Raw genomic sequence first — 56478 nt, forward strand, 5'->3', positions numbered from 1 at the left:
TGCCGCTCGGCTTCGGCAAAAAGGACCTGGAAAAGGAGGATATCAGTCGTGAGAATGTATGACGTTATTTCCAAAAAGCGCGACGGCGGAGAACTGTCCCAGACGGAAATCCAGTTCTTCATCGACGGCTACGTGAAAGGGGAAATTCCGGATTACCAGGCTTCCGCGCTGATGATGGCGATCTATTTCAAGGGCATGACGGCGCGGGAGACCGCCGACCTGACCCTGTGCATGGCGCGCTCCGGAGAGATGGTGGACCTGTCCTCCATCGACGGGGTCAAGGTCGACAAGCACAGCACCGGAGGCGTCGGCGACAAGACAACGCTCATCATCGCGCCGATCGTCGCGTCCCTCGGCGTGCGCGTCGCCAAAATGAGCGGGCGCGGCCTCGGCCACACCGGCGGCACGGTGGACAAGATGGAATCCATCCCCGGCATGAAAACCTCCCTGGACCGCGAAACCTTCTTCGACATCGTGCGGAAGGTCGGCGTCAGCGTTATCGGGCAGTCCGGCAATCTGGTCCCGGCGGACAAAAAGCTGTACGCTTTACGCGACGTGACCGCCACCATTGAGAGCATTCCGCTGATCGCTTCGAGCATCATGAGCAAAAAGATCGCCGCCGGCTCCGACTGTATCCTGCTGGACGTCAAAACCGGCAGCGGCGCGTTCATGAAAACCGTGGACGATTCCATCCGTCTGGCCGAGGCGATGGTGTCCATCGGCGAGCACGTCGGCCGACGGACCGTCGCGCTGATCACGGACATGGACCGCCCGCTCGGCAGCGCGATCGGCAACAGCCTCGAAATCCGCGAGGTCTGTGAAACGCTGAAGGGCCGCGGCCCGCAGGACCTGACGGCCATCTGCGTGGAGCTGGCGGCAAACATGCTGTTTTTGGCGGGCCGCGGGGAGCTTCCTATCTGCCGGGAGCTGGCGAAGAAACAGATCTCAAACGGCGCGGCGTTCCAAAAGCTCCGCGAGATGGTCGCCGCGCAGGGCGGGGACGTCTCCGTCCTCGACGACAACTCCAAATTCGCGCAGGCCGCCGTCCGGCATGAAATCACGTCCGGCGAAGACGGTTTCATCCGGGCGATGAACACGGAGGAATGCGGCATCGCCTCGGTCGAGCTTGGCGCGGGGCGTGAAAAAAAGGAAGACCCGATCGACTTCAGCGCCGGAATCGTCCTGCGTAAAAAGGTCGGCGACCGGGTCGGCGCCGGAGAGCCGATCGCGGAATTCCATACCTCCTCCGAGCAAAAATGCCGGGAGGCGGAACGCCTGTTCCGGGACGCGGTGAAGATCGGCGCGGAGCCGCCGGAATCGATTCCGCTGGTGCACGCCCGCGTGACGAAGGACGGCGTGGAAAAATATTAAAAGAAGGGACCGCGAAGGCGGAGAGAGAGGATGGTGGTGACATCCGGCCCCGCCCGGGCGGCCCCGCAAGGCACAAAAAAACGCCGTATACGGATTTTTCATCCATATACAACGCCACAAACACACCCGGACAATCCCCATTTCCCCTCTGTACAAAACGACAAAGCGGAGTTATAATAGAGGACGCAGTGTGCTGATGATTCAGTTGCGTATGGAGGTCTTTTCTCCGTACGCAGGGGGCGGGTGCTCGTTACACCTTCCCCTGCGCTGCACTTTTTGTGCCTTACAACCAAATTATACCTCTTTGTGACGCAAAGTCAAGATAAATTCCCGATTTCTCTCTTGCTTTCACAGTAAATTTTCCGGCCGGCGCGGCGGGCAGAATTGTCATTTGATTTTGCGGCCGCGCGGCTTTTTTATTTTGTGTTCTTTTTTTGAAGTGTTTCTGCGCGCCGGATCGTTTGATAGACAGAGACGAAAGGGATGGTGATGCGTATTAACGAGCAGCAGTTTGAACGCGCCGTAACGCAGTATCAGGCCCTCGTCTTCAGCATCTGCCTGACCATGACAAAAAACTATTTTGACGCGGAGGATCTGGCGCAGGACACCTTTGTGTCCGCCTACCGCGGCTGGAACGGCTTCGACGGGAAAAACCCGAAGGGCTGGCTGACCGCCATCGCCGTCAACAAATGCCGGGACCACCTGAAAAGCCCGGCGAGGAAGAACCTGCCGCTGGCCGCCGAGGACGCCGCCCTGCTCCTCGACCCGGACGGCACGCCGGAGGAACAGGCGGAGGACCGGATGTCCCTGAGCCATGTGCGCCGATTGTGCCGCCGTCTGCGGGAGCCCTACCGGAGCGTGGCGGAAAGCTATTTCTGCGGGGAGAAAAAGCTCTCCGAACTGGCGCGGGAAACCGGGCAGAACATAAGGACTCTGGAAACGCGGCTCTACCGCGCGAAAAAATTACTGAAAGCCCTGTGGGAGGAGGAAGAAGGATGAACGGACTGTTTACGCCGGACGGACACATTTCAGAATCGACCCTGCGCGAGTTTGTCGAAGGATCGCTGGACGCGGCCGCGATGCTCGCGGTCGCGGAACACGCGGCGGACTGCGGGCCCTGCGCCGAACGCCTTGCGCGGGCGGTGGAAAAGAGCGGACCGGCGGTCCCGCCCGCCGGATTTACCGAGGAGGTCCGGCGGCGGCTTCCCCGCGGGCAGTCGCGCACGGAGCTTTTCCTTTATTCCGCCCGGGTCGCTCTCGCGGCCTGCGCCGCGCTGTTCCTCATCTTTTCCGGCACGCTCCGGACGCTCGCCGGCCAGAAGGACTCTAGCCTGCGCATCGGCGCTCCCGGCTTTTCCGCCGTGGAGCAGATCAGCACCCGCCTGAACGGCTTTTCACAACAACTACTTCACTGGGAGGTTTTTCATCATGCCGAAGAAAAGAAGTAAGGTCTGGACCGTCCTTTTTTCCCTGCTGCCCGGCGCGGGGCACATGTTCATGGGATTCATGAAGCGGGGCCTTTCCCTGATGTCCCTGTTTTTTTTCATCATCTTCCTGTCGTCGTGGCTCGGCATCGGACCGCTGCTCTATATTATCCCGGTGCTGTGGTTCTATTCCTTTTTCGAGTGCATCAACCTGACCTGCGCCGACGACCAGGAATTCGCCAGGATGGAGGACCGGTACCTGTTCCATCTGGACAGCCTGACCGGACTGAGCGAGCATTTTTCCACACGGACCGGCTTTTACGCCGGAATCCTCCTGCTCTTTTTCGGGCTTTACCTGATCGCCGCCAAGCTGCTTTCCCAGTTCCGGTTCGGGCTTCTTCCGCAGGCCGTCAGGTATTTCGAAGGCATCCTCTCCGTCTTCCCCCAGGTGCTTGTGGGAGTCGTCATCATCCTGATCGGCATCCGGCTGATCAAAGGGAAACGGGAGGAGTTGGAGCGGCATGATTAAGAACAGAAGAGTCGGCACGCTGTCCGCGGGCGTTTCCATGGTCGTCTTCGGCATCCTGTTCCTTCTGCGGCTGTTCGTCCCGGCCGTGACGCTCCGCCTGATCGTCTCGCTCTGGCCTTTGGTCCTTGTGTTCCTCGGGATCGAGACCCTGCTGGCCTACGCCATGAACCGGGAGGAAAAAATGCGGTACGACGCGGGTTCCGTCGTCCTCATCGTCGCGCTTGCTTTTTTCACCGTCTGCATGGCCGCGGCCCAGATTGCCGCGGAGCACTCCGGCTTTCTGAATTTTCCATAAGCCGGCGGGACCAAAGACCAAGGCTTGAGAAAAAAGCCTCGCTTTCGGGAAATTTTTCAGGAATAATTTCCCTTGAAAATGCCGCGGCGGTATTGTATGATAAATGACATGGTAAATAAATACTTGCGTCCGCCGCGCAGAGCACAGAACCCCGATGCCGTCAGACCGGGAAGTTTCGCAAATTCTTCACAGCCGAACGACACGCGGGTTCTTTGCGAAAGGGCGCTTTCATTCGTTTGAAAGCGCCCTTCTTTCAGGTTCCCCTGTATCTGCATGGTTTCCGGTCAAAAATCAAAGCTTTATGGGGGATAACCCGATGGAATACCGCATCGTTCTAAGAGTCAAAGTCCGGGAAAACAGCTGGATCAGGATTGGAGAGGAACATCGGATCCTGTGGGAAATCCGCGGTTTGATTGAAGCTTCCAGCGGATGCACCATGCTGAACCAGGTGGGAATCGGGTCGGCCGCTTCCCTGGTCCCGCTGTTCGAAAAGGGGATTTGGGAACTGACGCAATCGGCGAATTCCTACTTATCCTACGAAGCGCTCTGCGGTATGGGAACCATTCGGGACACGCTGGAATTTTACCGGAATCTGCTCAAAGACTGCAAGGGACATCCCTATGCCGAACTTTACGGTGAAGTTGTCGCCTGAGCCGCTTCCGGACCGTTTGAATTCCCGTCCCGCCGCCGACCGGGATCGACGGATCTTTCCACAGATGCAAAGGGCCGCGGGAACGCTGGATCTTCCAGCGTTCCCGCGGCTCCTTGTTTCACCGGTTTCCAAAGCCAGGGACCCCGAGGCCGGTTCCTCAGGCCTTGCCCGCGGAACCGGACAGTTCGATGATCTTTTTAATATCTTCGGTCAGGGCGTCGTTTGCGGCCTGAGAGATTTTCCACGAATGGCCCTGATGATCCATATGGTCCATCGCATTGCGAAAATGCTCAAGATATTTGTAACGGATTTCCGTGCCGAAATTGATCTTCCCCACTCCAAGCCGGATGGCGGCCTTGACGATATCCGTGCTCATCCCGGTGCAGCCGTGCAGCACAAGGGGAAGGTCCGTGAATTTGCGGACCTTTTCCAAAACGTCCAGCTTAATGTCGGGTTTACCCCGGTAGTAGCCGTGTGCGTTTCCGATTCCGATGGCCAGGGTATCCGGACTGCAAAGGCTCAGGAACTCTCTCACTTCTTCCGGATTCGCGATATTCTTATTCTCCAGAACGACGCCGTTGTCCAGCCTTTGCAGTTCGCCGATTTCGGCCTCCACAGGGATCCCTCTGGGATGGGCATAATCGATCACCTGTCTGGTCAGCGAAGCATTTTCCTGAATCGGTTTCTGCGAGCCGTCGATCATCACGCTTGTAAATTTCAGATCGACCGCCATTTTGCAGATCTCAAAACTGTTGCCGTGATCCAGATGGACGGAAACCGGAACGGAGACTTTATCCGCGCACCATTTGCAGACATTGACGAACCAGTCGTGGCCGGAGTAAGCGCCGGTTGAAACATAGTGCGCCAGGATCATCGGGGACTTCATCTCTTCGGCGGCACGGCAGCACGCCCAGATAATGTCGTAGTTTCCCCCCTGCGTATTAATGGCCGGAATCGCGTACCCGCTGCGGGACGCCTTTTTTATTTCCTCCAAATTTGTTGTAAGCATATGTTAAATTCCTTTCTGCGCTTCATTCAAAAGATCCCTTGGACCGAGAAACTTCTTATTGTCCGTTCTCTGCGGGCACGATGTTTTTCGGGGCAATATCTGCAAATCAGCCCTTGACCGCGCCCGCGACAAGGCCGCTGACCATATATTTCTGGAAGAAGAAGAACAAAATGATCATGGGAAGCATGGAAACGATGGAGATCGAATTGATCAGGGACCAGTCGAAAGACAGCTCGCCCAGGTAACGCAGCGCCACGCCGGCCGAAAGAGTCCGCAGGCTGTCCGTCTGGATCAGGGTAATGGCATGCAGATAATCGTCCCAGGTCATCAGGAACGCATAAAGGCCGGAAGCCAGCATCCCCGGCTTCACCAGCGGAGTGACGATCCTCGTCAGGATCTGGAACCTCCCCGCCCCGTCGATTCTCGCGGCTTCCTCAATGGCAATGGGGACGCTGTCGAAAAAGCTGCTCATCAGAATCACGGTGAACGGAATCTGAGCGGCAATCAGCGCAAGGGTCAGTCCAAAGAGCGTGTTGATCAGGTGGATTTTCCCCAGAAGATCGTACAGGGAGATCATCCGGCTGATCACGGGGAACATCTGGGAGGTCAGCAGAGCGGCGACCAGCCATTTGTTCCATTTAAAATGGAACCGGGAAAGGGCATACCCGGCGAGAATTGCAAAAACCGTCGTCACAAGCGCCGTAATGAAAGAAACGACAAAGTTGTTCTTGTAATAGACAAAAAACGCATTGTCCTTTGTAAAAAGATTGACATAGCTCGCAAGGCTCGCCTTTTCAGGCAGAAAAGTAGGCGGAAATCGATAGGACTCCATGTTTGTTTTCAGCGATGTGAGAAACACCCACAAGATCGGGAAGAGCAGAAATAATAAAATAATTACCAGAACCACATCGCGGAGCACTTTGCCTGTTACGGATAATTTCATCGTGCCGTCACCCCTTAATCCACATCGCTGGAACCCATAAATTTATTGTAGAAGAAAACAACGATCATCATCAGGAACATCCAAACCGTTGTGACCGCGGCACCGGAACCGAAATTGTTGGAGACAAACGCTTCCCGGTAACTGAGGATGGCAAGGGTCGTGGTTGCGTCCTGCGGGCCGCCGCCCGTCATGGTCCATACCAGCGGGAACTGCTTGAAATTTTCGATGATCGCCATCGTGAGCGTGATTTTGACGACGCTCTTCATGGAGGGAAAGACAACGGAGAAAAAACGCCGGGCGCCGCTGGCCCCGTCAACCGTCGCCGCTTCCAGCATGTCGCTCGGAACGTTCTGCAGTCCGGCAAGCAGCAGCAGGGTCGTCAGCGGGATCTGCTTCCAAAGGGCGGCGACCACCACGCCCCAAAGCGCCGTGGAGGGGTTGTTCAGAATGGCGAAATCGTTGATGCCCATCAGAGAAACAAAGTATTTGAGAAGCCCGTACTGAGGCTGATAAATCCACATCCAAACCAGGGCGGAAATCACGGTAGGCACCACCCAGGGAATCATCATAACGCTTCGCAGGAACCGGCTGCCGCGGATACTGGAGTTCAGGATCAGCGCAAGGCTCATTCCCAGAACAAACTGGAAAATGACAACAACGGCGACAAACGAAAATGTAGTGATAATGGAAGGGACCAGTTTATTGTTCTGAAAAAGGCGGATGTAGTTTTGAAAATTGTTCCAGGTTCCGGGTTTTCCGGAAATGATGTTGCTGACCTTGAACGTCAGCAGACTTTTATAAACGGAATCGACAACCGGAAAAAGGATGAAAACGATTGTCATCAACATGGCGGGCGCCGACAAAGTCAGCGAGAAAGCGATATCCGCCGTATTCGCCGGCAGCCTCCGGCCCGCGGATTTGTTTTTCATCATCACACACTCCGTTTCCACACTGTCAGCAGAAAAAACCGCCGCATCCACGCTCTGTATTTGGCGGATACGGCGGGATCTGCTTCTTAGGGTATATCAGGTTTCGTTATGCCCGCGGTTTCCTTATTGCTGAAGGATCTTCTGCGCGGCGGATTTGAAGCCGGGATAAGCCGAGTCAAAAGTCTTTTTCCCGACCGTAAGGCCCTGGGCAAAGGTGCAGAGCTCCAGATTCAAATCGTTCAGCGCCGGAACAAACGTGGTAGGCTGCACGCAGTCAAGGCTGCCGAGGGCACCCTTGAGAACGGGGCTGTCTTTGATCGCCTGCATATCCTTCATGGAAGTGTACGCGGGATAGGCGAGGTTCACTTTGGACATGAAGTCGCCCAGCGTATCGGCATTGATCAGCTCTTTGATCAGGATCGCGGACGCTTTCTTGCGCGCGTCCCCGTTATCCATCAGGAACAGGCAATGCGAACTGACGACGCTCTCACCCTTGCCGGAGCCTCCCGAAAGCGGGGCCGCGGTGGCCGTGAAGTCGGCCGCGTTGGAATTGATCGACTGAATCCCGCTGTAGCCCCACGACTGATCGTAGTACATGGCCAGCTGTCCGAGGGCAAACAGGTTGCGCAGGTCCTTCAGCTTGGCATTCTGAGGATTGTATTTTTTCTCATCCAGCGTTTTCAGCATGCTGAACGCGTCTTTAAAAGCCGCATTGTCGGTGGCCAGCGTTCCGTCGTCATTCAGGACGCGTCCGCCGAAATTGTACACCATCGAGGTCAGGGAAGCGCCGGAAATCGCCACGGATGCGGTCGTCTGGCCGAAAGCATAAACCGTATTGCCGTCCTTCGTTTTCAGCTTCGAGAGCTTTTCCGCCATTTTCAGCATCTCGTCATAGGTCTTCGGGGGAGTGTCCGGGTCCAGGCCGGCCTGCTTGAACAGGTCCTTGTTGTAGAACAGGACGAACGGAGTCATGTACAGCGGCAGCGCGTACAGATCGCCGTCGATCATATGCGCCTTTGCAACGCCCGGCAGGACATCGGCGACCATCTGATCCCCGACAATGTTCTTCACCGGCACCGCAAGTCCGGACTCTTCCACGGTCGGCGTCCAGGACGTCTCGCCAAGAAAAATATCCACCTTGTCCCCGCCGCCCGCCATATTGATGACGGTATTCAGGATCTGGTCATAGGGCGCAGTGACATATTCCAGTGTAATATTGGGGTGTTTCGTTTCAAAATCGGACTTGAATTTTTCCCAGAAATCCTTTGTGCCGTTTTCAAGCACCATATGATTCGCAAATTTGATCGTTACCTTTTCCGTGGGCTCTTCCATTGACGACGAACCGCCGCCCGCTGCAGACGAAGCCGGGGCCGAAGAAGAAGGAGCGCCACCGCATGCGGCCGTGCCGAGCAGGATCGCTGCAGACAGCAAAGATGCGATGAGTTTTTTCATTCGTATTCCTCCCATAAAAATAATTCAGGACCATTCGCGATATACACCCCGCAGTCTATCTAGTACGGCCAAGCCGGATCATAAACACGTGTGTACATCCTGTGTTTTTTATTATATGCGAACGATAGGTCATTGTCAATAATATTTTTATAAATATTTAAAAAAATATGTTGCGATTGAGCTTTGGTTTTCCCGCTGTTATTCCGCCCTGTCTTCACCCTGAGCAAAAATATTTGACGAAGGACATTTTATAATTTATAATCGAGTAAAAGTACATACGTGATTACAAAAGAAAGCCGAGGTGCCTTTTTTGGTCACAATAGAAAACGAATTCTACCGGGTCGAAGTGAACCCTTTGGGGTCTGAACTGTGGTCCGTCGTCGAAAAATCTTCGGGGCACGAATTCCTATGGCAGGGAAAAGAGGAAAAAGAGAGCGTCTGGCCGCGCCGCGCCCCGATCCTGTTCCCTGTGTGCGGAAGGCTCAGGGGCGGCGCCGCAAGGATCGACGGCAAAAGGTATTCCATCCCGATGCACGGCTTTGCGCGCGATTACGAACATCAGGTTTCAGATCTGAAAAAGGACCGTGTTACATTCTGTTTCTCAGACAGCCCGGAAACGAAAATCATGTATCCGTTTTCCTTCACTTTGTACACCAGCTACATTCTGGAGGGAAAAATTCTTCGGTGCCGATATGAAGTAGAGAATCACGGCGGTGCCGGCATGCCTTTTTCCATCGGCTACCACACCGGATACCGTTTGCCTCTTTCGGATCACTCGAATGCCCGCGACTGCACGCTGGTTTTTGAAAAAGAAGAGACAATTACCCGACTTCCGCAGGAGGATGGCTTCCTTACGGGAAAAACGGAGCCTTTTCTTCAGAACGAGCGCAATGTCGGTCTGTTTGCTTCCTGTTTTCCCGGCACGTGCATTCTGGAGAATTTCCGTTCGCGGTCCCTCGAGCTTCAGGACCGCAGGGCCGGAAAATCAATTCAGGTCGGAATTGCAGGTTTCCCCTATCTCGCGATCTGGATCAGCCATGAGGCAAGGCCCTTCGTCTGCATCGAGCCCTGGTACGGAATCCCGGATGAAAAGGAAGCGGAAGGGGATTTCCGCCGCAAGAAGGGGATCGTCGCACTCGACGGCGGTAAAACTTTTTCCTGTGAACAGACGATCGAGATAAAAGGATAGAAGGGGCCTCTTTGGTATGGAGAAAAAATTAGTCACCAGAAAAGACGTCGCGGAATATGCCGGCGTAACGGAAACGATCGTTTCCTATGTCATGAACAACAACCGTTACGTCGCGAAGGAGAAGCGGGAGCGCGTACTGGACGCGATGCGAAAGCTGCATTACGTGCCCAACACGATGGCCCGCGGGCTGAAAGGAAAGCGCAGCAACCACATCCTTTTTATCGCGGACAGCATCGCAAATGAGCATTTCGGCAGAATTGTAGAGGAAATGGATCAGTTTGCCTATGACAAAGGCTACCTGATTTCGCTGATGAGGGACCGCAACGACATGGATTTCGTCACTCATATCATCAGCCGGCAGATCGACGGAGTGGTCATCAGCTCCGTCAGTTTCGGCGAGGAATACATCGCGCGGTTTATGGATTACGGCGTCCATGTGGTCCTGCTGGGGAACCGGGATTACTCCGATGTGGACCCGCGCGCCGGAATCGTTCATATCGGAATGAAGAACGGCATGGAGAATGTCGTCAAGCTGATGGTGAAAAAGGGCCGCACGAAAATCGCCTATATCGACCGCACCAGCACCCGGAATCATTTCAGCACCATGCGCGACCTGCGTTACCGCGGTTTTCGCCTTCAAATGGAAAAAAGCGGTCTCCCCTTCGATGAAGCGGAGCAGTTTTTCACCGGTTTTGCGACAAGGGAAGCCCTGGCGGACGGAATCGAACAAAAACTGAAAAGCGGATTGAAACTTGACGCCATGGTCTGCAGAAACGACTATATGGCGGCGGTTGCGATGGAAGCGGTCAAACGCTGCGGCCTCAGGATTCCGGACGATATCGCCATTATGGGGTTTGACAATTCCGAATTCAGCCAGTTTCTTCAGCCCAAACTTTCAACCGTGCAAATCAACCGGAAAGAAATCGCCCGCTGCATCATTACAATGCTGGACGACATGATCGCGGGCAAGGATACCGCCGGCAAAATGGTGGAAACCACCTTGATCGAACGGGAGACCACATGATGATTGAAAATTTCTTTCAAGCCGCAGCTCTCAATTCACAAAAAAATACGGTTCTTTGTGCAAATGCTATTGACATTGACGGTAAAACGGGGGTAAAATGAGTCGAAAGAATCGCTCATGCAGTTTGGTATGGGCGAGTTTTTTCAGCGAATGTACATTCGTATGTATATCAGGAAAGGACAGCATGCACATGAAGACCACACTGAACGTTGGATTTATCACAACCGTTTCCGGCAGATGGCCCCGCGAAACACCGCAAAAGAGGATGGAACGCTACGGAGCGTTTTTAAACGAAAAGCTTTCACAGGTCAACCTGATTACTTTCGACACGCTGATTGACTCCACGGAGCGGATCGACACCGCGATCGACACGCTCAGAGCAAAGGGCGCGGACCTGGTGATTATGCTGTACGGAGCCTTCACCGGGGACGACGTGTGCACGGGAATCGCGGACAGCCTGAACGTGCCGCTGATCCTCTGGGCACCCCGGGAACCGGAGCTTGGCGGAGGGCGCCTGCTGTCCAACGCGTTGGTCGCGCTGACCATGAACAGCGCCTCCATGCATCGGCTGGGACATACCTGCTATCCGGTTTACGGCAATCTGGAGGAACCGGAGGCAGTCTCCAGGGTGCTCTCCGTTGTCAACGCCTATGCCGTGGTCAAAAAGATGCGCCACACGGTTCTGGGATTGTTCGGTTACCGCCCTACCGCTTTTTACAATTCCGCTTTTGATGAAGGGCTGATCCGCCGGACTTTCGGCATCCGGATGGAAGAAACCGATTTGAAAACCGTCTTCGATGAAATGGAAAAAACGGACCCGAAAGAGCTGGAGAAAGACCAGCAGCTGGTTCGCGATACTTTCTCCATGGTCGATACTCTCCCGCAGGAATATAAGGAGAATCACTCCAGGCTTTACCTGGCGCTGAAAAATCTGGTTCGGCGGGAAGGTTACGATTACTGCGCGATCAAATGCTGGCCGGAAATGGGGAATCTGAAAACGACCCCCTGCGCGGTCCTCGGGCGTCTTGCCGACGCAAATATCAACATTGCCTGCGAAGGCGACGTCGACGCCGCCCTTTCCATGATCGCGCAGAACGGCATTACGGGACACACGAATTTTATCACCGACATGATCGATCTGCACGAGAAGGAAAACACTTTGACTTTCTGGCATTGCGGCAACGCCGCGCCGTCGCTTCACCACCCCGATTACCCGACCAAAATGGGCGACCATCCTTTGGCGGGCCAAGGAACCGCATTCTATACGACCTTGAAAGAAGGCCCTGTCACCATCTCAAGATTCTGCAACATCGACGGTGCCTACAAGCTGTTCCTGATTCGCGGAACCGCCTCAAAGACGGACCTTTACACGCCGGGCTGCATGATCAACGTTGTCCCCGACGCACCGGTCAGCCGGATCATGGAAGCGATCCTGAAAAACGGAGTTCCGCACCATTACAGCATTGTGTGGGACGACGTCGCGGATATTATGACACAGGTTGCGGAAATTCTTGGAATCGAAGTTATAAAATATTAAATACCGTAAGGAAGACAGGGGCGGCCCCCCTGTCTTCCTTACGGTTAACCCGGTTTCCTTTTCAGTTCATGCTCGCATGGAAGAACCTGATTGTTATATCGTTCAATCTTGCCGTTCAGACGTTCCAGCGTTTCCTGCATTTCCGTGATTCTTTGAATCAACCGGTCCCGTTGATCCACCAGCAATGCCTTTCGGGCCGCCATTGTTTTGTCTCCCTGTTGAAACAGCCTGACGTATTCAATCAGAACCTCAATCGGCAGTCCCGCATTGCGCATGCATTTTATAAACTCGATCCACCTGCAATCCTCTTCCAGGTAATCGCGGATTCCGCCCGCCGTGCGGTTCACGCTGGGAATGAGTCCGACCCGTTCGTAGTAACGAAGAGTATCGGGAGTTAAACTGCATCTTTTGCTAACTTCAGCGATTGTCATCGGACGCCTCCAATCAGTCAATCCATTGAAAAAACGCTAGCGGACAAAATTGGTAGCTATGTGCTCCTCCTGTTTAGGAAATGGGATCCCGGCTTTGATCCCCGCTTCCTTGCATTTCAAAAACCAGGCCATATTTCTGCCCAGAATACGCATGACTTGAAGCCCTTCCAAATCCTTCTTTACGTCGTCCGGTGAAATCCCATGCACCATATTCCAATAGCGCGACGAAATGACCGGCATTTCAGATATGGTAAGATACTTATTGAGCTGTTCAAACGCGGCGGTCGTTCCCGCGCGCCTGGCGGAAACGACGCAGGCGGCCGGTTTCAGATAGAAAACATTCTGGCCGGAACTTGCATTGGAATAGAAGACCCGATCCAAAAACGACGTGATTGCCCCGCTGGCCGCCGCGTAATGTACAGGGGATCCGAACACGAAGCCGTCAGCGTCTTTCGCAAGCGCCACAAATTCGTTGACACAATCGTCAAATACGCACGTTCCGTATTTCTGACAGTGCCCGCACGCGATACAGCCCGATACGGGCTTCGTGCCGATCTGAAAAATTTCGGTTGTTATGTGTTCTTCGTTCAGGGTTTTCGCGACTTCCGCAAGAGCGGTATAGGTGCAGCCCTTCGCGTGAGGGCTGCCGTTTACCAATAGAACTTTCATCGCATTGCCATCCCTTTCTTTCAGTTTATGTCTCTTTTCTCATCCGAAGCGGATCCCGGCATGAGAGGGGACCGCGTTCCGCCCGGCCCGCGGGCAAAATCCGGCGCGGCGGCGGGAAGCATCCCGAAAGGACCGAATCATTGCCGATGCTCAAAGGTTTCCGCCACAAGCTCAAGCAGGGTGGGAATCGGCAGATGCTGCGGACACTGCTTTTCGCATTGCCCGCATTTGACGCATTCGGACGCTTTCCCATAGGTCTGCGCGTAATTGCCGTAATAAACGCTCTGAACGGAAAAACCTCGGATTTTCGATCTTTTCTCCGCGTTATACAGGTCAAAATATTTTGGGATCGCGATCTTTTGGGGACACCCGGCCACGCAATACCCGCAGGCGGTGCACGGAATGGCGATGGAAGCGCAAATAATATCGACGGCCCGGCCCACAATGCCGAATTCTTCCTCCGTCATCGGCACAAAATTCTGCATGTAGCCGGTGTTGTCAAGAAGCTGCTCCATATTGCTCATCCCGCTGAGAACGACTATAACGCCGTCGTGGCTCGCGGCAAACCGGATCGCCCAGGAAGGGACGGAACGGTCCGGCGCGCAATCCCTGAAAAGCTTTACAGCCTCTTCCGGAATATTGGCCAGCGTGCCGCCCTTGACCGGCTCCATGACGATCAGATCCTTCTTATGCTTTCTCACTACTTCATAGCATTTGCGCGACTGGACGCTCTCGCTGTTCCAGTCCAGGTAGTTGAGCTGGATCTGCACCACGTCGACTTCGGGGTGGGCGGTCAATATCTCGTCGAGCAGACCGGCATTGTCATGGTAGGAAAAACCTATTTTCCGTACTTTCCCCTCCTGTTTCTTTTTCTGGATAAACGCGAAACTGTCAAGTTTCTGCGCGATGGCGTAATGGTTTACATTGAGATTGTGAAGCAGGTAATAATCGAAATACTCCACGCCGCACTTTTCAAGCTGCTCATTGAAAATGCGCTCCATATCCTCTTTCGTTTTCAGGAACATCGTTGGCATCTTCGAGGTCAGCGTGAAACTGCCGCGGGGATGCCTTTTCACAAGCGCTTCCCGGGCGGCAATTTCGCTTTGAAAATTGTGGTACATGTAAGCAGTGTCAAAATAGGTAAAGCCTCTTTCAAGAAACGCGTCCACCATCCGCTTCATCTCATCCAGGTCGACGCTTGCCTGATCGTTCTTGTTTTTCAGCGGCAGACGCATCAGACCGAATCCCAATTTTTTCATTCCAAGCCCTCTTTCCCGTTTTAACTTCCAAGCTCATTTTGAATGATTCCGGCCGCTTGCAAAAGCCGTTTAAGGACAGTGTAGCATCTGGAGTTCACTCCAAGTCAAGAGCTTTTCTGCATTTTATTTCCGGAAGCCCGTAAAAGAGAAGCCTTCCCCACGGAAAGGAACCGACGCACGTTATTCTGCTCAACTTCTATTCTTTCATTACATTACAAATATCATTCAAGCGAGAAAAAGGATCTGCTGACCAGCCTTCGTCTAACAGCGGTCCCTGATACGGCAAAGAAAAAGAATCAGTTTATCCGCAATTGAAAGCGCGAACGATTTTGGCCGTAAGGCACGGGCCGCCGGTCAGCGCTTCCATGCCGGCGCGGTTTTTCACTTTGAAAGACTGCCGCTGATTTCGTCCAGATTGGCCTTCATGCGGTCGAGGTAGGTCATGCCGTCCTCGCTGCTCTCGATCGTGTAGATCTGCTCGACTTCGGCGCCGACCTGGTCGGCCAGCGTCTGTGACACGGCGGGGCTGACCATATCTTCCACAAAGATCGTTTTCACATGGTTGTCTTTGCAGTAATCCACCAGCTCCGCCAGTTTCTTCGCGCTGGGCTCGCCTTCCGCGAAAACGTCTTCCACGCTGTTCTGGCTCAGGCCGAAATCCCGGCACAAATAAGCGAAAGCGGCGTGGCCGGTGACAAAGCTCTTGGTCTGGTCCGACCGAAATTTCTGATTGTACTCCGAGTAAAGGCTTTCAAGCTGCGAGATAAAATCGTTGCAGTTCTGATCGAAATAAGCCTTGTCGGTGGGGTCCGCCTTCGCCAGCGCGTCCCGGATGTTTTTCGCCTCGACTTCCGCGCCTTTCAGGCTGATCCACAGATGCGGATCGTATTGGCCGTGCTCCTTGATCTCATCCGGGTCCGTATTCTGGATCGGAGTTGCGCCTTTTGAAGCTTCGACCGCAATCAGATTTTTGTTGTCTGCGGCTTCGACCGCCTTTTCAGCCCACGATTCCATCCCAAAGCCGTTGTAGACAAAAACCTGCGCCGTGCTCAGCCCGGCGATATCCTGCGCTTTCGGCTCAAAGTCATGCGGCTCCGTGCCGTCCGGGATGATGGTTGAGATTTTCACTCTGTCTTTTCCGACGGCCTCCGTGAATTCCTTCATGGCGTCGAATGTCACGGACACCTGGATTTTCTCACTGCCGCTTGACGTTTCGCTGCCCCCCGAGCTCTCTTTCGGCTGCCCGCCGCCGCATGCGGAAAAAAGCAGGAGCGAAACCATGCAAAGCGCAAACGGAATCATTTTCTTTCTCATTTTTTCATCCTCCGTCTAAATTCTACTTGCAAATGATTTGCATTTGCGTTTATAATATAAGTCAGCACCATTTCATTTGTCAAGATTTTTTTGGAAGGGAAATTGAGATTCGCATGATTCAGGCAAATCATCTGTATTTTTCCTATACGGGCTCTCCCCCCTACGTTCTCGACGGAATCGATCTGACCATCCGGGACGGCGAATATATTTCCGTCATGGGGGAAAACGGATGCGGCAAAAGCACCTTCATCCGATTGATCCTGGGATTTCTCAAGCCGACGAAAGGATCCGTTTCTTCCAGCGCGAAAAGGATCGGCTATGTCCCGCAGAAAAGCGATTTTGTCAATTCCGGCTTTCCGATCACGGTGGGCGAGCTGTTGAATTCCTACCGCAGGCTTTTGAAAATCAAAAAGAAAGGCACGGTGGATCAGGCCCTCGGCCTTGTGGGAATGAGCCCGTACCGAAACGCGCTGATCGGAGCGCTTTCGGGCGGGCAGCAGCAGAAGGTCCTGCTTGCGCGGGCCCTCATGGGGAACCCGGATCTGCTGATCCTGGACGAACCCTCGACGGGGGTAGACCTTCAGGGCCAAAAGGAAATCTACGGCTTTCTGAGCCGCCTGAACCGGAACAGAGGCATCACCATCGTGTCCGTCGAACACAACCTGGACGCGGCCGTGGCCAATTCCACCCGGATCTATCATCTGGCCGGCGGAAAGGGGCACTCCTGCACGCCGGAAAAATACGCGTCCGAATTTTTGAGATCACGGGAAAGGAATTCATAAGATGCTGCAGTACGCCTTCATGAAAAATGCCTTGTTCGTTTCTTTCTTTATTTCCATTCTTTGCCCGAGCATCGGGATTTTCCTGGTGCTGCGGCGCTATTCCATGATCGGAGACACGCTCTCCCACTCCTCTCTGGCCGGCATCGCGCTCGGGCTGCTGCTGGGCCGCAGCCCATTGATCGGCGCATTCCTCTTTACTTCCTTCTGCGGCGCGCTCATTGAATTCCTCCGCAGGTATTTCAAAAAACACACCGACCTGATCCTCACCATCGTGCTTGCGCTCAGCGTCGGAACGGCGATCACCATTATCAGTTCCGGAAAAGCCCACGCCAATGTGGACTCTTTCCTGTTCGGGAGCGTTCTGACCGTGACGAAGTCGGACCTTGTCACTGTTTTCGCGCTCAGCATGATCTCCGTCGTCACGATTTTTCTCCTGTATGATCAGATGATCTATATCGCCTACGACGAGGAGGCGGCGAAAGTCGCCGGCGTCAGAGTCCAGCTGATCAATTACATCTTCTCGATCCTGGTCGCGGCCGCCATCGCCGTTTCCATCCGCATCGTGGGCGTCCTCGTTCTGAGTTCCATGATCGCCCTCCCGGTCGCGACGGCGCTGCAGCTTGGGAAAGGATTCCGGACCACGCTGTTCTGTTCGATCCTGTTCAGCATGACGGACGTCCTTCTGGGGCTGTTCCTGTCCTACTATCTCAATGTGGCGCCGGGCGGATTTTCCGCTCTCCTTTCCGTCGCCGTCCTCATGATCGTGATCTTGGTGAAAAAGCTGTCGGCCGCCGGAAAACAGACTGCGGTCCGGCCGCGCACCCGGACAGGGCGAGGTTGACAATCCGCCTGATTCCGACTAAGATAAGCTCAAAATCATTGCCCCGCGGAGGAACTTTTTTATGGATACGCAGATAGGCATCATCTCCGGCTTTCTCGGCGCCGGAAAGACGACGCTGATCCGGAAGCTGCTGAAAGAGGCGCTGTCGGACGAAAAGATCGTCCTGATCGAGAACGAATTCGGAGAAATCGGCATTGACGGAACCATTTTGAAGCAGTCGGGAATCCGTGTGCGGGAGATCAATTCCGGCTGCATCTGCTGCACGCTGGCCGGGGACTTTCACGCGGCGCTGAAGGACGTGGTCCGGAAGTACCGCCCGGAGCGGATCCTGATCGAGCCGTCCGGCGTCGGCAAGCTGTCCGACATTCTTCCGGTCTGCCGCAAAACCGCGCTGCGGGAACAGGGACGGATCGACCTGTGCGTCACGGTCGTGGACGCCCAGAAATACAGGATGTACGCAAAAAATTTTTCCGAATTTTTTCTCGACCAGATCGACCACGCGGAAACGATCCTTTTCAGCCGCACGCAGAACGCCGATCCGGAAGAGCTGAGCGATATCGCGAGGGAAATAAAAGGCCGCAACGAAAGAGCGGCGGTCATCACAACCCCCTGGGACCAGCTCAGCGGCGCGGAAATCCTCTCCGTCGCCGAAAAGGGAGCAAAGGCACTGATCAGCCGGGAGGATTTCGAGTCCGCCGAAGAGGAACACCATCACCACCATCACGACGCGGACGAAGCGTTTCAGGTGTGGAGCAGGGAAACGCCGAAGGTCTTCGACCGGGACAGGCTGCGCGAGGCGATGAAAAAGCTGCCTCAATGCGGCGAAGTGCTGCGGGCGAAAGGAATCCTGCCCGTCCGGGACGGCCGCTGGGTTCAGTTCGATTACGTCCCGGAGGAATCCGGATTTCAGGAAGCAAAGCCGGAATTCACCGGACGGCTCTGCGTCATCGGGAAAGGACTGGACCGGCGCGGGCTGGCCGCGCTGTTTCAGGTGGACCCATGACGAGGATCGAAGTGGTCTGCGGATTCCTGGGGAGCGGAAAGACAACGCTGCTCCAGCATGTCCTGGAACAGGACTATATGGGGAGCTACCGCCGCATCCTGATTCTCCAATGCGAGGACGGGGCGGCGGGATTCGACGCTTCCCGGATGAAAAACGGGGACGTGCTTCTGGACCAGTTGGAGAGCCCTTCCAAAATCTGCGCGGAACTGTTCTTCAAAATCCGGTCGGAGCTCCATCCGGACCTGATCCTGATCGAATACAACGGGACCTGGCCGATGGAGCGGCTGCTGAGCGTCCGGATGCCGAAGGGCTACCGCATCGACCGGATCCTGTTCTGCGCGGACGCCTCCACGTTCGGCTCCTATTGGAAAAACGCGGGGAGCCTGATGCTCAGCCAGCTCGGCAACGCGGACGCGGTGTGCGCGAACCGCGGCTCCGGGCCGGAATCGCCGCTGCGGTCGGCGGTCGGCGGCGTCAACCGGTCGGCGGCGATCTGTACCGACGGCCCGTCAACAGAAAAATACCTGTCTCAGGTTCTTGATCCGGAGCAGGTAAAAGAGGCAGGCAAATGGCAGAAAATCGGCGAGCTGGAGGTCGCCGTCCTGGCGGCCGTCATCCTTTTCTTCCTGACGCAGATTCCCAGGTACCCGGATCTGTATACGGCCGTTCAAAGCGTTCAGATGATCTTTATCGGGATCCTGATGCAGGCGGTCCCGTTTTTGCTGATCGGCGCGTTTGTCTCCGCCCTGCTGCAGGTGTATGTCCCGGACGAATCGCTGGTGCGGCTGTTTGCGAAGCATCCGCTGCTGGGATTTCCCCTCGCCGCCGTTCTCGGCGTCTTTTTCCCGATCTGCGACTGCGGCATCGTGCCGATCGCCTCCCGCTTGGCGCAGAAGGGCGTGCCCCTCCCCCAGGCGATGGTTTTCATGCTCGCCGCGCCTGCGGTGAACCCCGTCACCATTCTCTCGACGCTGTACGCTTTCTCGGGGCAGCCTCAATACGCTTTGTACCGGATCGGCCTGGGAGCGCTGATCGCGCTGGCTGCCGGCATTCTGCTGAGCCTCTTCCGCTTCAGGTCCGCGGACGTCCTCTCCTCCCGCGCGGCCGCGGCCTGCTCCTGCGGGGCCGACGGATGCGCTCCGCGCCACACGGGAAGGGCGGGCCGGATGGAATCCGTATTCATCACCGCGGGACAGGAATTCCTGAGCATGGGGCGTTATATTATCGGAGGCTCCCTTCTCTGCGCCGTCCTGCAGCAGACCGTGCCCGCGTCGCTCTTCCTCCATTCCGGCTCCGCCGCCGTTCTTCCGGTTTTCCTGATGCTTCTGGCCGCTTTTTTCCTGTCGGTCTGCTCCACAGCCAACGCGTTCATCGGCAGGAGCTTTCTGAATCTGTTTCCGGCCCCCGCCGTGATGGGCTTTATCGTGATGGGGCCCATGCTGGACTTGTCCAACCTTCTGATGCTGAGCGGCAGCTTTCAAAAGAAATTCGTCGCACGCCTGGCGGGGATTCTGCTGGGGATCGCGGTTCCCGTGTTCCTGCTGTTTTCCCTGCTGTTCAAGGGGGGATCGCTATGAGAAGAAAAATCAATCCGGAAGTGCTGCTGGAAGCGCTGATCTGTCTTTCCCTGTCGGTCCTGCTGCTTTACGCGCTGATTTCGGGCCGGGCGTCGGAGTATGTGCATCCCCGCATCAACGGCTATCTTTGGTTTTCCTCCTGCGCCCTGTTCGTCATTTCCCTGCTTTTGCTGTCCGGTTCCCTCCGGCCGAGGCACAACGCGAGGCCGGCGAGATTCCTGCTCTTCCTGATCCCGATCTTTTCCGTGCTGCTGATCCCCGCCGGGGCCGTACAGAGCAGGGCGGTTTCCTTCGGGAGTACGGCGGCCGCTCAAAGCGCCGCGCCGCCCTCCGGAAAAAGCGCCGCCGCTTCTTCCCAGGCCGTTTCCACCACCGGCCCGTCCTCCTCCGCCCTGCCGCAGGAGGACGCCAGCGGGGTCACAAGCATCAGCGACGAGCAGTTCGCCGCCTGGTATCAGGACATCAACAAGGACATGGAGAAATACGAGGGGAAAACCCTGAGATTCAAGGGGCAGGTCTTCCGGATGGACGGATTTGCAAAAAATGAAATCGTGCCGGTGCGGTACGCGATGGTCTGCTGCACCGCCGACCTTCAGCCCTGCGGAATCCTCTGCCGGAGCGGCGAGGCGTCCCAATACAAGGACAACGACTGGGTATGGGTGACCGGAAAAGTGAAAATCGAAACCTATATGGATCAGACCATGCCGGTCTGCTACGTCACGAAGATCGAGAAAGCGGAAAAAGCCAAGGCGGCTTACATCTATTTCACCTACTGAACGATACAAAAAATACACGTTCCGCTTCGTCCGGAACGTGTATTTTTTATGCCGTGATTTTATTCGCTTTCAGAAGACTCGTAACCGCTTCGCTGATTTTCGTTGCGACATAGGAGTTGTTCATGGTATAAAGGTGGATTCCGTCCACTCCCTGCGCGACAAGATCGACAATCTGGTCGATCGCGTAGGCGATCCCCGCATCCCGCATTGCGTTTGGATTATCCCCGTACCTTTCCATCACTTTGACAAACTTTTTGGGAAGCGTCGCCCCGCAGAGGGTAACCATCCGTTCAATCTGCTTTCTGTTCGTCACCGGCATGATCCCGGCCTGGATCGGCACATCGATTCCGGCAATTCTGGCGCGTTCCAGGAAGGAATAGAAACAGCTGTTGTCGAAAAAAAGCTGGGAAATCAACTGGTCCGCGCCCGCGTCAACTTTTTTCTTCAAATTAAGAATGTCCTTTACAATTCCGCCCGATTCCGGATGTCCCTCCGGGTAACACGCCCCGATGATATTGAAATCGCCGTTTTCCTTCAGGAACGAAATCAGGTCGCTCGCGTGCCTGAAATCGGCCTTGGGGGGAATATCCGGGCTGAGGTCCCCGCGCAGCGCAAGAATATTTTCAATGCCGTTCCGCTTCAGGCTTTCAAGCGTCTCAAGCACTTCCTCCTTCGTAAAGTTGATGCATGGGAGATGGGCGACGCTCTCAAGGCCGTATCTGTTCTTGATAGCGGAGGCAATCTGAACGGTGTGGTTGCTTCCCCCGCCCGCGGCTCCGTAAGTAACGCTGATGAAATCGGGGGAAAGCCCGTTCAGCTCCTGCAGAGTATGATAAACTACATCGATCGAAGAAGTTTTCTTGGGCGGAAAGACTTCAAAAGAAAACACCGTTTTTCTTTTGAACAGTTCGTTTGTGCGCATTGACCCATCTCCTCTCCGCATATTGGAACCATAGGAATCAGTTTCTATCAGGATAGCATAAAAGCGCCGGGACAGCCAATTTAAAAAGCTTATGGCCTGACATAGAGATGACCTATGCTGGCTCTTTCCGCCCATTCCGCGAAAAGAAGCATCCGCGGCAGCCGTCGCGCTTTTGACCAGGGTTTACAACCGCTGTAAATCCGCCGTTTCCTTTCGATCGCCGCGAGCGCTGCCGTCCGAGCAGATCGTGGCCCCGCCCACCACAATGTCCCCGCTGTAAAACACAATCGCCTGGCCGGGCGCAACAGCCCTCTGCGGTTTTTCAAAGTTTACCATGACCTTTCCCCCGTCAAGGGGAGTCACGACCGCCGCCTGCTCCTTCTGCCGGTAGCGGACCCGCGCCGTGACGCGGGCGGGGGCGCTCAATGTCTGATATGCAATCAGGTTGAATCCGTCCGCGACGAGCGACGAAGAGTACAGTTCCTCATTGCCGCCAAGCGTCACGGTATTTTCCCGGACGGATTTCCCGCGGACATACAGCGGCTTTTCAGCGGAAATCCCAAGCCCTTTCCGCTGTCCGATGGTGTAGCGGATCAGTCCCTGATGCTCCCCGAGGATTTTTCCGTCCGCACCGAGAAAGGCCCCCTTCGGATAAGCCTTTCCGGTGTACCTCTCAATGAACGCGCTGTAATCGCCGTCCGGGACAAAGCAGATATCCTGACTGTCGTGCTTGTGAGCGTTGACCAGCCCCTGCTCTTCCGCGATTTTGCGCACATCCGCTTTGTTCAGTTCTCCGAGCGGAAACAGAGTATGCGCAAGCTGCTCCTGCGTCATGGAATAGAGCACATAGCTTTGATCCTTGCCGCCGTCGAGTCCCTTTTTCAGGAGATACCGTCCCGACGCTTTCTGGAACTCAATGCGGGCGTAATGCCCGGTGGCCACGAAGTCGCAGTCCAGTTCCTGCGCCCGGCGGAAAAGCCTTTCAAATTTCAGGTAGCGGTTGCAGTCGATACAGGGATTCGGAGTCGCTCCCGCTTCGTAAGCGGCCACAAACCTCCGGATCACCTGCTCTTCAAAGTCGGCGGTGAAGTTGAACACATGGTAAGGGATTCCGATGCGGTGGGCGACGCTTCTCGCGTCTTCGATATCGTCCAGGCTGCAGCAGGTATTGGTCCGCTTCTGCCCGACGATTTCATTTTCATAGAGCTTCATCGTGGCGCCGACGCACTCGTATCCCTGTTTTTTCAGCAGATAGGCGGCGACGCTCGAATCGACCCCGCCGCTCATGGCGACAAGAACGCGCTTCATGGGTTCTCCTTTCGCAGTCTGGAAACAGCGGATGTCACGGATAAAATAATCCGGCTGATTTCTTCCGGTGTGTTGTATTCGCTCAGGGAAAGCCGCAGCGACCCTCGAGCGAGGCGGTCCGGCACCCCCATGCTGCGGAGAACATGGCTCGGTTCCAGCGCTCCCGCGGAACAGGCCGAGCCGGCCGAAGCGCTGATGCCGTCTGCGTCCAGCAGAAGGAGCAGCGGCTCGGATTCGACGTCCTCAAAGCAAAAGTTCACGATTCCCGGGACCCTTCGCGAACGGCCGCCGATCAGGTAGGCTCCCCTGATCCGCTCCAGCCCGGAGATGAGCTCCTCGCGCATCCGGGCAATATAATCCGCATTTTCTTCCAGTTTTCCGCAGCTCTCCCGAAGGGCCGCCGCCATGCCGGCGACGGCCGGAACATTTTCCGTTCCGGCCCGTCCGCCCCGTTCCTGCCCGCCTCCGCGGATCAGGGAAACCGGCCGGATGCCCCTTCGGAGATAAAGCGCGCCGATCCCTTTTGGACCGTGAAATTTGTGCGCCGACAAAGACAGCAGGTCCACGTTCATTTCTGAAAGGTCAATCGGGATATGCCCCGCCGCCTGCACGGCATCCGAATGAAAAAGGACATTGTTCCGGCGGCACAGGTCTCCGATCTCTTTGACCGGCTGGACCGTCCCCACCTCATTGTTCGCCGCCATGACGCTGACAAGGCAGGTGTCGGGCCGTATCGCTGAGGAGACCTGCTCCGGGCGGATGATCCCTTCGGCAGAAACAGGGAGCAGCGTCACCCCGAACCCGCGGGCTTCCAGATATTCCAGCGTGCGCAGGACCGCCGGATGCTCGAATTCCGTGGAAACAATATGCCGCCGCCCGTGCGCGGCCCCCCAGGAGGCGGCCGACAGAAGCGCCTGATTGTCCGCTTCGCTGCCGCCGGAGGTGAAGGAAAGCTCGCGCGCCGCGCAGTTCAGCAGGCCGGCCATGGTTTCCCGCGCCTCCAGCAGGGCCGCAGCGGCTGCCGCGCCGTCCTCGTGCAGGCTGGAAGGGTTGCCGTACCGATCCGTCAGATATGGCAGCATCGCGTCCAGCGCTGTTCCGCTCAATTTAGTTGTCGCCGCATTGTCGGCGTAAATTCTCATTGCCCCAAAAATTTCTTTCTTCCCTTCACCCGTTCGGGCATGTCTGAAGGTCACGCTTTGCTTTCCACTTGCTTCAGCGTCAGATTCATGCTTCCTGTCCGATAGCCGTCAAGATCCAACGTGACATAAGAAAAGCCGAGGCTGTGAAAATATTCTGAGATCCTCAGCCGATTTTCTTCCTCGATGAGCCGGCCCAGTTCGCCGGGCAACACTTCCACCCTTGCCATCGCCCCATGAATGCGGACTCTGACCTGATGAAAGCCCATGTCAAGCAGCAGCTGTTCCGCCCGGTCGACCATCCCGAGCTTTTCCCTGGTAATGGCTTCGCCGTAGACAAACCGGCTGGAAAGGCAGGCGAACGACTGCTTGTCCCATGTCCGAAGGCCAAGCTGTCTGGACAGATCCCGGATGTCCTTTTTGGTCATCCCGGCGTACCTCAGCGGGCTCTTTATTCCAAGTTCCGCCACCGCCGCAAGACCGGGCCGATAATCTCCGTTGTCGTCCAAATTCGAGCCTTCCGCCACTTCCGATATGCCCTGCTCATCCGCGATCTTTCTGATCTTTGTGAACAGTTCGTGCTTGCACAGATAACAGCGGTTTTTAGGGTTCCGGCCGAACCCCTCAATTTCCAGTTCCTCGCTGTCCACAATAAAATGCCGGATTCCCTCCTCCCGGCAAAAGGCTTCCGCCTCGCGGAGCTCTCTCTCGGGAAAAGAACAGGATCGCGCTGTGACGGCAATCGCGTTTGAGCCCAGAACGTCATGCGCCGTCTTCAGCAAAAACGTGGAATCCACTCCGGATGAGAACGCAACCGCCACGCTCCCGAGCTGAAAGAGGTAATCTGTCAGCCGCCCGTATTTTTCATTCGGTGTCATAAGTCCCATTCCTTTATAAAGGACAGGATCAAAACCATGTTTTGCCTGTCGGATTTCCGCAGCCCGCAAAAAGGTCCGGTACCAGCGCGGGCGGCGCCCCATTCCATATGATTCCTACTGAAATTATAGGTTATATCCTTTGTTTTGTCAATGAGTTGCGGAGTTCGTCCGGAGAAGATCCGGCCCCATGTTTTTTCAAAAAGCGGCTGTTGAAAAAGATGGCAAAAAATATCAGTTTTAAAAAATCGGTTCAGGGCAAAATAAGGATTCGGGAGGGTTAAGCTCCTATGTATATATTTTTCTTTATTTTATTGCTGATATCAGTCTTTCTCATTGCATCATTTACTGAGCCTGCCCGTGTCGTGCTGAATCTGGATACTGATGAAAACAAATTGCTGATCCGGGGATCATGGCTGATTCAAACCGTTTCGGTTCAATTTTTAAAAAAAGGACCGTGCCAAAACTTCTCCGTCTTTTTTTCCGACAACCGCGTTGCGTCATGGGATCTAAAATCAAAGCCAAAAGGGAAACGCAATTTTTTTCATATCCGCGGCCTCTCCGTGGAGCAGGCTTGCTGCAATGCCGCCTATGGATTCAGGACCCCTTTCCTTACCGGCATTTCCAGCGGATTTTCTCTTTTCATCCAATCTATTGTCCCCAATATTTCGATCGATATGGCACCGGATTTTTTTTCCGATCATGCCTATCTGGTTGTGAAAGCAGAGGCAAAACTGAACTTGGGTAAAACATTCGTAAACTTTATTCTGAAAAGGCCCGCTAAAAGGAGTGAAAAATATTATGGATCAATTGGAGATATCTGAAAACGTCGACACTTTATTCCACAGTCTGGAAAATTTTACGCAGAATGAGGGCGTTATCGGGAAACCCGTCACACAGGGAAACAAAACGCTGATGCCCGTCGTCTCCGTAACGATAGGCTACGGGGGCGGAAACGCCTCCATGAAGAGCCAGATGAACGCCGCCGCCTCAAACAATGGGAGTTCCAACACCGGCTCCGGAGCACTTGGGCTTGGGGCCAAGCTGAATACGGAAGCAGTGATCGTTTTCGACAGTCAGAGCCAGGACATTTCCATGCTTCCCATGAATCCTAACGGAGCAAGTCAGATCGTTGACAAGATTCCGCAGATCATCTCTAACATGAATCAGGGTAAACAGGGCAATACTCAAACACAGCAGCCCCAGGGCTAAAATGAATCAGGCTCCGAAAGATCGGAGCCTTCTCTTTTTTTGCCGAAAAGCGCTTTTGTATTATAAAATTTTGCGTTCCGGTAATTCTATTCGAAGAAAATTATGCAGATGTCAGGCAGAGGGATTCACTGAAAATGCACAAAATGGAATTAAGCGGACCACAGCTGCAAAAAATGACCAAATTGATTTTTAATCCCTACTCGGGAAACAGGAAACAATCTGCTGAACAATTGATGGAAGTTGAATCGGGCCTTCAGCAATCCGGCTCCCTTTTTGAAACATATTTCACGGAGCCGGACGGTAATCTCGGCGAAATGATCCATGACGCCTTCATAAGAGGCATTCGTCGTTTCACAGTGTGCGGCGGGGACGGGACCGTCTCCTCCGTGGCGAGAGAGTTGAACGGTTACGGGGCAATCCTGAACATTATTCCAAAGGGCACCCAAAATAACATTGCATACAGCTTGAAAATTCCCTTCGATCTCGATTCTGCGATGCGGTTATCAAATTCGGGACAAGCTGAGACGGTTGACATTGGTTTGCTGACCAGCGGAAAAAAATATTTTTCTTTTCTGGAAGTGTGTTCAATCGGATTGATTTCCAGCGTATTTTCGTCTGCCGACGCGATCCAGCACGGGAATTTTCTCAGAATCAGCGACTTTATCTCAAAATTGGCAAAAACAAAGCCTGCTCAGTTCCACATGCTGGTCGATGATAAATATCAGCTCAACGGCACCGCATACTGCATCGTTGTTTCAAGCATGCCTTATATATTTCGCCATTACGAAGTCGGGCCGGCTCACGCCTACCGCGACGGCCTTTTGGACGTCTCTGTGTTTACAGACATGACAAAACTGGATTTAGCAGGCTGCGCCATAAAAATCAACAGCCTGGAAGATGAACGGATTCAGAGATTCTGCTCAAAAAAAATCGAACTGGATACTTTTCCGGACCTGCCCGTGATGGCCGACGGCGTTGATCTTGACTTAGGGCATATCAAAATCGAAGCACAACGGTCCTCTTTTCAAGTCATAACCGGATATAAATGATGAGAATATTAAAAATGAGAAGAAAAACCAGTCTGTTGCCTGCGAACCCTCTTCAATGGCTTATTCTGATCTTATCGGCACTTTTCGTCACCGTTGCCGTTGTGCCCAGCCACCTTTGGGTATCGCTTTGGAAGGCGGTCCAAGCCAGATTATTCTGGGTTCTTATGCTTGCCTTTTTTTGCATTCTGGCGCTTTCGTTCGTCTGGACATCATGGGAATCGGCGGATATCCGGCTGTTTCAGCTATTCAACGGGAAAGGCGGCAGACCCGGCTGGCTCGATCTGTCAATGCTGGTTGTTACGCAGCTGGGCAACGGCCTTTTTGCTTATCTGGCAGCTTTCATTTTTTATATGCACTCCCAAAAACTTTTTTCATATGAATTGGCGGTTGGAAATATCTTCTTATGGCTGATCGTGGAAATACTGAAACTATTTTTTCACAGGAAGCGGCCGTACAATGCGTTGACGCAGATCCGCATTGTGGGCATAAGGGAAAGAGGCGCATCGTTTCCAAGCGGTCACACAAGCCAGGCCTTTTTCATGGCGTCCCTGGTTTCCAATTACTTCATTTTAGGCCAGGGGATTAAGATATCATTCTACTTGATCGCTTTATGCGTTGGCATAACCCGCATGTACGTGGGAATGCATTTCCCGCGAGACATTCTGGGAGGCGCGGTTCTGGGTACTTCCTGGGGCATGTTGTGCATGATCCTCATCGGCAATTGGCATTTGTAAAGCGAGGGTTTCCCAATCGGCGCGCCGCCCCGCGCGTCCGGACTGACGGACATGAGCCTCGCTTTGGCAAACGGTTTCGCTGTGCGCCTGCCGGATGGGACAAGCCGGATTATGCCCCGCAAAAAGGGCCGAAACCGAGTTCGATAATTTAATGACAACATACAATCGTCAAAAATCGACTATTTAAAAAGCAATAGAAAAACTGCTGTATCAAGATTATTTCCCATCGATAATAACAAATTCTGAAGTTGGTAATTATAGATAATAATCAAATCAATGTTAATTTCTTATAAATACTTGATAATTTTGACGGGATCGTGTATTATGAAACACAGATTATATGACATCATATTATAGGATGCCAATGAAGGAGGAATTTCAGTTGAAAAGCAGAAAGTTTACCGCAAAAATCGTTTCCATGTTGATGTGTGCTCTGGTGATCATGGCATTCCCTATTTCCACCTTCGCAGCGAGCGGAAGCAGCACGGCAAATCCAAGCAGCGCAGCGGGCACGGCCAAAGACAACTCGAAGGTTGTAAAACTTGCGTTTACGGATTCTCCCACATTAAAAGTTGGCGATATGACGATCTATCATCCGTCCTATGCCGCCATGCTGGCTTTTAAGGGGGCCTTTGAGAAATCCACCGGCGGCGAGTATACGGTCGATCTGTATCCGAACGGCGTTTTGGGAGACGCGTCGTCCACCATTGAACAGATGCTGGCCGGAACCCTTACCGGCAGCACTCCCGCGGACGGCACCCTGTCATCATTCGCGCCGGATATCCAGGTGTTTACGATCCCCTATCTGTTTTCCAACCCCACCGCCGCCTATGATGTTCTGGACGGCGATTTTGGCACTCAGCTGTTTGACAAGATTGCAAAAGACACCAGGATCCGCATTATTGCCGCCTACGATAACGGCGGTTATCGGAACTTTACCAACAGCAAGCGCCCGATCAAAACGGCCGCAGACATGAAGGGATTAAAGATTCGCGTCATGGAAAGCCCGGTGTACATAAAGATGATCGAAGCGCTGGGCGCCACCGCGACCCCGATCGCATTCCTGGAGCTGTACAGCGCATTGCAGACGGGCGTTGTGGACGGACAGGAAAACTCCGCCGTCACCACCCTTGGCTCCTCCTTAAACGAAGTTCAGAAATATTGCACCCTGGATGGGCACCTCCTTGGCCTTGCTTTCCTTACAATCAGCGAGGACTGGTACGAGAGTCTGGACGCCGCCACCCAGGCGAAGGTTGACGAAGCCGGCAAAGAGGCGACCCTGGCCTCGCGCGGCACCTGCCGTTACGCCGAGGCGCTGGCGATTGACACTCTGACGAAAAAAGGCGTTGAGGTCTACTCCCCGAACGAGAAGGAACTGGAAACCTTTAAGGTCTGCCAGGCTCCCGTCATCGAATACCTGAAGTCGAATCTGAAAGATCCCAGCCTGGTAGACGAACTCCAGACTGCAATTAAGAATGTGAATACAAACGGAACGGCTGCGAATACTTCCAGCTCCGGGAACTCGGCAGCCGCGTCTGCAGCGAATTCCTCCTCGCCATCGGGCGGAAGCAACACCGGCATCATCATCGCCGTCGTCGCGGTTCTGCTGATTATCGTCCTCTTCGCATTCTCCCGCAAAAAGGGCAAAAAACAGGAATAATAAGAAAAGCCGCTCAAGCCGCCGCCCCGAGAACTGTCCCCGGGGCGACGCGCCAGTGCGGACCGGGAAATCGGCCGGAACCCCGACCCATCGGATACGGCCGGCTCCCAACGCATGAGAACACAGGAAGAATTCTTTCATTTTAACAATTTCTCTATTTAGACAGTACAAGGAGGAAATATGAACAAAGTCCGGAAAATATGGGACGTAGTGGATGAATTTTTGGAATTTATCAATTCCATGGTCCGAATCTTCTGCGTGGCAGCACTGGCGGGCATGACACTTGTCGTGTTGGTGCAGGTATTTACCCGAATGATTCCAGGGATCAAGGCGCCGACCTGGACCGAGGAAATGTCCCGATACATCATGATCTACGTTGCGTTTATCGGCGCCAGCAACGGGATCCGGCAGTGGAACAACATCAGCGTCGATTTCATATTCACCCGCTTGCCCCGGATCCCCCGCCTGATCGTCGACGTCGTGATCCATCTGACAATTTTGGTGTTCTGGTGCCTGGTTGTTTACTGGGGATATATCTACTTCCCCAAGGTCGGCGGAAGGCAATTCAGCGCCTCCATGGGATTTCCGCTTCTTTACGCACAGATGTCGCTGATTATAGGCGGGGTGCTGTCGATTTTGCAGACAATCGGGAAAACGGTCGAACTGCTGATGGGAGGTCTCAAGGATGTTTGAATTTGGCATAGCGACTTTAATTCTGATCGTGACGATCCTGGTTGGGCTTCCCATCGCTTTTTCCATCGGCGTTGCAACGATCGTATATATGCTGATGACCAACCCGGCAAATATTTTGGTCATCCCGATCCGGATGTTCTCCGGCATCAACTCTTTTACACTGATGGCGCTGCCGCTGTTCATGTTCGCCGCGGAGATCATGGTGCGCACGGGCATCTCCTCAAAGCTGTTCGACTTTGTCCGGATGACGGCGATCGGCAAAAAACGGGGCGGGCTCGCCTACGTGAACATTCTCGCCAGCACGATCTTCGGCAGCATCTCAGGCGCGGCCCTGTCCGATATCGCCGGCCTCGGCAGGATTGAAATAGACGCAATGGAGGAAGACGGCTACGACAAAAATTTCTCGTGTGCCATAACCGCCGCGTCTTCCATCGAGAGCCCTCTGATTCCCCCCAGCAACATCGCCATTTTATATGCGGGGACCATGTCCCTCTCTGTGGGCGCCGTCCTGTACGCGGGCTTCATCCCCGGACTGATCCTGGCGGGCACGCAGATGCTGTATGTCCTGCTGAACGCAAAGCGGCTTAATCTGCCAAAACATGCGAAAACATACACCAGGGAAGAAAAGCGCGCGATCCGCATCAGCGGCTGGATCGCCATGGGCATGCCCCTGATTATCCTGATCGGCATCACCGGCGGCTTTTTCACACCCACAGAGGCGGCCGCGATGGCAGTGCTGTACGCTCTGATCGTAGGAATCTTTGTGTTCAAAAATCTCACGGTCAAAATGGTCGTCGACTCCCTCTGGAACGCGGCGGTGACAACGGCAAACCTGTTCCTGATCACCTCGATCTCCGCGGTGTTCGCCTGGGCGATCGGCCTCCAGAACATACCTCAGCAGCTTGCCGCGTTCATGACCGGCATCTCGAGCAACCGCTACATCATTCTTCTGATTATCAATATCATTCTTCTGATTGTCGGCATGTGGATGGAGACCTCGGCGGCGGTGCTGCTGTTTGCCCCGATCCTCGCACCCATTGCGGTCGCGATGGGCGTCAGCCCGATCCATTTCGCCGTCATCATGATCGTAAACCTTACGATCGGCCTGATCACGCCTCCCGTCGGCGTGGTGCTGTACGCGACGTCTTCGGTCGGCAGAATAAAATTCGAGGACCTCGTCAAATCCATCCTGCCATTTCTCGCGCTGTCCTTTATCGCTCTGTTTATCATCACAATGTTCCCGCAGGTAAGCCTGTTCCTGCCTTCGCTCCTGGGGCTTGGCCAGTAAGGCCTGGTCCCCGGTAAGGAGCTTCGCTGCCCGGCTTGCGGGCGGACTATTTTTATAGAATGTTTTGTGAAGAAGGAGAAACTATGTCAAAAAAATTTGAAGGTATCATTCCGCCGATTGTCACGCCTTTCGACGAAAAGGGCGAAATCGACGAAGAAAAGCTTCGGCGTGAAATGGGGCTCTGCATGGACGCGGGCGCAGACGGCCTGAGCGTCGGCGGAAGCACCGGAGAAGGTCCGACTCTGCGTGACGAGGAACTTCAGAAAATGATCAAAATTGCCAAAGGTTATCTTTCGCCGGAACAGTCCCTGGTCTGCGGGGTGATGCGCACCTGCACCCGGGACGCGGTGAAGGCGGGTTTTGCCGCCAAAGAAGCCGGCGCGGACGCCATTATGGTGACCCCGACCGCCTACAACGTTCTCGTTCCCAATGCGGAGGGAATGTTCGACTTTTACAGCACCATTTCCAAAGAGGTGCAGCTTCCCATCATTATCTACAACGTGATTCCGCAGAACACGATCTATCCGGATCTGTTCCACCGTTTGCTGAATGAAACCGAGTACGTGATGGGAATCAAGCAAAGCGTCGGCGGCATTCAGGCGCTGTACGCGGATCTGATGGAAGTCGGCGGGCAGGGCCGCGTTTACGCCGCCACGGACGACATGATCTATTCCTGCTTTGATTTGGGAGCCGCCGGCGCCATTTCCGCGATTCTTTCCGTTTTCCCGAAAGAATCCGTGGAAATGTGGAACTGTGCTAAAAACGGCGACCATGCGAAGGGCCTTGCAATCCAAAAGTCCCTTTATCAAAAGTGGCAGTGCCTGGGTGGGAATCAGTTCCCGATCCGCATCAAATACGCTTTGAAATGTCTCGGCAGGGACTGCGGTTATTGCAGAAGTCCGATTACGTATTTGCCAGAAGACGAAAAAAGGGTCATTGAAAACGCTTTTAGTAAATAACTCATAAATACTGAAAAACAGAAAAGAGAGGAACCGACATGAACAAATTTGTAGAGAAATACGGCCAGATCCTGCTGCCCCTGCTCACCCCGTTCGATGAAAACGAAGCTGTGGCATATGACAAATATGCCGAGCTGATCGAATACCTGATCCGGAACGATTTATGCGATTCTCTGATCGTCACGGGAACGACGGGAGAAGCTTCCCTTCTGACCTTCGACGAGCGGGTAAAGCTGTTCGAAACCGCCGTCAAGGCTTCCGCGGGACGCAAGCCCGTGATCGCCGGAACCGGATGCGCCTCCACAAAGGAAACCGTCGCCCTGACCAACGAGGCCGTAAAACTGGGCATTGAAACCTGCCTGGTCGTCTGCCCGTTCTACAACAAGCCCACCCAGGAGGGCCTGTACCGGCATTACAAGAAGCTGGCAGAATCCACGAAAGCGAACATCATGCTGTACAACATTCCCATCTTCGTCGGGGTGAATCTGGAGGCCGAAACGGTCCATCGTCTCGCGGCCATCCCCAACATCGTCGGGGTCAAGGACGAAGCCGGAATCAATCCGACCCAGGTGACCGACTTCTTCCTGGCGACCAAAGACGTGGACCCCGATTTCGCCATTTACAACGGCGACGACGTCATGCTGCTGCCCACCATCGTACAGGGAGCCATGGGCCTGGTTTCCGGCGGCGCCCATATCTTCGGCCATGAGATCCGCGCGATCTTCAAAGCCTTCGCCGAAGGCGACAACGAAAAAGCAAAAGAGCTGTTCGTGCCGATCTACCGCTTCTGCAAATCCACGGGCCAGAACGGCCGCATCCTCCCCAACTCCATCTTGCGCCCCGCTGTCGAAGCCGTGACCGGCGTCAGGATCGGTCCCGCCCGCGGCCCGCTGGCCCCCGCTACCGACGAAGAAATGGAAGTCACTCTCGGCATCCTCAAAGAAATCGGAAAACTGTAAAAGCATGGATTGAGATGCCTGAAGGGCAGGCCTGTCCGTCCCAAGTTTCCGAAACGGGTAGAACAATATGCAGTACATACCAACAAGGAGAAAAACGCTCTGCGGAAATGCCGGAACCACTGGCGGCTCCGGCTTCCGCCGGCACTCCATTCGGGTATTTCATTACGATTCTTCGAAACAGGTGAGAAAATGGGTTTAAAAAGGCCGAAGATCCTTGTGGTCGGCAGTTTTATGATGGACCTGATCGCCTCCGCGCCCCGGGTCCCGAGCATGGGAGAAACCGTCATTGGAACATCCTTCCGCACCGCACCCGGCGGCAAGGGCGCAAACCAGGCCGTGCAGTGCGCACGGCTCGGCGCCTCCGTCACAATGGCGGGCTGCGTGGGCGGCGACGCTTTTGGCCGTGAGATGACGGACGCCGCAAAGGAATCCGGCGTGGATGTTTCCCACGTCAAGATCAGCAAGGAGCATTCCTCCGGCGTGGGCAACATTCAGCTGGAGATCAGCGAACACGGCGCCAGGAACCGCATTCTTGTGGTGCCCGGCGCCAACTTTGACCTGACTCCCGGCGACCTGAAATGGATGAAAGACGAAATCGGCCAGTTCGATTTGCTTATGCTTCAGTTGGAACTGACGATGCCCGTTGTAAAATATGCGGCCGCCTGCGCTCATGCCGCCGGCGTGCCTGTCATGCTGAATCCGGCCCCCGCGGCGCCTCTGGACGCGGAGCTGCTGAAGTGTGTCACCTACCTCTCCCCCAACGAGCATGAAGCCGCGCTGCTGGCCGGCCTGCCTCTGAGGGCAGACAGCGGCGCCGTCAACCGGGAAGACTTAAAAAAAGTCACCGGTGCGCTGCGGGCAAAGGGAGTGGACCGCGTGATCGTCACACTGGGCGGGAACGGGTCCGCAATCGCCGGTGCGGAGGGCATCCGGTATACCCCCTGCGTCAGCATGCCGGACGTAAAAGACCCCACCGCCGCCGGAGATTCCTTCGTGGCGGCCTTCTGCACCGGCATCACCGCCGGCCTGCCGGAACGGGAAGCGCTGGCATTTGCCTCCCACGCCGCCGCGATCACCGTATCCCGCATGGGGGCGATGCCCTCGCTGCCCACGGCGGCGGAGGTGCAGGCCCTGCTGCGCGAACGCGGATACACCGGGTTCGATCCCGCCGAATTGAACGCCTTTCTGTAAACTGCGGCGGAATGAGGCTGTTTTCCATGGAAAGGAAGATGCAATGATGCTACAAAAGGAAAGCAGGCAGGCTGTGGATCTGTTCCTGGCTTCTGCCAAAAAAGAATTTTCCGACTTTGCCGATAAACTTGGCGGCGGCACCTATGAAAAAGCCGCTGAAATGATCCTGGACGCCCAGAGAAACGGCAATCGTCTCCATATCACCGGGATCGGCAAACCCGGGCACGTCTCCGCGTACATGGCATCCCTGCTGTCCTCCACCGGCAACCCCTGCTATTTTCTCCACGGCACCGAAGCCGTTCACGGCTCCTGCGGCCAGCTGGTGGCGGGAGACGTGGTGATCTGCATTTCCAACAGCGGAGAAACGGCGGAGCTGAAAGCCACGGCCATCGCGGTCCGCAACAACGGCTGCAAGCTGATCGCCGTCACAGGCAACCCTCAAAGCTGGCTTGGAACTTACTGCGACGCCTGCCTGTACGCCGGTGTGAAGGAAGAGGGCGGTCCGCTGAACCGCGCGCCGCGGAATTCCATTCTTGCGGAGCTTTTGACGCTTCAGGCGCTTTCCGTCGCGCTTCAGGCGGAACGCGGCTGGAACCCGGAGCAGTATGTCCGTTGTCATCCCGGCGGGAAACTGGGACAGCTGAAGGAAAACGAGAAATAAGGAGGTCCTGAATCATGTTGACCATAGACTGCATCCATCCCGAACTGATGCGGGTGCTTTCACTGCTGGGACACGGCGATAAAGTTCTGATCGCCGACGGCAACTACCCGCTGGCTTCCAAAACAGGAGACGCGGAAAAGATCTGGCTGGGCCTGCGGCCCGGACAGCCTGCCGTCACCGATGTTCTGGAGACGCTGCTGCATGTCATCCGCGTGGAACAAGCGGAAGTCATGAGCCCGGGCGACGATTCCACGCCGGAAATTTTCGGCGAGTTTCAGAAACTGCTGGGCGGCATGGAATTGGCCAAGCTGGGGCGATTTGAATTTTACGACGCATGCGGCGAAAAGACGCTGCGGCTGGCAATTTCCACCGGAGAGAAACGCACCTTCGCCAACATTCTCCTCACCGTCGGCGTGGCATAGCGGAAACCGTGCCGTGCGGGCAGAAGGGAGGCTTGCCCGCACGGCAGCCGCGGAGGGAAGCGAATCGGGCCGTTCTCAGGGATGATCCCAGGAATATCTGGGATTTTGCACACAGAATTTGCCCCCCGTGATCTCAACGCTTACCCCGTTGATGTAGCTCGCCTTGTCCGAGGCCAGAAAAACGACCGCATTGGCGATATCCTCCGGCCTTCCAAGCCGGTTGACGGGAATGTTCCCCTGCTGCCCCGTCGCCACAGCCCAATTGTCTATTTTTGTCATGGGGGTCTCGATCACGCCGGGGATATAAGTTAAAACCCGGATGTTGTCTTTCGCGTATTCCGCGGCAAAAGAACGGGTCAGGCTGCAGACACCTGCTTTGGCCGCGCCGTAGGGTCCGGAGCCGGCCGCCGGAAAAATCGACTGAAAGGACCCGGCGTTAAAAATGACCCCGCCGCCCGTTTTGCGCATCTGCCTGGCCGCGTATTTGCTGCCGAGAAAGACCCCGGTGAGGTTCGTATCGATGACCTGGCGCCAGAATTCCAAACTCACCTCATCCATCCGGTCATGACAGGTCTGCCCCGCGTTGTTGACCCAGACATCGATCCGGCCAAAGGCGGCCGACACCGCCTCGGAGAATTCGGCGACATCCCGCTCACAGGCAACATTCATCTGTTTGGTGAAAACAGGGTATCCCAGCGATTCGAATTCGCGCTGCACTTCGTCCAGTTTTTCCTTCCGCCGCGCGCCGACCGCAATTTTGCAGCCTTCTTCCGCGAAAGCGCGTGCTATGGACTTCCCGATCCCGGTGGCTCCTCCTGTGACTACAACTACTTTTCCGTCCAACATGAGATTCATAGCGATCTTCTTCCTTTCAAACCAATATTTATGATATCGTACAATTAATCGTGTTTTCTCCCTATAGTTCTATGATATCAAGCGCTTTTAAAACGTATTGTATGAGATCATGTTGCGGCATACTATCAATTTACGAAGCGAGGGATAATCAATGACTGATCGATTCCATATTTCACCATTAAAGGTTGGATGCGGAAAATTTTTTCACGGAAAGGGGCTGATCGCTCTGCTCCCCAGTGAAATCAAACGGTTGGGGGGAAAAGCGCTTTTTATCGGAGGACCCTCCTCGATGGACCGCGTCATGCAGGCGGCCGAGGCGGATCTTATTTCCGCTAAAGTCACTTACCATGTCGTCCGGCACCAGGCTCAGTGTACAACGAAGTGGGCCGGGGAATACGCCAAAACGGCACTGGAGGGCGGATACACCGTCCTAGTGGGCTGCGGCGGCGGCAAAGTCATCGACGAAGCAAAAGGCGCCTCCTATTTCAGCGGCCTCCCCATCATCACTGTGCCGACTTCCCTGGCAACCTGCGTCGCCACTTCCATGGTCGCCATCATGTACAACGACAAAGGACAGCGCGCGCCCGCCATCACACTGAAGAAAGAGGTTGACGTCTGCATCGCCGACGAAGACCTCATCGGGTCCGCTCCGCGGCGTCTGCTGGCCGCAGGGATTTTGGACGATATCGCCAAAATGCCTGAGAGCTATCATCAAAAAATGAATATGCGAGATTACCGCGACTGCAGCCTGGAAGAATACATTCAGATTTTAAACAGCCGCGGCATTTATCATTTTCTCCTCGGGGAAGGCCGCGACCTTTATGACAACGGCAAAAACGCAAAACGTTTTCATGACGCCGTTCTGACGAACCTGCTGCATACCTCGATCGTCAGCGGATTCGCCGACGGTTCCGGCCAGTTGGCCATCGCACACGCGACATACGACTTTATGAGGAATTTCAACACGGAAAAGGCTTCCGCCTTCCTGCACGGGGAAATCGTCGCGGTCGGCCTGATGATCCAGATGGCTTTCAATGGCTACCCGGAGAGCGAGATTCAAAAAGTGCGCGATCTAATGGCCTACATGCACATGCCTCTGACCCTGCAGGACATTCGCTTTGATGCTACTCCCGACAGCCTGGACTTTTTTATCGGCAAAGTGGCCGAAGCCACCAGCCTGTCCAGCACCGAGGACATCGGGCTTCTCCGCAGATCCGTCAAAGCCGCGTTGTAAATTCACCGTTCTATTACAGACAGGACCCGCCGACGGGATGCGCCAGTGGGTCCTGCTTTATTGTTCCGCCTATGTTAAGTCTATTTTTCAGTCCTGCGCGTATGAATTGTTTCCATATCCTTCGCTGTTATTTCCAAATGCTTTCGCATCTCCTTCACGGCCAAAGATGCGTTTTTCGTTTGAAAGCAGAACAAAATCCGCGTGTGGGGTTCCACCGCGTTTGCGTAAACATCATTATTCATAAAGGAATCTCCGCGGTAAACCCGAAAACTCTCCAGCAACTGTTTATTGATGTTGATCAGCAATTGATTGCGGGTATAGCTGATGATCTTTGTGTGGAACAGTTCGTCCAGCATAATCAGGCGCACCAGGTCCTTCGATTCGTTGGCCTCCAAAAAGGATTTGTGGATCTGCTCCAATTCCTTCACCTGTTTTGGAGAAGCACGCTCAACGGAAAGGCGGACGGACAGCGTTTCAATGGCCATGCGGACTTCCATAAAGTCATTGAATTTCGCATTCTCTACATCGTACCAATTGTCGGAGTGGGTCACGGGGGTATAGCTCGCCACAAAAGCGCCCTTTCCGGGCAGCAGATTAATATAACCCAAAGCCTGAATCACGCGCATCGCTTCCCGTACGCTGGTGCGGCTGACCTTCAGCCTCTCACACAGACGGGATTCCGTCGGCAATTTTTCTCCAATGGAGTACTGACCGGATTCAATCAGTTCCTTCAGATTGTCAACAACAGCGTCGGTGATCGAAATCTTGTGGATTTCCTTCATTATGTCCTGGCCTCCTTGTCGGACGTCATTCAATATAATGCCTATAAACATTTAAGCAGCATTGTATATGACTCTTAAAGTTATAATAGCATAGTAGAAGAAATTTGTAAATATTTTTAGATCATATTCATTAATTTAGTGATATATTATAGTTTATTCTTCTACATCTTCAATTTGATAGGTCGTTATTTTTTTATAAACTGCCATTTGGCAAACCAAAGAATTCGGGTATGCCGTTATTTAATATGATATCGTACAATATTCGCATCTTATATCATGAGGGGGGGGAATCGGACCACGGTCCCGTCATCCTCAGGCGAGAACCGGCGGAACGAGCCGGTTCTCTTTTTCTCATGTAAAACGGAGCATCATTCTTTCAGCTGATACAGCACCCTGGGACGTCCGCCGGTCTCGTAATCAATGGAGCTGGACACCAGCCCCGTTTCGATGAGATAATTCAGGTAGCGGCGGACCGTCACCTTGGACAGGCCGGCACGTGCGGAAATGCTTTCGCACGTCTGCTTTTCATCCGCCTGTTCTTTCAAGCAGCTGTAAAGACCGGCCAGGGTGCTCTGGCTCAGCCCCTTGCGCAGTTCACTGTGGTCCGGGTCAAAGGAAACCGGCTTGTTGTTCAGCAGCCGGTCCACCATGGTCTGGTTCACCGTGGTGCTGCTTTTCAGGAGATTGACTTTTGAGAGATATTTTTGAATGGCTTCCTGAAACCGCTGAAAGGAAAAGGGCTTGACAAGATAATCCACGATGCCCATTCGCAGCGCTTCCTCCACGACGCTCATTTCCGTGGCCGCCGTGACCATGATCACGGCGCTTTTGATATTTTCTCCGCGCAGCCGGCTGAGCAGCTCAATCCCGCTGACAATCGGCATATAAACATCCAGGATGACGAGGTCGGGCTGGTTTTCATGGACGTATTCCCAGGCATCCCGCCCATTGCCGAACACTCCGTCGATTTTGAAATCGCCGAACTGCTGCAGATACTGCCGGTTGATCTGCGCGACCATTGGGTCGTCCTCAACGATTGCCGCATGAATCATCGCTGTCACTTCCTTTGGCGTTTTCTGTTGAAGATAAGGGTAAATGTGGTGCCGGCCATAGGCTCGGAGTCCACTTCGATGCTGCCTTCCCTGCGGCCGACGATTTCATTCACCAGACTCATGCCGACCCCCCGCCCCTGCGCGGCTTTCGTGCTGAATCCCGGTTCGTAGATCCTGCTCAGGTTTTCCGGCTCGATTCCCGTTCCGGTATCTGTCACCAGAATCAGCAGGCCGTCTTCGTCCTCCGTGATCTGAAGCACGATGCTCCGCGGACCGTCTCCGCGCTGGGCATTGACAGCCTCGATGGAATTTTCAAGGAGATTGCCGACCACAGTTACAAGGTCGGAGGTGGACAGGTACCGGCTGTGCTCCGGCAGATCGCTGTTGGCCAACAGCGTCAGGCTGATATCCAGTTCCCTCATGTTGTTCAGCTTTCCAAGAAGCAGCGCCGCGACGCTGGAGTTGCGGATGTACTGCAGCACCGGGCCGATCACCTTGGCCTGAAGCGCTGAAATGCTTCCAATATAAGACAACGCCTCTTTTTGCCGTCCCATCTGAAGCAGGCCCGCAATCACCTGCAGCTTGTTCATGAACTCATGGCTGTTGGCACGGAGCGCGGAAACGATGTGCCGGGTCCCGTTCAGCTGTTCCGCCGTCCGCATCGCTTCGGTCCGGTCCGACAGGATCAGGAGGGTGCCGGACCGCCTTTCGTTCTTCCGCAGGGGAATACAGCAGGAGAGAATGTTGGGACGGGAGGTTGAGATGTTCTTTTTCTTTTCTTCCTTTTCCCTGAGCAGGCTTTCCCCCGATTCCTCCTGGATGAGGGAATCCAGAACCGCGCCTTCCAGCAGTTCCGACCGCTGTCCCAGCATCCCTTCGGCGGCCCGGTTCACCAGCTGGATTTTTCCCGGCGCGTCCACGAAGACAACGCCCTCGTCCAGGTTGTTGAGCACTTCATTTTGTGTCAGATAGGTATGCACCAGTTCCTCCGGACTGTAGCCGAGGAGCAGGTGCCGGATGAGAAAGGTGGCAGACCCTGCCAATATCAGCGTCGCCAGCATCAGAAACGCGGCCAGTTTGAGATAGGTCATCGTGATCCGGTTGCGAAGGCTCTGAATCCGGTCCATTGTGGTGCTGGTCATCACAAAGCCGATCACCTTGCCGTCCCCATTCTTCACCGGACAGAAAAACCGGCGCTGCGGACCCATCGTGCCCACGCCGTTCACAACATAGGACTCTCCGGCCAGGGCCCGGTTTTCGTCCCCGCCGACAAACTGCTCGCCGACGCGCGCGTGGACCACATGGTAAAGCCGGGTGGAATGCGCATCGGCAATGGTGACAATATCCAGATCCTCCGTCTTGCTGATCAGATCATCCAGGTAATCCGTGAGGGATTTGGGGCAGGTGCCCTTTTGCAGCGCATCCTTTACGGCTTCGCTGTCCGCAAGCGAGGAGGCGGTGGAAACGAGGCCGCTCTCGATTTTTTCCTGCAGGGAGGACAGGGAAAAATGCAGAGTCACGGTGAGGGTGACGCTGAGCAGGACGATCCATACCAGCGTAGACAGACTGAAAAGCTGGGCAAACATGGAGGCAAGGCCTTTGTCCTTTCGTCCTCTTCGGTTCCAGTGCACCATACCTTCTTCCTCCCTGAACAGAAAACCGACTTTAATCTTTATAAAAATTTTATCATCCTGAGTCATAAATTTCAACCGCCATAAAATGCCGAAAGCCGTTTTTTCCGCTTTCGGCTCATTTTTTTTACTTTCAAAACTCGAAGAATAGTTTCAAAAGGATTTTCCTCTTCAAAAGCATGTCGTATAGTAAAACGTGCAAAGATCCTGCCAAAATGTTTTGGAAAATCATGCAAAGCAACTAAAAATTTGGGAAGGAAGAGGTTGTCTTATGGATTATGCGAAGGAATCGCTCCGGCTGCACAGGGAATGGAAAGGCAAGATTGAAGTGGTTGCCAGCGTCCCCGTAAAGACCAGGGAAGATCTGTCCCTGGCCTATACTCCCGGCGTGGCGCAGCCCTGCCTGGAGATCCAGAAAAATGTGGAGGAGAGCTATGAACTGACCCGCCGCCACAATCTGTGCGCAGTCATCACCGACGGCTCCGCGGTCCTCGGGCTGGGAGACATCGGGCCGGAGGCGGGAATGCCCGTCATGGAGGGCAAATGCGTGCTGTTCAAAGCCTTTGGCGGAGTGGATGCCTTTCCGCTCTGTGTCAAGACCAAGGACGTGGATGAATTCGTCAATACCGTCTATCTGATCTCCGGCTCCTTCGGCGGCATCAACCTGGAGGACATCTCCGCGCCGCGCTGTTTCGAGATCGAGCGCAAGCTGAAAGAGAAATGCGATATCCCGATTTTCCACGACGACCAGCACGGCACCGCGGTCATCACGCTGGCCGGGCTGACCAACGCGCTGAAAGTGGTGGGCAAGAAGAAGGAGAACGTGCGCATCGTCACCTCCGGCGCCGGCGCCGCGGCCGTTTCCATCGTCCGGCTGCTGCTCTCCGCCGGATTCCGGGACATCACGATGTGCGACCGGGCCGGAGCGATTTACAAGGGCCGGGAAAAGGGAATGAACTGGATCAAGGAAGAGATGGCCGGAATCACCAATGCGGACCGCAGGGCCGGCTCCCTGGCCGACATGCTGAAGGGGGCAGACGTATTCATCGGCGTGTCCGCCCCCGGCCTTGTCACCACGGATATGGTCAGGACCATGAACCGGGACGCCGTCATTTTCGCCTGCGCCAACCCCACGCCGGAAATTTTTCCCGATGAGGCGAAGGCGGGCGGCGCGCGGGTCATTTCCACCGGCCGCAGCGACTTCCCGAACCAGATCAACAACGTCCTGGCTTTCCCCGGCATCTTCCGGGGCGCTTTCGATGTACGCGCCAGGGATATCAACGAGGAGATGAAAATGGCGGCCGCAAATGCCCTGGCCGGCCTGATCTCGCCGGAAGAGCTGAACGAGGACTGCATCATTCCCCAGCCCTTCGACAAACGCGTGGGGCCCGCCGTGGCAAAGGCCGTGGCGGAAGCTGCCCGGAAGAGCGGGGCCGCCCGGATCTGACCGGTCTACAGACTGATATAGAGGAGGAGAGTTTATGTCAAATTCCGATACTGCTGCAGCGAAGCAGAAATCTACATACCTTTTGTTCAATCTTCCATGGTATTATTTCGCGGCCTTTGCCGTTGTCGTCCTGGCGGCGACTTACCTGGGCGTCCTGCCCTCAGGGATGGGCGGCTGCTTCGCCTTTATGATCGTGGTCGGCACAATCCTGAACGAAATCGGGGAACGGACCCCCATCATCCGCTCCTATCTGGGCGGCGGCGCCATCGTCGTCATCTTTGGCTCCGCGCTCCTGAACTACTTTAATCTGCTGCCGGCCCTGGTAAAAACCCTGGACGACGGCACCAAGATCTACAACATGCACCTGCTGAACGATTTGGACCTGATGGGAAACATCAACCAGTTTTTCAAGCCGGAGGGCGCTTTCCTGGACTTTTATATCGCCGCGCTGATCACCGGCTCCATTCTGGGCATGAACAGCAATCTTCTGAAGAAAGCCGCCGCGCGGTATTTTCCGGCCATTTTCGGCGGTATCTTCCTGGCTTTCGGCATCACGCTTGCGGTGAGCTCGATTATGGGCTACGGCGCGGTAAAGGCCCTGCTGCTCATCGCCCTTCCCATCATGGGCGGCGGCATGGGAGCGGGCGCCGTGCCCCTCTCCAAGATCTTTGAAAGCAGCAACACCATGACCGCGGCAAAAGCCATTTCCATCATGACGCCGGCCGTGGCCATCGGGAACGCGATCTCCATCGTTCTGGGCGGCCTTGTCGTCAAGATTTTCAAAAACAAGGAATGGAACGGCCAGGGGCAGCTGATGAAGCTGGATGCGGCGAGCGCCGCGGAAATGGAGATCAGCCCCGAAATGGAAGCCAAGCGCGCCCATATTGACGTAAAGAATCTGGGCATCGGCTTGTTTGTTTCCAACTCCTTCTTCGCGTGGGGTTACATCGTGGGCTGGGCCTGGAACTCCATCTGCCCCGCCGTCAGCATCCATCCCTACGCCTGGATGATCATCAGCGTCGCCGTCTGCAAGATCTTCAACCTGCTCCCGGAGAACGTCGAGGTCGCCTGTTACCAGTGGTTCCAGTTCATTATGAAAAACCTGACAACCACGCTGCTGATGGGAATCGGTCTGTGCTATTTGAGCATCGATACCGTGATCCAAAGCTTCAATGCGACCTATCTGGTTCTATGCCTGGGCACCTGCCTGGGCGCGTTCTTCGGCGCTGCGGTGGTCGGAAAATGGGTCGGGTTCTACCCCGTGGAAGCGGGCATTACCGCCGGCCTGTGCATGTCCAACATGGGCGGCACCGGCGACGTGGCCGTCCTCTCCGCCGCGGACCGCATGGAACTGATGCCCTTTTCGCAGATCTCCTCCCGCCTCGGCGGCGCCATTATCCTTCTCATCGGCAGCCTGCTGCTGTCCCTGCTGGGTGGGATGCTGTAGCGGCCTTTCATTCTTGTCAAAGCCCGGATTCCGGCGCCGCTCGGTCAGGGCGGCGCCTTTTTCAAGGAGGGATCGATCGCGATGGAATGTCTCAACTGCGGCAGACCGGCGGAGTACGTCTTTCACGTGCTGGAGGTGCGGACCCTGCATATCCGCGATATTTTTGGAGAAAAGAGGGTGCAGGCGCTGGGAAAGTCCTTGGACTATGCCGTTTGCAGAACCTGCGCCGCGGCGCGCCTGGAACAGATCCGCAGGCCGGGGAAGCGGATGGTGAAAAGCGGCGCTCCGTTCGCGGCCGCGCTGGCACTGGGAATCGTGCTGATTTCGCTGCTCCCGACAGGCGGCAATGCCGTTCTGCGCCTGATGGGCCCGGCCGCCGCGATCTGTGGTATTCTGGGACTCGCAGCCACCGTCCGTGACGGATTCCGCCGCAGAAAGGAGTTCGGCGCTCTGCAGGGGGAAGAGGCTATGGCCCGCGCGGCGTGGGAATGCCTGCTGGAGGCGGCCCCCAGAAAGGCCGGCGACTCCGACCTGACCTATATTCCCGTCGACCGGAAAACGCTGGCCCTGAAAAACGGCGATCTGATGATTCTCTACCACCTTTTGCCGCAGATCGCCGCACAGGCTTACGATCTGATCCACTGCGGATGACGGAGCTGCCCAGCCGTGCGGCGGGAACGGCCCCGGACGGACTGGGGCATCCGCCGCTAATCCGCCGAACGTTCTGAATATCCTGCCGAGAGCTTTTGGGCAGTTGGTAAAGGCATGAGAGCCCCTGCAAAGAGCAAAAAAAATAACGCCTTGAGGTTGGCGCTACTTTTTCACTGGTGTGATGCCCTCAGGGCCGCTATTCGGGCCATGGACAATCGCGACTTTCAGGAAGATTCGCTGAAGCTGTCCAGAATATTGTTCATGCTTCGCCGGATATGGCGGCTCATTTCCCTGCGGGCCTCTTCCGGCTCACAGAAACCGATACAGCCAAGAATTTTACCGTGCTCCAGAACGGATTTCTCGCGGTGCTCCGCATTCGAAGTTGTTTTTCCGACCGAAGGCCCGTCCCACAGCCCCATCAGGAACTGATACAGCTTTCCGTTGTTCGCCGCCGTCCAGATGGTTGTATGGAATTTCATGTTGTAATCGATATATTCTTCTTGCGTCATTACGGGAAGGGCCTTCAGCGCCTTCTCCTGGTATGGACGGAGAAGCGAGGGGTCCATGTGATTCGCCGCGGCGCGAGCGGCGGCTTCGCCCTCCAGCAGAATCCTCATCTCGTAATGATCCGTAATAAATTTCTCGTCGATCCGCCTGACAATGGCGCCCTTGTTCATGCGGAGCTCGATTAGCCCCTCGGAAGCCAGCGTCTGAAATGCCTCCCGTACGGGCGTGCGGGATACGCCGAGCTGATTTCCCATTTCCGTCAGGGATAGCTCCTGCCCTTCCTGAAATTCCCCCGCAAGGATCGCTTTCCGAAGGATGGATGCGATCCGGATCCGCGCCGGCATCAGCTCCAAGTGTTCCATGTCTTTCACCTCGTTTTTTCACTATAGCATGGAGGCGGGACGGTGTCAACCGGATTCTCGGGAAGCGGTTTCCCCGGCACGGCGCCTGATTCAGGCGGAAAGGCAAGAGGCCTTTTTCCGATCCGGTTGACGGGTCTTTGGATTTGTACTAAAATGGAGGTAATATTGCATACGATATATCGTATGCAATCTATTTGACGACAGGAGGAACGTCCATGCACGCAATTGAAAAAATCCTTGCGAACGCATCCGGCAGGGACCGGGGGCTGACGGGCGAGATTGTCAATGCGAAAATCGATTTCGCAGAGATCAATGACCTCTATCTCCAGACGGTATACTCGTTTCGGGAGATGGGAGGCAAAAAAGTCTGGGACAGGGACCGCGCGGCTTTTGTATTCGACCATTACGCGCCGGCCCCCACCATTCAGTCCGCCGCCAACCAGGCGGAAATGCGCGCCTTCGCGCGGGAAAACAATCTGACATACCACTTTGACACGAACGCCGGCGTCTGTCATCAGGTGATGCCGGAGCGAGGCCTGATCTATCCGGGAATGATCGTCGTCGCCACCGATTCGCACACCACGACGCACGGCGCGTTCGGGGCGTTCGGCACGGGCGTGGGCGCGACGGATCTGGCGACCGTGCTGATCTCCGGCGAACTCTGGTTCCGCGTGCCGGAGATCATTGAAATCCGCATCGACGGCACGCCGCGGAAAGGGGTCCTGCCGAAAGACGTGATCCTGCATATTCTGGGCAAGATCAAGGCGGACGGCGCCGTATACAAGGCGATCGATTTCACCGGCAGCTATGTGGATCAGCTCGGCGTGGCGGGCCGCATGGCCATCTGCAACATGGCGGTGGAAATGGGCGCGAAGACGGCATACATGCAGCCGAATCAAAGCGTCCTCGACTATGTATCCAAACGGGCGGTCCGCCCCTTCACGGTCCGGACGACGGACCCGGGTTACGTTTATTCCGAAAGCCATGTGTTCGACATCAGCGGTCTCGGTCCGCAGATTGCCGTTCCCCACAGCGTGGACAATGTCCGGCCGGTAGAGGAAGTCCCGGCCGTCAAAATCGACCAGGCTTTTATCGGCGCCTGCACCGGCGGACGCGTCGAAGACATCGAGGAGGCGGCCCGGATTCTCCGTGGAAAAAAGATTCCGGAAACCGTCCGGCTGATCGTCATCCCGGCGTCCCGTGAAGTGATGCGCACCTGCATGGACAAAGGATATTTGCAGGAACTGATCGACGCGGGTGCGACGATTTCCACGCCGGGCTGCGGACCGTGCCTTGGAGCGCACGAAGGCGTTATCGCCCCGGGAGAGGTCTGCATCACGGCGTCCAACCGCAATTTCCCGGGGAGGATGGGAAGCGTGCAGGCTGAAATTTATCTCGCGTCGCCGGCGACGGTAGCGGCTTCCGCATTGAAAGGCTGTATCACGGACCCGAGGACGGTCCTTTGAACAAAGGGAGGGAGAAAAACAGAATGCAAACGACGATAACGGGCAGGGCCGCGGTCGTGCTCGGCAACAATATCGATACGGATCAGATTTACCCCGGCAGATTTTTGGACCTGATCGACCCGAAAGCGATCGGCAGCCACTGCCTGTGCGGAGTGGACCCCGAAATCGCCGGCCGTTTCCATCGGGGGGACATCATTGTGGCGGGAACCAATTTCGGGTGCGGCTCCAGCCGCGAGCACGCGCCGATCGCGCTGCTCAGCATGGGCGCCAGCCTGGTCCTGGCCGATTCTTTCGCCCGGATTTTTTTCCGGAATTCCATCAACCTGGGCCTGCCGCTTTTAATCTGCAAGGGGATCAGCCAGAAGGTCCGGCCGGGCCAGGCGCTGAAAGTCGATCTTCTGGAGGGGACGGCCGAGATCGCGGAAACCGGAGAAGTGCTCTCCTGTGAAAGAATCGGCGGGCACGCGCTGGCGATTCTGGAGGCCGGCGGGATCAAGCCGATGTTCCGCGCGAAAATGGGCCTGAAATAGGAGCTTTATTCCGGCGGCGGAATCTCCCGCCTGTCCCGGAAAAAACCGGTCTTTCGATGAAGTGATCTAAAGATAGCAGACACAAAAACCGTGTCTGCTATCTTTTATTTGCTGAAACTGGTCTTTCGCATCGAGTTTTAAAAGTAAAAATTTACACATATGATTATGATACATTTAATCCGAATGTGACGGAAGGTATCGCAAGATATGAAACATTTTGAAATAAAAAAACTGACAGAGAGCGAGGCCGCCGAAAGCATTGCAATTTTAGCAGTTTCAATCGCACTGATCTATTCATTGATTTCTGTATACTTTTGCAATCATTTCTTTTTTCATACGGAAATCAATGGAGTAAATGTTTCATTAAAAGCATACGATACCGCGAATCAGACGATCAGCGACTTTATTAAGGGCTATGAATTGCAGTTGACGGAAAGAGATCGCGAAACAGAAGAGATAGCCGGGCAGGATATCGATTTGCAATATAATGAAAAAAAACGGATTTCTGAAATTTGCCAAAAGCAAATTTCGTTGGAGTGGATCGGATCTTTGTTCAAGGGTCAAAAATTTTATATCAATAATTTATTCATTTATAACCAAGACCTCTTGAAAAATAAAATCAGTCAATTGGATTGTCTGAATAAAACTATTACAAAACCTAAAAATGTAAATTTCGAGTATTCAAATGGTTCTTACAAGGTGATCAGAGAAGTATATGGAAACGAAATCATAAAAGATAAATTAGACGAAGCGATAAAAACGAGCATTGAAAACGGAGAGACAAAACTGAATTTAGAAGAAAAACAATGCTACGAAAACCCCACATATACTTCGAGCTCTGACAAAACCCTTATGACCAAAAGGCTGCTGGACAGGTATGTTTCATCGAACATCACCTATAAATTCGGCGATAAAAACGAAACATTAGATGGAAATACAATCAACAAGTGGCTTCATGTCGGCGAAAAATTGGATGTTAAAATAGACAGGGCGGGAATTGTAAAATATGTAAACGAATTGAGCAGAAAATACGATACCGTCGGAACGCCGAGAGATTTTGCAGCATCTGTAGGAAAAACAATCGCGGTGAAAGGAGGGCTTTACGGGTGGAAAATCGATCAAAGCGCCGAGGCAGAAGCATTATTCGAAAATATCACACGTGGTGAAACAGTAAAAAGAGAGCCGATCTATGCTCAAACGGCTTTATCCAGGGGGAAAAATGAAATAGGCAGCACCTATTTGGAAATCGACATAACAAAGCAGCACGTATGGTTTTATAGGGAGGGAAAGCTCATCGCCGAAGGTCCCGTGGTAACCGGAAATCCAAACAGGGGATGGTCGACCGTGACCGGAACTTATTCGCTCAACTACAAACAAAAAGGCGCAACCTTAAGCGGTCCCGGCTCTAAAACCAACGTGACTTATTGGATGCCCTTTTTCGGAAATATTGGATTACACGACGCATACTGGAGATCCTCTTTCGGAGGACAAATATATAAAAGGAACGGGACCCATGGATGCATTAACGCCCCCTTCTATCTGGCGAAGACAATTTTCGATCACATAGAAGCCGGGACCCCGGTCGTCTGCTATGAAGAAGGATAAATCCATGATCCAGTCTATAAGCTCCATTGACATGTTTCGATAGAAATGCCGCCCAATAATGGGCGGCATTTCTAAGGGAGGGAGTATTATGAAAAAGTTATATATAAAAGCCTCACTTGAGGCCGCTTGTAATTTGTCCGGAGCCGTGGGGGGCATTTCATCCTTACCGCCGGTCTGGCACTTCGATTGGAACAATTACAGAATACCGGGAGATTGTGACCGGGCGATGAAGCTCTTTTGAAGATTCTGAATACTTTCTGTGAATAAAGTATGGACACTTTTCAGGAAAAAAATTCAAAGAAAAATAATGAACGTCATTTTTTCATCTTAACGGGCAGCCAAGTTCATTCTGAGGTTTGCTGCTCCGCAGGGCATCGTCTCTTCTTAAGCCTTTTGCTCACGTCCTCCCGGAGAAGGGTGTACAAGACGGAACAGACGGGGATGGAAACGAGCATTCCTGCCACGCCGAACAGGTTCCCGCCGATGGTCACGGCAACCAGGACCCACAGCGCGGGAAGCCCAACCCTCGAGCCGACCACATGCGGAAAGATCAGGTTTCCCTCAAGCTGCTGCAGAATGACAAAGAACACAACAAACCATATGGCCTGAATCGGACTGACAATCAGGATCAGCAGGGCCCCGATCACGGTGCTTAAAAAGGCCCCGATGATCGGGATCAGCGCCATAAATGCGACTAAAACAGAAACCAGAAGTGCATAAGGGAACCGGAACAGGCTCATGCCGATCAGGCAAAGTGTTCCAAGAATACATGCCTCCGTGCACTGCCCGACAATAAAATTGGAAAACGCCGTGTAGACCAAACTGCAAAGCCGCAGGAACGGCACGTGGAATTTGTTCGGCAAATACGCCTGGAAAACACGGATCGCCTGCCGGCGCAGCTTTTCTTTCTGAATCAGGATATTCAGAGCAATAACGAAGCTCAGCACGAGCGTCAGAGCGGCATGGAACACATTGGCGGTCACCATGACGGTCGAACCGACCAGAGTGCCGGCCAGCTTTTGGCCGTTCGCCGCAATCATCTGGCTTGCGCTTGCCCAGTCAATTTTTATACTGCGCAGATACTCGCCAATCGCCGGATACTCCGATGCGATCTGCGCCAGGCTTTTCTGCAGGCCGTTAAAAAACGACGGGGTCTGATTTGTAAGGCTTGTAATAGTCCGGACGAGCTCAGGGACGACAATCAGGAGGATCAGCGCAATCAAGCCGATCACAATCAGCAGCGAGGTTAATATGCTGACCGGCCTTCGGATTTTCGGCCAAATTTTCAGAGGTTTCCGGTTCAGGCCGGAAAAAAGCTTTGTTTCAATCGGCAGCATTACAATATTTAAAATAAAAGCAAAGACGAGGCCAAGCAAAATCGGAGCAAAAACGCCGCCCAAAATTCCAAGCAAGTCCGGAATCCGGTATAAATTCTGCAATGCCATATAAAATACAATTCCAAATGCGATGAGAAGGGCCAGCATTTTCATATTCTTTCTGTTAAGTTCCATCTTTTTTCCCTTTTCTGCGTCCTGTCTTTTCAAGGCTTATAAAAACATTATGCCTAATCCCGGAATAAATAGCAATATCTTTACAATTTTATTCCCTTTTTATTTTGGATTTTTCAGATGCCTGTAATCACTTTCTCCCGCCGCCGTCCAAAATTTAGCCTTTGTGACGGGCGGATTTCACAAGACAGCCCAACCCAAGGCCGAGCACATCATAAGCAAGCCCTGTTAACCGATCTTATTAAAAGTTACCGTCCTATCCTTAAGGGATATTTTCCCGGCCTGATACCCATATTGAAAAAGTTCCTTTTTGTATTGCAAAAAAGAATGGTCCATCTCAATTCCTAAAATATCATGTATTTCAGCAAAAGATAATTTCACAGATGTGGCATTCGTCTTTTGAATATACTCCCATAAAGCGTTATACTTACTCATGCTATCCTGTTCCCTTCCATTTCTGTGCTTCCGAAATCAAATGATCAGGCCGTGTTTTTGATCCGCAAGTCAGTCATTTATCGACTCGACGCCAAGCTGCCTGAGCTTGCCAAGTTTGTTCCGCGGTAAAAAGGCCCTGAATCCGCGTTTGTGTTATCTTTCGGTATAATAGTCATTTTTTCTTGATTTACTCCATTCCGATTTACTCATATAATTTATATATACATAACTATTTGACAACGGAAGGGGGAGAGGATAAATCCTCTCCCCCTTCCGTTGTCTTCCGGTGAACCATCGGGGAGCCTCCGGCAGCTTCGCCGCCGTGCAGTTCCTCGCTGAAACGGTCCTGCAAGGGTCATCTCTTAACGCTCGGACCCTTTTGGGTTCGAATCCGTACAGCAACTAAAACAAAAACGGAACACATTTTCCAGTGCTCCGCTTGTCTCTTTTTGGTGAACCATCGGGGATTCGAACCCCGGACACCTTGATTAAAAGTCAAGTGCTCTACCAACTGAGCTAATGATTCATATTTGGGCCGCCCTCAGCGCATAGCCCGCCGCGGGCGGACCTGTGGCTGGGCTGGCAGGATTTGAACCTACGAAATGACGGAGTCAAAGTCCGTTGCCTTACCCCTTGGCTACAGCCCAATCTATCAGTACGGTCTGTCGTGTCTGCAACCGTATCATCTAAAAAATGGGGTGGAAGATGGGATTCGAACCCACGGTCTCCAGTGCCACAAACTGGCGCTTTAACCAGCTAAGCTACATCCACCATATCGGATTGTGGCGCGCCAAAAGGGATTCGAACCCCTGGCCTACTGCTTAGAAGGCAGTTGCTCTATCCAACTGAGCTATTGGCGCAAAAAAGTATGGAGCGAGTGATGGGAATCGAACCCACGCGACCAGCTTGGAAGGCTGGAGTTCTGCCACTGAACTACACTCGCGTTTCAGCGACGGCTATCATTATAGCATGGTTCAGCGGCAGTTGTCAATGATAAATTACATTTCTCCGGCCTTTTCTTTTATTTTCGTCCGTTTATTGCATGACCTGTAGTTGAATGCCCTTTTCGTCGTCGGCAGTCACCGCAATCCCGGCCAGGGAATCACTTCCGCTCTCCACCAGGATGGAGGCGATTCTGTCTTCCACCTTACGGCGGATCAGATTGCGAAGGTCCCTCGCGCCGCTCTTTCCGCCGATTGCATTCCGGGCAAGCCACCGGGTCGCTTTTTCATCGTAGACCAACCGGGTCCCACGCTCCTTCAGCGTAGCGACATACTCATCCAGCATTAAATGGGCAATTTTTTCAAAGTCATCTTCCTTCAGCTGCCGGAACACGATGATCTCATCCACCCGGCTGATGAACTCAGGCCTGAGAAAATCGGAAAGAGCCTTGAGGACCCTCTCACGGGTCACATCGGCGTCGCTGCGGGCAAAGCCGAGAGTCCCCTCCTTCTTTTCGCTTCCGGCATTCGAGGTCATCACAAGCACCGTATTTTCAAAATTCACATTCCGCCCGTGCGCGTCGGTAATATGGCCCTCATCCAGAATCTGCAAAAGAATATTCATCACGTCCGGATGAGCCTTTTCGATTTCGTCAAACAAAAGCACGGAATACGGGCGGCGGCGCACCTTCTCTGTCACCTGCCCTGCCTCGTCATATCCCACATAGCCCGGGGGCGACCCGATGATACGGGAAACCGAGTGCTTTTCCATGAACTCCGACATGTCCAACCGGATCAGCGTTTCGGGCGTGTCGAACAATTCCTTGGAAAGAACCTTGACCAGCTCGGTTTTTCCGACTCCCGTGGGGCCGACAAAAATAAAAGAAGCAGGCCGGCGGCGCGGGCTGATCTGCACCCGGCTGCGGCGGATCGCGGCCGAAACGGCCGCCACCGCCTCTTCCTGTCCGACGATTTTTCCGTTCAGCTTCTGTTCCAGCTCCGCAAGCTTTTTCAATTCGTTTTCCTGGATCCGGCTCGCCGGAATTCCCGTCCAAAGCTCAATGACCCTGGCGACGTCCCTCTCCTCGACCTGGGAACCGAGCGCCGCGGGGGCCAGCTCTTTTTCTTTTAGCTCCAGGCGGGAAATATTCGTGCGTATCTCGGCCAGCTTCTGATAATCCGGCTCCGTGCTGTCGGCTGTCAGCTCTTCTTCCTGCGCATGAAGATCCGCCAGCTGTTCCGCGTTTCTGTCGTACTGTTCCATGGAAACATTTCTCAGAGCGGCGCATGAACAGGACTCATCCAAAAGGTCGATGGCTTTGTCAGGCAGAAACCGGTCGTTGATATAACGCTCCGACAGCGTGACGATTTTCCGGATGACCGGTTCCGTCACACGCACCCGGTGAAAATTTTCATAGTAGGATTTAATGCCGTTCAATACCTCGACCGTCTCCTGAATGGACGGCTCCGCAATCGTCACGGGCTGAAAACGCCGTTCCAGCGCCGCGTCCTTTTCGATATATTTGCGGTATTCGTTGAAGGTCGTCGCGCCGATCACCTGAATTTCCCCGCGGGAAAGGGCAGGCTTTAATATGTTTGCGGCATTCATGGAACCTTCCGCGTCCCCTGTGCCAACCAGATTGTGTACTTCATCGATAAACAGAATGATGTTTCCTTCCGCCTTGACCTCTTCCAGAAGTCCCTTGATCCGGCTTTCAAACTGCCCGCGGAACTGCGTTCCCGCAACCAGGGCCGTCAGGTCAAGCAGATGGATTTCCTTTTTGCGCAGCGCCGCGGGGACATTGCCGCCGGCAATCCGCAGGGCGAGCCCTTCCGCCACGGCCGTTTTGCCGACGCCCGGCTCACCGATCAGGCAGGGATTGTTCTTGGTCCTGCGGCTGAGAATCTGAATGACGCGCGCGATTTCCTTCTCCCGGCCGACTACGGCGTCAATCTGCTGTGCCCTGGCCCGGGCGGTCAGGTTCGTGCAATAGGCATCCAGATGCTTCCGCTTGGTCTTATGCTTTTCTTTCGGAGCTTTTTTGCTGGATTCTCCGTTCTGGACCTGCTCCGGGCTGTTGGCCCCGCCGGGATAAATATTCTGAATGAACGGAAACGTCGCGGCTCCGCCGGGCACAAAGCCGCTCAGAGCGCTTTCAGAGCCGTTTTCCCCTTCGCCGGGATCGTCCTGGTTTTCCTCAATCATATCGGTCAGCTCGGATTCCATCGCCTCCATCTGTTCATCCGTGATTCCCATTTGGTCCAGCAAATCATTCACCGGCTTTATTCCAAGTTCCTTGGCACAAATCAAACAAAGCCCGCGGCTTTCCCCCATATCAGCCGATGGGGTCAGAAATACAACCGCAGGTCTCTTGTGACATTTGGAACACATGATCATTTCAGCTCACTTCTTTTCTTTTCATACTATGATACCATAAAAAAACGGATTTACAAGTTTTATCCGCGTCTCTTTTTATCCATAACTTCCTGAATGTCAATCTTGTACTTCGGATCATCCGAACGATAAATGTCGAAATAGATTTTTGCATAGCGGACAAAAGCATAAATCATAAACGCGGCGGTGATGGACAGAAGCGTTACGGACACGATCAGTTCCTTATCCTCCCCGATCCCGATCCCCTTCAGAAAAACGATAATTCCAAAGGAAATATAAAACAACACGGTCGCGGTTTTCCCGAACCACTGGGAACCGCCCGGGCGTTTTTTCTTTTTTCCGATCAAAAAAATCCCAGCGGAAACCATCAGGGCCTCCTTGATCACAAAGACCGCGAGAAACGGAATCAGGATCGGCTGCTTTACCGCAAGGCAGATCGCGACCGCGCCCTGCGTCAGCTTGTCGGAAAGCGGATCCAGCATCTGGCCGAGCTCCGTGGTCTGATGGTATCTGCGGGCAATCATTCCATCCAGCATATCGGTCAGCCCGGATAAAATCAAAACGGCAGCCGCCTTCAGGATCTGATCCCCCTCGTAATAAATCACAAAAGGAATGATCAGCAGCATCCTCAGAACCGTCAGCGTATTGGGTATATTAAAGTTTTTGTTTCTGTCCTGCATCCCCGTCTACCCCACTCCAAATATCTGCCTGTAATAATGTATCAACCGGATTTTTTTCCTCCATATACTGAAGGATCTTGGAATTCTCGATCCCCTTCCACGCAGACGCCGCGCCATGGCCGGAGGGGACCGTAAGCCGGGTCAAAGCGCAGATGACAAAAAGGATGGCCACACCTTTGACCAGCCCGAAAACGCCGCCTAGCAGCATGTTGACCTGACGCAGAACCGGAAGCCGGAAGACATGATCGGCAGAGGTGGCAATCACATGAACCAGAAGCTCCATCACGGCAAACAGAACGGCTGCGGCAAGAATCCGGCTCAGCGGCTGACCGGGCCGGAATGACGGCAGAAGGTTCGCAAGGTAAGGGCCGGCGGCCGCTGCAAAACGCCCCGACAGACGCACGGAAACAACGAGGGACACGACAAAACCGGCAAGTTCGATCAGCGACCGGACAATTCCGCGGCGAAGGCCTGAAATGACAAAGACCAGAAGGACGCAAAGCAATGCCAGGTCATAAAAAGTTCCCACTTTTTTCCTCCCCGAACGCAAAATAAATCCGCACACAAGAGCAATATATCACAAAACATTCATTTGCACAAGCCGTTTACCGGCTGGAAACCTTTCGGATTTCCGAAACACCGAGGATAAAAGCGGAGGTCTCGTCTCTCAGCGCAACCGCCTTTGCATCGTCGCCCGCATCGCAGGTGCCGGCAGGCCCCGCGGGCGACGAGGTGTAAAAATAGACTTTCGAGCCGCACAGGGCGGCCGCGGCAGAGCCGAAAACGGAAACGGACCTCACCGTTCCCTGCAGAGACGGGGAAAGGAGCTTTTCTCCCGACCGGTTGAGGATCAAAAGGCCGGAATCTTCGGA

General features: G+C 54.3%; 58 protein-coding genes and 5 tRNA genes (2 of these 63 running past the window's edge). 35 read left to right on the plus strand and 28 right to left on the minus strand.

The features are described from left to right. The 7 genes from EQM14_RS12455 to EQM14_RS12485 all read left to right on the plus strand — a co-directional run. Window positions 1–62, plus strand: partial view of a cytidine deaminase gene (locus EQM14_RS12455; protein WP_128743457.1) — the 3' portion only. It extends 379 nt beyond the left edge of the window; the window shows 62 of its 441 coding nt (coding positions 380–441); its start codon lies off the left edge, out of view; it ends in the stop codon at window positions 60–62. Then, the gene (locus EQM14_RS12460) at window positions 49–1371 is read left to right on the plus strand and encodes a pyrimidine-nucleoside phosphorylase (RefSeq protein WP_205703169.1); all 1323 of its coding nucleotides are present in this window, start codon (window positions 49–51) and stop codon (window positions 1369–1371) included. Before EQM14_RS12455 ends, EQM14_RS12460 begins: the two co-directional genes overlap by 14 nt. 486 nt (window positions 1372–1857) lie before the next feature. Then, a complete protein-coding gene (locus EQM14_RS12465; protein WP_205703256.1) occupies window positions 1858–2370 on the plus strand; it encodes an RNA polymerase sigma factor in 513 nt (170 codons plus the stop codon). Then, window positions 2367–2819, plus strand: a complete 453-nt coding sequence (locus EQM14_RS12470) for an anti-sigma factor family protein (protein WP_128743461.1) — start codon at window positions 2367–2369, stop codon at window positions 2817–2819. The genes EQM14_RS12465 and EQM14_RS12470 overlap by 4 nt, the downstream gene beginning before the upstream one ends. Next, window positions 2800–3324, plus strand: a complete 525-nt coding sequence (locus tag EQM14_RS12475) for a hypothetical protein (RefSeq protein WP_128743463.1) — start codon at window positions 2800–2802, stop codon at window positions 3322–3324. The genes EQM14_RS12470 and EQM14_RS12475 overlap by 20 nt, the downstream gene beginning before the upstream one ends. Further along, window positions 3317–3619 (plus strand): LiaF transmembrane domain-containing protein, encoded by a 303-nt coding sequence (locus EQM14_RS12480; RefSeq protein WP_128743465.1) that lies wholly within the window; start codon window positions 3317–3319, stop codon window positions 3617–3619. The genes EQM14_RS12475 and EQM14_RS12480 overlap by 8 nt, the downstream gene beginning before the upstream one ends. Before the next feature lie 316 nt (window positions 3620–3935). Beyond that, window positions 3936–4271, plus strand: coding sequence for a hypothetical protein (locus EQM14_RS12485; RefSeq protein WP_128743466.1), 336 nt, complete (start codon window positions 3936–3938; stop codon window positions 4269–4271). A 157-nt stretch (window positions 4272–4428) separates the two neighbouring features. Here EQM14_RS12485 and EQM14_RS12490 read toward each other — a convergent pair whose 3' ends face one another. The 4 genes from EQM14_RS12490 to EQM14_RS12505 all read right to left on the minus strand — a co-directional run bounded on the left by EQM14_RS12490 (window position 4429) and on the right by EQM14_RS12505 (window position 8604). Further along, the gene (locus EQM14_RS12490) at window positions 4429–5280 is read right to left on the minus strand and encodes a class II fructose-bisphosphate aldolase (protein ID WP_128743468.1); all 852 of its coding nucleotides are present in this window, start codon (window positions 5278–5280) and stop codon (window positions 4429–4431) included. Window positions 5281–5386: 106 nt separating this feature from the next. After that, entirely contained in the window at window positions 5387–6223 is an 837-nt protein-coding gene (locus EQM14_RS12495) for a carbohydrate ABC transporter permease (RefSeq protein WP_128743469.1), read from the minus strand. 14 nt (window positions 6224–6237) lie between these two features. Continuing rightward, window positions 6238–7155: a carbohydrate ABC transporter permease gene (locus EQM14_RS12500; protein WP_243112524.1), complete on the minus strand. Its 918-nt coding sequence runs from the start codon at window positions 7153–7155 to the stop codon at window positions 6238–6240. Window positions 7156–7275: 120 nt separating this feature from the next. Continuing rightward, complete coding sequence (locus EQM14_RS12505) at window positions 7276–8604, minus strand: ABC transporter substrate-binding protein (RefSeq protein ID WP_128743471.1); 1329 nt, start codon at window positions 8602–8604, stop codon at window positions 7276–7278. 310 nt (window positions 8605–8914) lie between these two features. On the opposite strand from EQM14_RS12505, the gene EQM14_RS12510 reads away from it, so the two are divergent. The 3 genes from EQM14_RS12510 to EQM14_RS12520 all read left to right on the plus strand — a co-directional run bounded on the left by EQM14_RS12510 (window position 8915) and on the right by EQM14_RS12520 (window position 12354). Then, window positions 8915–9793 carry an aldose 1-epimerase family protein gene (locus EQM14_RS12510; protein WP_164919076.1) on the plus strand — a complete coding sequence of 293 codons (879 nt, stop codon included), beginning with the start codon at window positions 8915–8917 and terminating at the stop codon, window positions 9791–9793. Between the two features lie 16 nt (window positions 9794–9809). Further along, window positions 9810–10817 carry a LacI family DNA-binding transcriptional regulator gene (locus EQM14_RS12515; protein ID WP_128743475.1) on the plus strand — a complete coding sequence of 336 codons (1008 nt, stop codon included), beginning with the start codon at window positions 9810–9812 and terminating at the stop codon, window positions 10815–10817. A gap of 190 nt (window positions 10818–11007) precedes the next feature. Next, complete coding sequence (locus tag EQM14_RS12520) at window positions 11008–12354, plus strand: L-fucose/L-arabinose isomerase family protein (protein ID WP_128743477.1); 1347 nt, start codon at window positions 11008–11010, stop codon at window positions 12352–12354. Between the two features lie 44 nt (window positions 12355–12398). Here EQM14_RS12520 and EQM14_RS12525 read toward each other — a convergent pair whose 3' ends face one another. The 4 genes from EQM14_RS12525 to EQM14_RS12540 all read right to left on the minus strand — a co-directional run bounded on the left by EQM14_RS12525 (window position 12399) and on the right by EQM14_RS12540 (window position 16027). Then, window positions 12399–12785, minus strand: a complete 387-nt coding sequence (locus tag EQM14_RS12525) for a MerR family transcriptional regulator (protein ID WP_128743478.1) — start codon at window positions 12783–12785, stop codon at window positions 12399–12401. Between the two features lie 36 nt (window positions 12786–12821). Next, on the minus strand, window positions 12822–13454 hold the full coding sequence (locus tag EQM14_RS12530; RefSeq protein WP_128743480.1) for a flavodoxin family protein: 633 nt from the start codon (window positions 13452–13454) through the stop codon (window positions 12822–12824). A gap of 137 nt (window positions 13455–13591) precedes the next feature. After that, window positions 13592–14713: an aldo/keto reductase gene (locus tag EQM14_RS12535; RefSeq protein ID WP_128743482.1), complete on the minus strand. Its 1122-nt coding sequence runs from the start codon at window positions 14711–14713 to the stop codon at window positions 13592–13594. 381 nt (window positions 14714–15094) lie between these two features. Next, window positions 15095–16027: a metal ABC transporter solute-binding protein, Zn/Mn family gene (locus EQM14_RS12540; RefSeq protein ID WP_128743483.1), complete on the minus strand. Its 933-nt coding sequence runs from the start codon at window positions 16025–16027 to the stop codon at window positions 15095–15097. 113 nt (window positions 16028–16140) lie between these two features. Here EQM14_RS12540 and EQM14_RS12545 point away from each other — a divergent pair, with 113 nt between their 5' ends. From EQM14_RS12545 to EQM14_RS12565, 5 genes are all read left to right on the plus strand, one after another. Further along, window positions 16141–16809 (plus strand): metal ABC transporter ATP-binding protein, encoded by a 669-nt coding sequence (locus tag EQM14_RS12545; protein ID WP_128743485.1) that lies wholly within the window; start codon window positions 16141–16143, stop codon window positions 16807–16809. Window position 16810: 1 nt separating this feature from the next. Then, a complete protein-coding gene (locus tag EQM14_RS12550) occupies window positions 16811–17650 on the plus strand; it encodes a metal ABC transporter permease (RefSeq protein WP_128743487.1) in 840 nt (279 codons plus the stop codon). Between the two features lie 61 nt (window positions 17651–17711). Further along, window positions 17712–18653 (plus strand): CobW family GTP-binding protein, encoded by a 942-nt coding sequence (locus EQM14_RS12555; protein ID WP_128743489.1) that lies wholly within the window; start codon window positions 17712–17714, stop codon window positions 18651–18653. Then, window positions 18650–20230, plus strand: coding sequence for a permease (locus EQM14_RS12560; protein ID WP_128743490.1), 1581 nt, complete (start codon window positions 18650–18652; stop codon window positions 20228–20230). The genes EQM14_RS12555 and EQM14_RS12560 overlap by 4 nt, the downstream gene beginning before the upstream one ends. Next, window positions 20227–21006: a TIGR03943 family putative permease subunit gene (locus tag EQM14_RS12565; RefSeq protein WP_128743492.1), complete on the plus strand. Its 780-nt coding sequence runs from the start codon at window positions 20227–20229 to the stop codon at window positions 21004–21006. Before EQM14_RS12560 ends, EQM14_RS12565 begins: the two co-directional genes overlap by 4 nt. Window positions 21007–21052: 46 nt before the next feature. Here EQM14_RS12565 and metF read toward each other — a convergent pair whose 3' ends face one another. From metF to larE, 4 genes are all read right to left on the minus strand, one after another. Continuing rightward, window positions 21053–21928, minus strand: a complete 876-nt coding sequence (gene metF, locus EQM14_RS12570) for a methylenetetrahydrofolate reductase [NAD(P)H] (RefSeq protein ID WP_128743494.1) — start codon at window positions 21926–21928, stop codon at window positions 21053–21055. Between the two features lie 183 nt (window positions 21929–22111). Beyond that, window positions 22112–23236, minus strand: a complete 1125-nt coding sequence (gene mnmA, locus EQM14_RS12575; protein WP_128743496.1) for a tRNA 2-thiouridine(34) synthase MnmA — start codon at window positions 23234–23236, stop codon at window positions 22112–22114. Further along, a complete protein-coding gene (locus EQM14_RS12580; protein WP_128743498.1) occupies window positions 23233–24378 on the minus strand; it encodes a cysteine desulfurase family protein in 1146 nt (381 codons plus the stop codon). Before EQM14_RS12580 ends, mnmA begins: the two co-directional genes overlap by 4 nt. Before the next feature lie 50 nt (window positions 24379–24428). After that, window positions 24429–25253, minus strand: coding sequence for an ATP-dependent sacrificial sulfur transferase LarE (gene larE, locus EQM14_RS12585; protein ID WP_243112525.1), 825 nt, complete (start codon window positions 25251–25253; stop codon window positions 24429–24431). A gap of 287 nt (window positions 25254–25540) precedes the next feature. Here larE and EQM14_RS12590 point away from each other — a divergent pair, with 287 nt between their 5' ends. The 12 genes from EQM14_RS12590 (at window position 25541) to EQM14_RS12645 (ending at window position 36078) form a co-directional block, all read left to right on the plus strand. Continuing rightward, a complete protein-coding gene (locus EQM14_RS12590) occupies window positions 25541–26074 on the plus strand; it encodes a hypothetical protein (RefSeq protein WP_128743502.1) in 534 nt (177 codons plus the stop codon). Then, window positions 26052–26462 (plus strand): GerW family sporulation protein, encoded by a 411-nt coding sequence (locus EQM14_RS12595; protein WP_128743504.1) that lies wholly within the window; start codon window positions 26052–26054, stop codon window positions 26460–26462. Before EQM14_RS12590 ends, EQM14_RS12595 begins: the two co-directional genes overlap by 23 nt. Window positions 26463–26635: 173 nt before the next feature. Next, window positions 26636–27511, plus strand: coding sequence for a diacylglycerol/lipid kinase family protein (locus tag EQM14_RS12600; RefSeq protein ID WP_164919077.1), 876 nt, complete (start codon window positions 26636–26638; stop codon window positions 27509–27511). Window positions 27512–27525: 14 nt separating this feature from the next. Beyond that, window positions 27526–28245: a phosphatase PAP2 family protein gene (locus tag EQM14_RS12605; protein ID WP_164919078.1), complete on the plus strand. Its 720-nt coding sequence runs from the start codon at window positions 27526–27528 to the stop codon at window positions 28243–28245. Window positions 28246–28627: 382 nt separating this feature from the next. Then, window positions 28628–29905 (plus strand): TRAP transporter substrate-binding protein, encoded by a 1278-nt coding sequence (locus tag EQM14_RS12610; RefSeq protein WP_164919079.1) that lies wholly within the window; start codon window positions 28628–28630, stop codon window positions 29903–29905. A 180-nt stretch (window positions 29906–30085) separates the two neighbouring features. Continuing rightward, the gene (locus EQM14_RS12615) at window positions 30086–30598 is read left to right on the plus strand and encodes a TRAP transporter small permease (protein ID WP_128743512.1); all 513 of its coding nucleotides are present in this window, start codon (window positions 30086–30088) and stop codon (window positions 30596–30598) included. After that, on the plus strand, window positions 30591–31886 hold the full coding sequence (locus EQM14_RS12620) for a TRAP transporter large permease (protein WP_128743514.1): 1296 nt from the start codon (window positions 30591–30593) through the stop codon (window positions 31884–31886). Before EQM14_RS12615 ends, EQM14_RS12620 begins: the two co-directional genes overlap by 8 nt. Window positions 31887–31969: 83 nt before the next feature. After that, window positions 31970–32845 carry a dihydrodipicolinate synthase family protein gene (locus EQM14_RS12625; protein ID WP_128743516.1) on the plus strand — a complete coding sequence of 292 codons (876 nt, stop codon included), beginning with the start codon at window positions 31970–31972 and terminating at the stop codon, window positions 32843–32845. A 38-nt stretch (window positions 32846–32883) separates the two neighbouring features. After that, complete coding sequence (dapA, locus tag EQM14_RS12630) at window positions 32884–33804, plus strand: 4-hydroxy-tetrahydrodipicolinate synthase (protein ID WP_128743518.1); 921 nt, start codon at window positions 32884–32886, stop codon at window positions 33802–33804. A 189-nt stretch (window positions 33805–33993) separates the two neighbouring features. Beyond that, on the plus strand, window positions 33994–34995 hold the full coding sequence (locus EQM14_RS12635; RefSeq protein WP_128743519.1) for a ribokinase: 1002 nt from the start codon (window positions 33994–33996) through the stop codon (window positions 34993–34995). Between the two features lie 46 nt (window positions 34996–35041). Continuing rightward, window positions 35042–35656 (plus strand): KpsF/GutQ family sugar-phosphate isomerase, encoded by a 615-nt coding sequence (locus tag EQM14_RS12640; RefSeq protein WP_128744334.1) that lies wholly within the window; start codon window positions 35042–35044, stop codon window positions 35654–35656. A gap of 14 nt (window positions 35657–35670) precedes the next feature. Next, entirely contained in the window at window positions 35671–36078 is a 408-nt protein-coding gene (locus tag EQM14_RS12645; RefSeq protein ID WP_128743521.1) for an RbsD/FucU domain-containing protein, read from the plus strand. Window positions 36079–36153: 75 nt separating this feature from the next. Here EQM14_RS12645 and EQM14_RS12650 read toward each other — a convergent pair whose 3' ends face one another. Further along, window positions 36154–36933 carry an SDR family NAD(P)-dependent oxidoreductase gene (locus EQM14_RS12650; protein ID WP_128743523.1) on the minus strand — a complete coding sequence of 260 codons (780 nt, stop codon included), beginning with the start codon at window positions 36931–36933 and terminating at the stop codon, window positions 36154–36156. A 151-nt stretch (window positions 36934–37084) separates the two neighbouring features. On the opposite strand from EQM14_RS12650, the gene EQM14_RS12655 reads away from it, so the two are divergent. After that, complete coding sequence (locus EQM14_RS12655) at window positions 37085–38167, plus strand: iron-containing alcohol dehydrogenase (protein ID WP_128743525.1); 1083 nt, start codon at window positions 37085–37087, stop codon at window positions 38165–38167. 80 nt (window positions 38168–38247) lie between these two features. Here the strand turns inward: EQM14_RS12655 and EQM14_RS12660 are convergent, their stop codons facing one another. The 3 genes from EQM14_RS12660 to EQM14_RS12670 all read right to left on the minus strand — a co-directional run bounded on the left by EQM14_RS12660 (window position 38248) and on the right by EQM14_RS12670 (window position 41635). Beyond that, window positions 38248–38949, minus strand: a complete 702-nt coding sequence (locus tag EQM14_RS12660) for a FadR/GntR family transcriptional regulator (protein ID WP_164919080.1) — start codon at window positions 38947–38949, stop codon at window positions 38248–38250. Between the two features lie 368 nt (window positions 38950–39317). Continuing rightward, window positions 39318–40001, minus strand: coding sequence for a response regulator (locus tag EQM14_RS12665; protein WP_128743529.1), 684 nt, complete (start codon window positions 39999–40001; stop codon window positions 39318–39320). Between the two features lie 5 nt (window positions 40002–40006). Then, on the minus strand, window positions 40007–41635 hold the full coding sequence (locus EQM14_RS12670) for an ATP-binding protein (protein WP_128743531.1): 1629 nt from the start codon (window positions 41633–41635) through the stop codon (window positions 40007–40009). A gap of 268 nt (window positions 41636–41903) precedes the next feature. Here EQM14_RS12670 and EQM14_RS12675 point away from each other — a divergent pair, with 268 nt between their 5' ends. From EQM14_RS12675 to EQM14_RS12685, 3 genes are all read left to right on the plus strand, one after another. Beyond that, the gene (locus EQM14_RS12675) at window positions 41904–43079 is read left to right on the plus strand and encodes an NAD(P)-dependent malic enzyme (protein ID WP_128743533.1); all 1176 of its coding nucleotides are present in this window, start codon (window positions 41904–41906) and stop codon (window positions 43077–43079) included. Window positions 43080–43113: 34 nt separating this feature from the next. Then, complete coding sequence (locus tag EQM14_RS12680) at window positions 43114–44526, plus strand: 2-hydroxycarboxylate transporter family protein (protein ID WP_128743535.1); 1413 nt, start codon at window positions 43114–43116, stop codon at window positions 44524–44526. A gap of 81 nt (window positions 44527–44607) precedes the next feature. Then, on the plus strand, window positions 44608–45177 hold the full coding sequence (locus EQM14_RS12685) for a hypothetical protein (RefSeq protein WP_128743537.1): 570 nt from the start codon (window positions 44608–44610) through the stop codon (window positions 45175–45177). A 224-nt stretch (window positions 45178–45401) separates the two neighbouring features. Here the strand turns inward: EQM14_RS12685 and EQM14_RS12690 are convergent, their stop codons facing one another. Further along, entirely contained in the window at window positions 45402–46046 is a 645-nt protein-coding gene (locus EQM14_RS12690) for a GntR family transcriptional regulator (protein WP_243112527.1), read from the minus strand. A gap of 215 nt (window positions 46047–46261) precedes the next feature. On the opposite strand from EQM14_RS12690, the gene EQM14_RS12695 reads away from it, so the two are divergent. From EQM14_RS12695 to EQM14_RS16425, 4 genes are all read left to right on the plus strand, one after another. Next, window positions 46262–47512, plus strand: coding sequence for a 3-isopropylmalate dehydratase large subunit (locus EQM14_RS12695; RefSeq protein WP_128743540.1), 1251 nt, complete (start codon window positions 46262–46264; stop codon window positions 47510–47512). Window positions 47513–47535: 23 nt separating this feature from the next. Further along, window positions 47536–48042 (plus strand): LeuD/DmdB family oxidoreductase small subunit, encoded by a 507-nt coding sequence (locus EQM14_RS12700; protein ID WP_128743542.1) that lies wholly within the window; start codon window positions 47536–47538, stop codon window positions 48040–48042. 207 nt (window positions 48043–48249) lie between these two features. Next, complete coding sequence (locus EQM14_RS12705) at window positions 48250–49647, plus strand: L,D-transpeptidase family protein (RefSeq protein ID WP_128743544.1); 1398 nt, start codon at window positions 48250–48252, stop codon at window positions 49645–49647. An 88-nt stretch (window positions 49648–49735) separates the two neighbouring features. Next, window positions 49736–49888 (plus strand): hypothetical protein, encoded by a 153-nt coding sequence (locus tag EQM14_RS16425; RefSeq protein ID WP_164919081.1) that lies wholly within the window; start codon window positions 49736–49738, stop codon window positions 49886–49888. 103 nt (window positions 49889–49991) lie between these two features. Here the strand turns inward: EQM14_RS16425 and EQM14_RS12710 are convergent, their stop codons facing one another. The 11 genes from EQM14_RS12710 to EQM14_RS12760 all read right to left on the minus strand — a co-directional run. Further along, window positions 49992–51158: an AI-2E family transporter gene (locus EQM14_RS12710; RefSeq protein ID WP_128743545.1), complete on the minus strand. Its 1167-nt coding sequence runs from the start codon at window positions 51156–51158 to the stop codon at window positions 49992–49994. Window positions 51159–51819: 661 nt separating this feature from the next. Continuing rightward, the gene (locus EQM14_RS16830; RefSeq protein WP_256372432.1) at window positions 51820–51942 is read right to left on the minus strand and encodes a hypothetical protein; all 123 of its coding nucleotides are present in this window, start codon (window positions 51940–51942) and stop codon (window positions 51820–51822) included. Window positions 51943–52040: 98 nt separating this feature from the next. Beyond that, window positions 52041–52116, minus strand: a tRNA-Lys gene (locus tag EQM14_RS12720). A gap of 45 nt (window positions 52117–52161) precedes the next feature. Then, window positions 52162–52237, minus strand: a tRNA-Gln gene (locus EQM14_RS12725). A 47-nt stretch (window positions 52238–52284) separates the two neighbouring features. Beyond that, window positions 52285–52361, minus strand: a tRNA-His gene (locus EQM14_RS12730). A 12-nt stretch (window positions 52362–52373) separates the two neighbouring features. Continuing rightward, window positions 52374–52450: transfer RNA gene (locus EQM14_RS12735), tRNA-Arg, on the minus strand. Window positions 52451–52459: 9 nt separating this feature from the next. Next, window positions 52460–52533: transfer RNA gene (locus tag EQM14_RS12740), tRNA-Gly, on the minus strand. Between the two features lie 92 nt (window positions 52534–52625). After that, window positions 52626–54926 (minus strand): ATP-dependent Clp protease ATP-binding subunit, encoded by a 2301-nt coding sequence (locus EQM14_RS12745; RefSeq protein ID WP_128744335.1) that lies wholly within the window; start codon window positions 54924–54926, stop codon window positions 52626–52628. Window positions 54927–54988: 62 nt separating this feature from the next. Next, the gene (locus tag EQM14_RS12750) at window positions 54989–55606 is read right to left on the minus strand and encodes a CDP-alcohol phosphatidyltransferase family protein (protein WP_128743549.1); all 618 of its coding nucleotides are present in this window, start codon (window positions 55604–55606) and stop codon (window positions 54989–54991) included. Continuing rightward, entirely contained in the window at window positions 55581–56135 is a 555-nt protein-coding gene (locus tag EQM14_RS12755) for a CvpA family protein (protein WP_164919082.1), read from the minus strand. The genes EQM14_RS12750 and EQM14_RS12755 overlap by 26 nt, the downstream gene beginning before the upstream one ends. A gap of 76 nt (window positions 56136–56211) precedes the next feature. Next, window positions 56212–56478: the final stretch of a DUF5711 family protein gene (locus EQM14_RS12760; RefSeq protein ID WP_128743553.1), read on the minus strand. The gene runs 966 nt beyond the window's last position; the window shows 267 of its 1233 coding nt (coding positions 967–1233); the start codon falls outside the window, past its right edge; its stop codon occupies window positions 56212–56214.

Origin of the sequence: Caproiciproducens sp. NJN-50 (assembly GCF_004103755.1) — a bacterium.
Classification (GTDB): Bacteria; Bacillota; Clostridia; order Oscillospirales; family Acutalibacteraceae; genus Caproicibacter.

Bases quoted from the DNA above. Each gene is read 5' to 3' on its own strand.
- EQM14_RS12670 (WP_128743531.1), bottom strand. From the start codon at position 41,635: ATGGTGCACTGGAACCGAAGAGGACGAAAGGACAAAGGCCTTGCCTCC.
- EQM14_RS12470 (WP_128743461.1), top strand. From the start codon at position 2,367: ATGAACGGACTGTTTACGCCGGACGGACACATTTCAGAATCGACCCTG.
- EQM14_RS12530 (WP_128743480.1), bottom strand. From the start codon at position 13,454: ATGAAAGTTCTATTGGTAAACGGCAGCCCTCACGCGAAGGGCTGCACC.
- EQM14_RS12485 (WP_128743466.1), top strand. From the start codon at position 3,936: ATGGAATACCGCATCGTTCTAAGAGTCAAAGTCCGGGAAAACAGCTGG.
- EQM14_RS12590 (WP_128743502.1), top strand. From the start codon at position 25,541: ATGTATATATTTTTCTTTATTTTATTGCTGATATCAGTCTTTCTCATT.
- EQM14_RS12700 (WP_128743542.1), top strand. From the start codon at position 47,536: ATGCAAACGACGATAACGGGCAGGGCCGCGGTCGTGCTCGGCAACAAT.
- EQM14_RS12705 (WP_128743544.1), top strand. From the start codon at position 48,250: ATGAAACATTTTGAAATAAAAAAACTGACAGAGAGCGAGGCCGCCGAA.
- EQM14_RS12750 (WP_128743549.1), bottom strand. From the start codon at position 55,606: ATGCAGGACAGAAACAAAAACTTTAATATACCCAATACGCTGACGGTT.
- EQM14_RS12685 (WP_128743537.1), top strand. From the start codon at position 44,608: ATGGAATGTCTCAACTGCGGCAGACCGGCGGAGTACGTCTTTCACGTG.
- EQM14_RS12480 (WP_128743465.1), top strand. From the start codon at position 3,317: ATGATTAAGAACAGAAGAGTCGGCACGCTGTCCGCGGGCGTTTCCATG.
- EQM14_RS12500 (WP_243112524.1), bottom strand. From the start codon at position 7,155: ATGATGAAAAACAAATCCGCGGGCCGGAGGCTGCCGGCGAATACGGCG.
- EQM14_RS12695 (WP_128743540.1), top strand. From the start codon at position 46,262: ATGCACGCAATTGAAAAAATCCTTGCGAACGCATCCGGCAGGGACCGG.
- EQM14_RS12550 (WP_128743487.1), top strand. From the start codon at position 16,811: ATGCTGCAGTACGCCTTCATGAAAAATGCCTTGTTCGTTTCTTTCTTT.
- mnmA (WP_128743496.1), bottom strand. From the start codon at position 23,236: ATGAAGCGCGTTCTTGTCGCCATGAGCGGCGGGGTCGATTCGAGCGTC.
- EQM14_RS12675 (WP_128743533.1), top strand. From the start codon at position 41,904: ATGGATTATGCGAAGGAATCGCTCCGGCTGCACAGGGAATGGAAAGGC.
- dapA (WP_128743518.1), top strand. From the start codon at position 32,884: ATGAACAAATTTGTAGAGAAATACGGCCAGATCCTGCTGCCCCTGCTC.
- EQM14_RS12555 (WP_128743489.1), top strand. From the start codon at position 17,712: ATGGATACGCAGATAGGCATCATCTCCGGCTTTCTCGGCGCCGGAAAG.
- larE (WP_243112525.1), bottom strand. From the start codon at position 25,253: ATGACACCGAATGAAAAATACGGGCGGCTGACAGATTACCTCTTTCAG.
- EQM14_RS12475 (WP_128743463.1), top strand. From the start codon at position 2,800: ATGCCGAAGAAAAGAAGTAAGGTCTGGACCGTCCTTTTTTCCCTGCTG.
- EQM14_RS12605 (WP_164919078.1), top strand. From the start codon at position 27,526: ATGAGAAGAAAAACCAGTCTGTTGCCTGCGAACCCTCTTCAATGGCTT.
- EQM14_RS12710 (WP_128743545.1), bottom strand. From the start codon at position 51,158: ATGGAACTTAACAGAAAGAATATGAAAATGCTGGCCCTTCTCATCGCA.
- EQM14_RS12505 (WP_128743471.1), bottom strand. From the start codon at position 8,604: ATGAAAAAACTCATCGCATCTTTGCTGTCTGCAGCGATCCTGCTCGGC.
- EQM14_RS12565 (WP_128743492.1), top strand. From the start codon at position 20,227: ATGAGAAGAAAAATCAATCCGGAAGTGCTGCTGGAAGCGCTGATCTGT.
- metF (WP_128743494.1), bottom strand. From the start codon at position 21,928: ATGCGCACAAACGAACTGTTCAAAAGAAAAACGGTGTTTTCTTTTGAA.
- EQM14_RS12680 (WP_128743535.1), top strand. From the start codon at position 43,114: ATGTCAAATTCCGATACTGCTGCAGCGAAGCAGAAATCTACATACCTT.
- EQM14_RS12625 (WP_128743516.1), top strand. From the start codon at position 31,970: ATGTCAAAAAAATTTGAAGGTATCATTCCGCCGATTGTCACGCCTTTC.
- EQM14_RS12620 (WP_128743514.1), top strand. From the start codon at position 30,591: ATGTTTGAATTTGGCATAGCGACTTTAATTCTGATCGTGACGATCCTG.
- EQM14_RS12490 (WP_128743468.1), bottom strand. From the start codon at position 5,280: ATGCTTACAACAAATTTGGAGGAAATAAAAAAGGCGTCCCGCAGCGGG.
- EQM14_RS12645 (WP_128743521.1), top strand. From the start codon at position 35,671: ATGTTGACCATAGACTGCATCCATCCCGAACTGATGCGGGTGCTTTCA.
- EQM14_RS16425 (WP_164919081.1), top strand. From the start codon at position 49,736: ATGAAAAAGTTATATATAAAAGCCTCACTTGAGGCCGCTTGTAATTTG.
- EQM14_RS12580 (WP_128743498.1), bottom strand. From the start codon at position 24,378: ATGAGAATTTACGCCGACAATGCGGCGACAACTAAATTGAGCGGAACA.
- EQM14_RS12640 (WP_128744334.1), top strand. From the start codon at position 35,042: ATGCTACAAAAGGAAAGCAGGCAGGCTGTGGATCTGTTCCTGGCTTCT.
- EQM14_RS12595 (WP_128743504.1), top strand. From the start codon at position 26,052: ATGGATCAATTGGAGATATCTGAAAACGTCGACACTTTATTCCACAGT.
- EQM14_RS12525 (WP_128743478.1), bottom strand. From the start codon at position 12,785: ATGACAATCGCTGAAGTTAGCAAAAGATGCAGTTTAACTCCCGATACT.
- EQM14_RS12545 (WP_128743485.1), top strand. From the start codon at position 16,141: ATGATTCAGGCAAATCATCTGTATTTTTCCTATACGGGCTCTCCCCCC.
- EQM14_RS12560 (WP_128743490.1), top strand. From the start codon at position 18,650: ATGACGAGGATCGAAGTGGTCTGCGGATTCCTGGGGAGCGGAAAGACA.
- EQM14_RS12515 (WP_128743475.1), top strand. From the start codon at position 9,810: ATGGAGAAAAAATTAGTCACCAGAAAAGACGTCGCGGAATATGCCGGC.
- EQM14_RS12665 (WP_128743529.1), bottom strand. From the start codon at position 40,001: ATGATTCATGCGGCAATCGTTGAGGACGACCCAATGGTCGCGCAGATC.
- EQM14_RS12660 (WP_164919080.1), bottom strand. From the start codon at position 38,949: ATGAAGGAAATCCACAAGATTTCGATCACCGACGCTGTTGTTGACAAT.
- EQM14_RS12535 (WP_128743482.1), bottom strand. From the start codon at position 14,713: ATGAAAAAATTGGGATTCGGTCTGATGCGTCTGCCGCTGAAAAACAAG.
- EQM14_RS12635 (WP_128743519.1), top strand. From the start codon at position 33,994: ATGGGTTTAAAAAGGCCGAAGATCCTTGTGGTCGGCAGTTTTATGATG.
- EQM14_RS12690 (WP_243112527.1), bottom strand. From the start codon at position 46,046: ATGGAACACTTGGAGCTGATGCCGGCGCGGATCCGGATCGCATCCATC.
- EQM14_RS12540 (WP_128743483.1), bottom strand. From the start codon at position 16,027: ATGAGAAAGAAAATGATTCCGTTTGCGCTTTGCATGGTTTCGCTCCTG.
- EQM14_RS12520 (WP_128743477.1), top strand. From the start codon at position 11,008: ATGAAGACCACACTGAACGTTGGATTTATCACAACCGTTTCCGGCAGA.
- EQM14_RS12615 (WP_128743512.1), top strand. From the start codon at position 30,086: ATGAACAAAGTCCGGAAAATATGGGACGTAGTGGATGAATTTTTGGAA.
- EQM14_RS12655 (WP_128743525.1), top strand. From the start codon at position 37,085: ATGACTGATCGATTCCATATTTCACCATTAAAGGTTGGATGCGGAAAA.
- EQM14_RS12650 (WP_128743523.1), bottom strand. From the start codon at position 36,933: ATGAATCTCATGTTGGACGGAAAAGTAGTTGTAGTCACAGGAGGAGCC.
- EQM14_RS12600 (WP_164919077.1), top strand. From the start codon at position 26,636: ATGACCAAATTGATTTTTAATCCCTACTCGGGAAACAGGAAACAATCT.
- EQM14_RS12495 (WP_128743469.1), bottom strand. From the start codon at position 6,223: ATGAAATTATCCGTAACAGGCAAAGTGCTCCGCGATGTGGTTCTGGTA.